General features: G+C 63.2%; 55 protein-coding genes, 1 tRNA gene and 2 pseudogenes (2 of these 58 only partly in view). 25 read left to right on the top strand and 33 right to left on the bottom strand.

What is annotated here, in order from left to right:
- On the bottom strand, positions 1-1950 hold the 5' portion of the coding sequence (locus F8O05_RS00745; RefSeq protein WP_158050852.1) for a transglycosylase domain-containing protein. It extends 561 nt beyond the left edge of the window; the window shows 1950 of its 2511 coding nt (coding positions 1-1950); its start codon is at positions 1948-1950; the stop codon falls past the left edge of the window.
- A gap of 109 nt (positions 1951-2059) precedes the next feature.
- Between F8O05_RS00745 and F8O05_RS00740 the strand changes: the two genes are divergently transcribed.
- Positions 2060-2242 (top strand): DUF4177 domain-containing protein, encoded by a 183-nt coding sequence (locus F8O05_RS00740; RefSeq protein ID WP_158050851.1) that lies wholly within the window; start codon positions 2060-2062, stop codon positions 2240-2242.
- On the top strand, positions 2242-2703 hold the full coding sequence (locus tag F8O05_RS00735; protein ID WP_158050850.1) for a RidA family protein: 462 nt from the start codon (positions 2242-2244) through the stop codon (positions 2701-2703). The genes F8O05_RS00740 and F8O05_RS00735 overlap by 1 nt, the downstream gene beginning before the upstream one ends.
- Positions 2704-2757: 54 nt before the next feature.
- Here F8O05_RS00735 and F8O05_RS00730 read toward each other — a convergent pair whose 3' ends face one another.
- The 5 genes from F8O05_RS00730 to acs form a co-directional block, all read right to left on the bottom strand.
- The gene (locus tag F8O05_RS00730; RefSeq protein WP_158050849.1) at positions 2758-3603 is read right to left on the bottom strand and encodes a substrate-binding periplasmic protein; all 846 of its coding nucleotides are present in this window, start codon (positions 3601-3603) and stop codon (positions 2758-2760) included.
- Positions 3604-3654: 51 nt separating this feature from the next.
- Complete coding sequence (locus F8O05_RS00725; protein ID WP_158050848.1) at positions 3655-4386, bottom strand: amino acid ABC transporter permease; 732 nt, start codon at positions 4384-4386, stop codon at positions 3655-3657.
- A 1-nt stretch (position 4387) separates the two neighbouring features.
- Positions 4388-5026 carry an amino acid ABC transporter permease gene (locus F8O05_RS00720; protein WP_158050847.1) on the bottom strand — a complete coding sequence of 213 codons (639 nt, stop codon included), beginning with the start codon at positions 5024-5026 and terminating at the stop codon, positions 4388-4390.
- Positions 5023-5802: an amino acid ABC transporter ATP-binding protein gene (locus F8O05_RS00715; RefSeq protein WP_158050846.1), complete on the bottom strand. Its 780-nt coding sequence runs from the start codon at positions 5800-5802 to the stop codon at positions 5023-5025. The genes F8O05_RS00720 and F8O05_RS00715 overlap by 4 nt, the downstream gene beginning before the upstream one ends.
- Before the next feature lie 296 nt (positions 5803-6098).
- Positions 6099-8066, bottom strand: a complete 1968-nt coding sequence (gene acs, locus F8O05_RS00710) for an acetate--CoA ligase (RefSeq protein ID WP_158050845.1) — start codon at positions 8064-8066, stop codon at positions 6099-6101.
- 104 nt (positions 8067-8170) lie between these two features.
- Here acs and F8O05_RS00705 point away from each other — a divergent pair, with 104 nt between their 5' ends.
- Positions 8171-8854, top strand: coding sequence for a TetR/AcrR family transcriptional regulator (locus F8O05_RS00705; protein ID WP_158050844.1), 684 nt, complete (start codon positions 8171-8173; stop codon positions 8852-8854).
- A 22-nt stretch (positions 8855-8876) separates the two neighbouring features.
- Here the strand turns inward: F8O05_RS00705 and F8O05_RS00700 are convergent, their stop codons facing one another.
- Complete coding sequence (locus tag F8O05_RS00700; protein WP_158051315.1) at positions 8877-10403, bottom strand: APC family permease; 1527 nt, start codon at positions 10401-10403, stop codon at positions 8877-8879.
- Positions 10404-10462: 59 nt separating this feature from the next.
- Positions 10463-11839 (bottom strand): flavin monoamine oxidase family protein, encoded by a 1377-nt coding sequence (locus F8O05_RS00695; RefSeq protein WP_158050843.1) that lies wholly within the window; start codon positions 11837-11839, stop codon positions 10463-10465.
- Between the two features lie 266 nt (positions 11840-12105).
- Between F8O05_RS00695 and F8O05_RS00690 the strand changes: the two genes are divergently transcribed.
- From F8O05_RS00690 to F8O05_RS00630, 13 genes are all read left to right on the top strand, one after another.
- Positions 12106-13218 (top strand): TadA family conjugal transfer-associated ATPase, encoded by a 1113-nt coding sequence (locus F8O05_RS00690; protein WP_158050842.1) that lies wholly within the window; start codon positions 12106-12108, stop codon positions 13216-13218.
- Entirely contained in the window at positions 13215-14168 is a 954-nt protein-coding gene (locus F8O05_RS00685; protein WP_158050841.1) for a type II secretion system F family protein, read from the top strand. The genes F8O05_RS00690 and F8O05_RS00685 overlap by 4 nt, the downstream gene beginning before the upstream one ends.
- A 58-nt stretch (positions 14169-14226) precedes the next feature.
- Complete coding sequence (locus F8O05_RS00680) at positions 14227-14493, top strand: DUF4244 domain-containing protein (RefSeq protein ID WP_225735653.1); 267 nt, start codon at positions 14227-14229, stop codon at positions 14491-14493.
- A 104-nt stretch (positions 14494-14597) separates the two neighbouring features.
- Positions 14598-14906 (top strand): TadE family type IV pilus minor pilin, encoded by a 309-nt coding sequence (locus F8O05_RS00675; RefSeq protein ID WP_158050840.1) that lies wholly within the window; start codon positions 14598-14600, stop codon positions 14904-14906.
- Positions 14879-15259 (top strand): helicase, encoded by a 381-nt coding sequence (locus tag F8O05_RS00670; protein ID WP_158050839.1) that lies wholly within the window; start codon positions 14879-14881, stop codon positions 15257-15259. Before F8O05_RS00675 ends, F8O05_RS00670 begins: the two co-directional genes overlap by 28 nt.
- Positions 15260-15321: 62 nt before the next feature.
- The gene (locus tag F8O05_RS00665; RefSeq protein WP_158050838.1) at positions 15322-15561 is read left to right on the top strand and encodes a CopG family transcriptional regulator; all 240 of its coding nucleotides are present in this window, start codon (positions 15322-15324) and stop codon (positions 15559-15561) included.
- Complete coding sequence (locus F8O05_RS00660) at positions 15558-15986, top strand: type II toxin-antitoxin system VapC family toxin (RefSeq protein WP_158050837.1); 429 nt, start codon at positions 15558-15560, stop codon at positions 15984-15986. Before F8O05_RS00665 ends, F8O05_RS00660 begins: the two co-directional genes overlap by 4 nt.
- A 201-nt stretch (positions 15987-16187) precedes the next feature.
- On the top strand, positions 16188-18986 hold the full coding sequence (gene topA, locus F8O05_RS00655; protein ID WP_158050836.1) for a type I DNA topoisomerase: 2799 nt from the start codon (positions 16188-16190) through the stop codon (positions 18984-18986).
- On the top strand, positions 18986-19639 hold the full coding sequence (gene tmk, locus F8O05_RS00650) for a dTMP kinase (protein ID WP_158050835.1): 654 nt from the start codon (positions 18986-18988) through the stop codon (positions 19637-19639). Before topA ends, tmk begins: the two co-directional genes overlap by 1 nt.
- Complete coding sequence (locus tag F8O05_RS00645; protein WP_158050834.1) at positions 19636-20826, top strand: DNA polymerase III subunit delta'; 1191 nt, start codon at positions 19636-19638, stop codon at positions 20824-20826. The genes tmk and F8O05_RS00645 overlap by 4 nt, the downstream gene beginning before the upstream one ends.
- Entirely contained in the window at positions 20823-22466 is a 1644-nt protein-coding gene (locus F8O05_RS00640) for an alpha/beta hydrolase (protein WP_158050833.1), read from the top strand. The genes F8O05_RS00645 and F8O05_RS00640 overlap by 4 nt, the downstream gene beginning before the upstream one ends.
- 96 nt (positions 22467-22562) lie before the next feature.
- Positions 22563-22635: transfer RNA gene (locus F8O05_RS00635), tRNA-Thr, on the top strand.
- A 188-nt stretch (positions 22636-22823) separates the two neighbouring features.
- Entirely contained in the window at positions 22824-23207 is a 384-nt protein-coding gene (locus F8O05_RS00630) for a hypothetical protein (RefSeq protein ID WP_158050832.1), read from the top strand.
- Between the two features lie 92 nt (positions 23208-23299).
- On the opposite strand, the gene F8O05_RS00625 is transcribed toward F8O05_RS00630, so the two are convergent.
- Positions 23300-24460: an AI-2E family transporter gene (locus tag F8O05_RS00625; RefSeq protein WP_158050831.1), complete on the bottom strand. Its 1161-nt coding sequence runs from the start codon at positions 24458-24460 to the stop codon at positions 23300-23302.
- Positions 24461-24634: 174 nt separating this feature from the next.
- The gene (locus F8O05_RS00620) at positions 24635-25480 is read right to left on the bottom strand and encodes a universal stress protein (RefSeq protein ID WP_158050830.1); all 846 of its coding nucleotides are present in this window, start codon (positions 25478-25480) and stop codon (positions 24635-24637) included.
- Between the two features lie 168 nt (positions 25481-25648).
- Here F8O05_RS00620 and F8O05_RS00615 point away from each other — a divergent pair, with 168 nt between their 5' ends.
- Genes F8O05_RS00615 through F8O05_RS00605 form a run of 3 tightly spaced genes read left to right on the top strand, consistent with a single transcriptional unit; the run spans position 25649 to position 28046 of the window.
- Positions 25649-27034, top strand: a complete 1386-nt coding sequence (locus F8O05_RS00615) for a D-alanyl-D-alanine carboxypeptidase/D-alanyl-D-alanine-endopeptidase (protein WP_158050829.1) — start codon at positions 25649-25651, stop codon at positions 27032-27034.
- A gap of 23 nt (positions 27035-27057) precedes the next feature.
- Positions 27058-27630: an isochorismatase family protein gene (locus F8O05_RS00610; RefSeq protein ID WP_158050828.1), complete on the top strand. Its 573-nt coding sequence runs from the start codon at positions 27058-27060 to the stop codon at positions 27628-27630.
- Positions 27627-28046 carry a molybdenum cofactor biosynthesis protein MoaE gene (locus F8O05_RS00605; protein ID WP_158050827.1) on the top strand — a complete coding sequence of 140 codons (420 nt, stop codon included), beginning with the start codon at positions 27627-27629 and terminating at the stop codon, positions 28044-28046. Before F8O05_RS00610 ends, F8O05_RS00605 begins: the two co-directional genes overlap by 4 nt.
- Here the strand turns inward: F8O05_RS00605 and moaA are convergent.
- From moaA to F8O05_RS00560, 9 genes and pseudogenes are all read right to left on the bottom strand, one after another.
- Positions 28043-29110: a GTP 3',8-cyclase MoaA gene (gene moaA / locus F8O05_RS00600; protein WP_158050826.1), complete on the bottom strand. Its 1068-nt coding sequence runs from the start codon at positions 29108-29110 to the stop codon at positions 28043-28045. The two genes, F8O05_RS00605 and moaA, sit on opposite strands and share 4 nt — an antisense overlap.
- Before the next feature lie 99 nt (positions 29111-29209).
- Positions 29210-29779, bottom strand: a complete 570-nt coding sequence (locus F8O05_RS00595; RefSeq protein WP_158050825.1) for an Lrp/AsnC family transcriptional regulator — start codon at positions 29777-29779, stop codon at positions 29210-29212.
- A 4-nt stretch (positions 29780-29783) separates the two neighbouring features.
- Positions 29784-30329, bottom strand: a pseudogene (locus F8O05_RS00590) (IS3 family transposase); the annotation flags it as partial.
- A 35-nt stretch (positions 30330-30364) separates the two neighbouring features.
- Positions 30365-30664 (bottom strand): hypothetical protein, encoded by a 300-nt coding sequence (locus F8O05_RS14725; RefSeq protein ID WP_192496968.1) that lies wholly within the window; start codon positions 30662-30664, stop codon positions 30365-30367.
- Positions 30665-30867: 203 nt separating this feature from the next.
- Positions 30868-31101 carry a MoaD/ThiS family protein gene (locus F8O05_RS00580; RefSeq protein ID WP_158050823.1) on the bottom strand — a complete coding sequence of 78 codons (234 nt, stop codon included), beginning with the start codon at positions 31099-31101 and terminating at the stop codon, positions 30868-30870.
- A gap of 18 nt (positions 31102-31119) precedes the next feature.
- The gene (locus tag F8O05_RS00575; protein ID WP_158050822.1) at positions 31120-31404 is read right to left on the bottom strand and encodes a DUF6457 domain-containing protein; all 285 of its coding nucleotides are present in this window, start codon (positions 31402-31404) and stop codon (positions 31120-31122) included.
- Positions 31401-31940, bottom strand: a complete 540-nt coding sequence (moaC, locus tag F8O05_RS00570; protein ID WP_158050821.1) for a cyclic pyranopterin monophosphate synthase MoaC — start codon at positions 31938-31940, stop codon at positions 31401-31403. The genes F8O05_RS00575 and moaC overlap by 4 nt, the downstream gene beginning before the upstream one ends.
- Positions 31937-33187: a molybdopterin molybdotransferase MoeA gene (locus F8O05_RS00565; RefSeq protein ID WP_192496967.1), complete on the bottom strand. Its 1251-nt coding sequence runs from the start codon at positions 33185-33187 to the stop codon at positions 31937-31939. Before F8O05_RS00565 ends, moaC begins: the two co-directional genes overlap by 4 nt.
- Entirely contained in the window at positions 33184-34314 is a 1131-nt protein-coding gene (locus F8O05_RS00560) for a HesA/MoeB/ThiF family protein (protein ID WP_158050820.1), read from the bottom strand. Before F8O05_RS00560 ends, F8O05_RS00565 begins: the two co-directional genes overlap by 4 nt.
- Positions 34315-34407: 93 nt before the next feature.
- On the opposite strand from F8O05_RS00560, the gene modA reads away from it, so the two are divergent.
- From modA to F8O05_RS00545, 3 genes are read left to right on the top strand one after another with little or no spacing between them, the layout of a single operon-like run.
- The gene (gene modA, locus F8O05_RS00555) at positions 34408-35196 is read left to right on the top strand and encodes a molybdate ABC transporter substrate-binding protein (RefSeq protein WP_158050819.1); all 789 of its coding nucleotides are present in this window, start codon (positions 34408-34410) and stop codon (positions 35194-35196) included.
- On the top strand, positions 35193-36035 hold the full coding sequence (gene modB / locus F8O05_RS00550; protein ID WP_225735652.1) for a molybdate ABC transporter permease subunit: 843 nt from the start codon (positions 35193-35195) through the stop codon (positions 36033-36035). The genes modA and modB overlap by 4 nt, the downstream gene beginning before the upstream one ends.
- Positions 36032-37222: an ABC transporter ATP-binding protein gene (locus tag F8O05_RS00545; RefSeq protein WP_192496966.1), complete on the top strand. Its 1191-nt coding sequence runs from the start codon at positions 36032-36034 to the stop codon at positions 37220-37222. Before modB ends, F8O05_RS00545 begins: the two co-directional genes overlap by 4 nt.
- 103 nt (positions 37223-37325) lie before the next feature.
- Here F8O05_RS00545 and F8O05_RS00540 read toward each other — a convergent pair whose 3' ends face one another.
- The 8 genes and pseudogenes from F8O05_RS00540 to F8O05_RS00505 all read right to left on the bottom strand — a co-directional run bounded on the left by F8O05_RS00540 (position 37326) and on the right by F8O05_RS00505 (position 47242).
- Positions 37326-39698 carry an FdhF/YdeP family oxidoreductase gene (locus F8O05_RS00540; protein ID WP_158050817.1) on the bottom strand — a complete coding sequence of 791 codons (2373 nt, stop codon included), beginning with the start codon at positions 39696-39698 and terminating at the stop codon, positions 37326-37328.
- Positions 39695-40549 (bottom strand): formate dehydrogenase accessory sulfurtransferase FdhD, encoded by an 855-nt coding sequence (gene fdhD, locus F8O05_RS00535; RefSeq protein ID WP_158050816.1) that lies wholly within the window; start codon positions 40547-40549, stop codon positions 39695-39697. Before fdhD ends, F8O05_RS00540 begins: the two co-directional genes overlap by 4 nt.
- A gap of 83 nt (positions 40550-40632) precedes the next feature.
- Positions 40633-42528: an ABC transporter ATP-binding protein gene (locus F8O05_RS00530; RefSeq protein WP_158050815.1), complete on the bottom strand. Its 1896-nt coding sequence runs from the start codon at positions 42526-42528 to the stop codon at positions 40633-40635.
- 15 nt (positions 42529-42543) lie between these two features.
- Positions 42544-43164: pseudogene (ribA, locus tag F8O05_RS00525) on the bottom strand (GTP cyclohydrolase II); the annotation flags it as partial.
- A gap of 47 nt (positions 43165-43211) precedes the next feature.
- Positions 43212-43997 (bottom strand): polyprenol monophosphomannose synthase, encoded by a 786-nt coding sequence (locus F8O05_RS00520; RefSeq protein ID WP_158050813.1) that lies wholly within the window; start codon positions 43995-43997, stop codon positions 43212-43214.
- A 13-nt stretch (positions 43998-44010) separates the two neighbouring features.
- On the bottom strand, positions 44011-45015 hold the full coding sequence (gene trpS / locus F8O05_RS00515) for a tryptophan--tRNA ligase (protein WP_158050812.1): 1005 nt from the start codon (positions 45013-45015) through the stop codon (positions 44011-44013).
- Between the two features lie 119 nt (positions 45016-45134).
- Positions 45135-45980, bottom strand: coding sequence for an exodeoxyribonuclease III (locus F8O05_RS00510; protein WP_158050811.1), 846 nt, complete (start codon positions 45978-45980; stop codon positions 45135-45137).
- A gap of 14 nt (positions 45981-45994) precedes the next feature.
- Complete coding sequence (locus F8O05_RS00505; protein ID WP_158050810.1) at positions 45995-47242, bottom strand: YihY/virulence factor BrkB family protein; 1248 nt, start codon at positions 47240-47242, stop codon at positions 45995-45997.
- Positions 47243-47313: 71 nt separating this feature from the next.
- On the opposite strand from F8O05_RS00505, the gene ptsP reads away from it, so the two are divergent.
- Together ptsP and F8O05_RS00495 are read left to right on the top strand one after the other, a co-directional pair.
- Complete coding sequence (gene ptsP / locus F8O05_RS00500) at positions 47314-48954, top strand: phosphoenolpyruvate--protein phosphotransferase (RefSeq protein WP_158050809.1); 1641 nt, start codon at positions 47314-47316, stop codon at positions 48952-48954.
- 188 nt (positions 48955-49142) lie between these two features.
- Entirely contained in the window at positions 49143-49904 is a 762-nt protein-coding gene (locus F8O05_RS00495; RefSeq protein ID WP_158050808.1) for a GntR family transcriptional regulator, read from the top strand.
- Positions 49905-50074: 170 nt separating this feature from the next.
- On the opposite strand, the gene F8O05_RS00490 is transcribed toward F8O05_RS00495, so the two are convergent.
- On the bottom strand, positions 50075-50479 hold the full coding sequence (locus F8O05_RS00490; protein ID WP_158050807.1) for a tautomerase family protein: 405 nt from the start codon (positions 50477-50479) through the stop codon (positions 50075-50077).
- Between the two features lie 108 nt (positions 50480-50587).
- On the opposite strand from F8O05_RS00490, the gene F8O05_RS00485 reads away from it, so the two are divergent.
- Positions 50588-51601, top strand: coding sequence for a sugar phosphate isomerase/epimerase family protein (locus tag F8O05_RS00485; protein WP_158050806.1), 1014 nt, complete (start codon positions 50588-50590; stop codon positions 51599-51601).
- A gap of 100 nt (positions 51602-51701) precedes the next feature.
- Here the strand turns inward: F8O05_RS00485 and F8O05_RS00480 are convergent, their stop codons facing one another.
- The 5 genes from F8O05_RS00480 to iolB form a co-directional block, all read right to left on the bottom strand.
- Complete coding sequence (locus F8O05_RS00480) at positions 51702-52580, bottom strand: sugar phosphate isomerase/epimerase family protein (protein WP_158050805.1); 879 nt, start codon at positions 52578-52580, stop codon at positions 51702-51704.
- A gap of 63 nt (positions 52581-52643) precedes the next feature.
- Positions 52644-53678 (bottom strand): Gfo/Idh/MocA family protein, encoded by a 1035-nt coding sequence (locus tag F8O05_RS00475; protein ID WP_158050804.1) that lies wholly within the window; start codon positions 53676-53678, stop codon positions 52644-52646.
- A gap of 12 nt (positions 53679-53690) precedes the next feature.
- Positions 53691-54611 carry a sugar phosphate isomerase/epimerase family protein gene (locus F8O05_RS00470; RefSeq protein ID WP_158050803.1) on the bottom strand — a complete coding sequence of 307 codons (921 nt, stop codon included), beginning with the start codon at positions 54609-54611 and terminating at the stop codon, positions 53691-53693.
- Between the two features lie 29 nt (positions 54612-54640).
- Positions 54641-56563 carry a 3D-(3,5/4)-trihydroxycyclohexane-1,2-dione acylhydrolase (decyclizing) gene (gene iolD, locus F8O05_RS00465; protein ID WP_158050802.1) on the bottom strand — a complete coding sequence of 641 codons (1923 nt, stop codon included), beginning with the start codon at positions 56561-56563 and terminating at the stop codon, positions 54641-54643.
- A gap of 37 nt (positions 56564-56600) precedes the next feature.
- Positions 56601-56893 carry the 3' end of a 5-deoxy-glucuronate isomerase gene (gene iolB / locus F8O05_RS00460; RefSeq protein WP_158050801.1) on the bottom strand. Its footprint extends 619 nt past the window's final position, so 293 of the gene's 912 nt are visible here — the last part of the coding sequence; the start codon falls outside the window, past its right edge; its stop codon occupies positions 56601-56603.

The raw sequence follows: 56893 nt of genomic DNA, 5'->3' as shown, positions 1-56893 counted from the left end.
ACCGACCCAGACTGCCGAGGCGACACCGGTGGTCGCTGCGATCATCCACGTCTGCACGTCGTTGTCGGCGGTACCGGTCTTACCGATGATCGGTCCCAGGCCCGGGTTCGACGCGGTACCGGTACCGCTATTCATCACGGATTCCATGGCATGGGAAACACCAGCCGCAACTTCTGGGCTAATGGCCTGCTCACAGGTGCTCTCCGGCGGTGCAATTTCGGTGCCGTCGCGCAGCGTGATCTTGGTGATCGCGATTGGTGAGCAGGAGACGCCACCGTTTGCGATCGCGGCTACCGAGGTGGCCATGGCCAGCGGCGAGATGGTGTTGGTACCGAGAATTGCCGCGACGTTGGATTCGTTCTCCTGGCCGTCGGCGCGGTGGGCGCCAAGCGACATTGCGATGTCACGGGTGACGCACTGGTCGAGCTTCTCACCCATTGCAATATAGGCCGTGTTGATCGAGTTTCGCGTGGCGTCGATGGCGTTCATCGAACCGTACTTCGCTCCCGCATAATTCTGCAGCGTATAAGTGCCGCCGTATGGGCCATTACACGAGTCTTGGAAGTTGGCGAGGTTAAAGGACGTGGAAGCAGCATTCACCGTCTCGTAGAGCGAGTGCCCCGATTGCAACCAGTTCGCGAGGGTAAAGATCTTGTAGGTCGACCCCACCTGGAAACCGCTCGAACCACCGTAGTTGTAGTCGGTGTTGTAGTTCACCGAGGTCAGGGTCGGGTCATCCGCGGCAGCATCTGTCTCGTCGAACTCCTTGTTCTGCTGCATCGCGAGTACGTGTCCCGTGCCCGGCTGGACGACCGAGGCGGCCGCACCGATGTCCATGTAGTCAAGTGACTGCGGAACGTTCGCGTCGATGACCTCGGTGACGTCAGCCTGCAGGTCCAGATCGAGCGTGGTGTCGATCTGGTAGCCCTTGGTCTGGAAGTTGAACAGACGCTCTTCGTAAGTGGCGCCGAAGGCCGGGTCGTTCAGGATGGTCTTCTGTACGAAGTCACAGAAGAACTGCGAGTTCTCTTCCGCGTTCATACAGCCGTGCTGCGTCGGCGTAATGTTCGGGACGATCTCGGTAGCGATCGCCTCTTCATACTCTTCGGTCGTGATCGCGCCCTCGTCCTCCATGCGCATGAGCACGTAGTTTCGGCGCATCGTGCTGTCTTCGAGGTTCTCCTCGTAGTCAATGCGGAAGGCGTTGGGGTTCTGCACCATGCCGACGAGGGTCGCCGACTCGGCAAGCGTCAGATCAGCGGCGGGCTTGCCGAAGTAATACTGCGCTGCCGACTCAATGCCGTAGACGGTGCCGCCGAAGAGCGCGATGTTGAGATACCCCTCGAGGATTTTGTCCTTGTCCTGATACTGCTGTTCGACGCCGATCGCGAGGCGCATCTCCTGGAGTTTGCGGCCCATGGACACCTCGGTCGCCTCTTCGTAGGCTTGCTGCTGTTCAACCGGGTCGAGGATGGCCTCTGCCGCCTGTACGCGCTGGTTACGCACGTACTGCATCGTGATGGTGGATGCACCACCACCGTCGTCGCCGACCAAACCGACCACGAGGGCACGAGCGGCCGAAATGACATCCACACCGCCGTGTTCGTAGAAGCGCGGGTCCTCCGTGGAGATTGCCGCTGCCGGTACGTAAGGCGAGATCTGATCAAGCGGCACTTCGACGCGGTTCTGCGAGTAGAACTCGGCAATCTTTTCGCGTTCGCCGTCGCGGTTCGCGTAGAGCTCAGTCTTCTGCTGCAGCGGCTGGATTTGCAGGTAAGAAGGAAGGGATTCAAACAGGGTAATCGTGGAGTTCGCGGCAACGCCGGCCACCGCGATTACCGGAGTGATCAGCGCCGCAACGAGGACACCAGCGATACCGCTCATGCCCAGCATGCCCAGCACCGTGGCTAGGACATTGCGTTTTGGCGCAGTCGAGGAGTTCATAGACATAGCAACTAGGGTAAAACGAAATCACCTGTACGGTTACGGACTCTCAGCTTCGGTTCGCTGCTAGCGCCTCACGCTGAGACGCCTGACCACGTCGACGAAAGGCCGCTCAGTGGAAAATCGCGCTGCACAAAAGTGGGAATACTTCATTACACCGTTGCCTGTACACACTCCGGGCGCAATCCTGAACAATTGGGGCAAGCAGGGGTGGGAACTCGTGCAAATTGTCGTAAACGAGCAGGGCGGCTCAGCCGCCTACATGAAGCGTCCACTTGAAACTGAGGAGCAAAACTAATGGGTCGTGTCGAAGAAAAGCTGGGTCAGCTGAGCGTGAGCCTGCCACCGGTGGCCGCTCCCGCTGGCGTGTACGTGGCCGCGATCGTGCACCAGGGGCTCGTCTACACCTCGGGTCAGCTGCCGTTCGTTGAGGGTCAGCTGCCAAGCACCGGCAAAGTCGGTGCCGAAGTCTCCACCGATGAAGCGCGAGAACTTGCCGCAGTCGCCGGGCTGAACGCCCTCGCGGCCATCAAGCAGGCCATCGGCGATCTTGATCGCGTCACCCAGGTACTGAAGGTCACGGTCTTTGTGGCTTCGGATGCATCCTTCACCGACCAGCCCAAGGTTGCCAATGGTGTCTCAGAACTCCTCGGTGATGTCTTTGGTGACGCAGGCAAACACGTCCGTTCGGCGGTGGGTGTCGCGGTACTTCCGATGAACTCACCCGTGGAACTCGAAGTTACGGTGGCTTACGAGTAGCAAAAAGATCCTCGGGCCGACAGATTGTCGGTCCGAGGATCTTTTTATGGTCGCTTAGCTAAAGCGGGGCTCACCAACCTCAGCGAGTGAGGGGTCGAGGTCCCACTTCTCGAGGAGGGTGGCCATCTCGCCCGACTCGTGCAGCGACGTCAGGTGCTCGTTGAAGGCTTCGACAAGCGCATCCTTACCCTTCTGGAAAGGCAGACCCGTCTGTGCCGGGAGCTCCGAGACCGCGACGCGCGGGTCCGGTTCAAGCACCGAAATCACGGCGTCACCGTACATCAGCGCGGCGCTGGAGACGTCGAAGGCCGCGTCGATACGACCGGAGGAGAGGTCCTCAGCGAGCAGCGTGGGCTCGGGGTAGGTCGAGAGGTTGCTACCGAAAACATCGCGCAGGTCCTCTTCGAAGTTGTAGCCCTGAACGACACCAACTTTCATGCCTTCAAGTTCAGTAAAGGTCGAGAAGGGGTCGTTGGCGGCGACGATCAGGCCGTCGAGGTACATCGGGCCACTCATCGTGACAACCTCGTTGCGAGCCTCGGTGCGGTACCAGCCGCCGAGGGAGGTGTCCACGCGGCCCTGCTCGACCGAGGTCACCGCGGCGGTGGCGCCCACGTTGACCGGTTCGATCGAGAGGCACTCGGCCTCGGCAAAACCGGTAATGATGTCGGCGTCGAGGCCCTCAAAGCCAGCGTCGCCCGAGGGGGTGACAAGCGGCGGCATGTCGGAGATGCCAACGGTGAGGACCCCGGCGGTCATGGTTGGGAGGTCGGCGTGGGCGGGGACGCAGTCTTCAGCGACTTCGCTGCCGCCACCGCCGCTGGCGCAACCGGTAAGGGCGAACGCCGCACCGAGGCCGAGAGCGGCCAGAGTTGCGCCGAGCTTGATTCGTTTCGTCATGTCATATTCCTTATTGAATGGATAACGTTCGGTTTGTGGAAAGTTGTTGATTTAGTGGGGGATTTGGGAGACGGGGACGGCCGTGGTGGTCGGTACCACCGAGGACTTCCGCTTCGACTTTCGACGCGTACGACCGCCACCAACCTTCTTGCCACCGCTGAGGTGCTGTGACAGGTAGCTCAGCGGAATCGTGATCACGAGGTAGAGGACACCGGCCAGGGACAGCGCCGAGAAGTACTGGAAGGTCCGGGTGCCAATGCTGTAGGCCTGGGAAAGCACTTCTGGAAGCGCGATCTGGTAGGCGAGCGCCGTGGCCTGGAACATCATGATGGACAGCCCGATGAGCGATGGCAGCGCGATGCGCATACCCTGCGGAATGACCACATCCCACATGGTGTAGAAGTAGTTCATACCGAGAGCCTTGGAGGCCTCACGTTCGCCTCGCGGGACGGCTTCGAAACCGGCACGGAAGAGCTCACTGGAGTAGGCCGCCGAGGTGAGCGCGATACCGACAACGGCACCCAAGAAACTCGTGAGCGTGAGCCCAAAGTTCGCCAGGCCGTAGTACACGAGGTACAGGAACACCAGGGCCGGTACCCCGCGTCCGAATTCCACGATGGCGATGCACACAATTCGCAGCCACTTCGCCTTGGCTTCGGTACCGATGCCAAGCAACGCCCCGATGGGGAACCCGATGGCGATCGCAATGATCGTAACGATCAGGCTCGTGCCGAGCCCCACGAGCATCTGTGGCAGCCATTCGATCCACTGTTGCAGAAACATCTCAGGCCACCTTCTTCTTCATGCTCGTGTACAGGCGACGGCCGAGGAGCCCCAGTGGGATCGAAATCACCATGTAGAGCAGTGCCGCGATGAGGAACGGGGTGATCGCATCCCCAGTCGAGCGCATGGCTCGGCTGGCGACAAAGACGATGTCCACCACGCCGATGATCGACATGATTGAGGTGTCTTTGAGCAGGCCCACGGCGTAGGTCACGACGCCCGGAATCGCCACGCGAATCATTTGCGGGGAGATCACGTCAATGAAGGTGCGAGTTTTGTTCAAACCGATTGCGGCGGCCGCTTCAAACTGGCCGGACTTCACCGAAAGGAACCCACCGCGGTAAACCTCCGCGATATACGCCGCCGTGATCAGCGAGAACGCGATGATCGCGGTGGGTAGGGGCGCGAATCGGAAAGCACCGATCTGAATACCGAAATAAATCACAAACACCCAGACCACCGGCGGTACGCCGCGAATGATCTCGATGATGAGTTTTGCGAAGTTCGACAGGATGGCGTTCTCAGATACGCGAGCCAGCATCAGCGGAAATGCCGCGAGGCAGCCGATCGCCAGCGATACGACCGTCACCAGCAGCGTTGTGCCGAGGGCTGCGGGCAGTGCCGCGAAGAACGCGTTCATCGGTGTACCACCGCCCGCAGGAACTTTTGGGTGCGCTCCTTCTTCGGATTGGTGATGACCTCGGTCGGGTCGCCTTCCTCGAGGATGCCGCCGTCGGCCATCACAATGAGTCGGTCACCGACATTGCGGGCGAACTCGATCTCGTGCGTAACCACCATCATGGTCATACCCGATTCGGCGAGCTCCTGCATTACGGCGAGCACTTCGAGGCCAACTTCGGGGTCGAGCGCGGAGGTGGGCTCGTCGAAGAGCATCACTTCGGGATCCATTGCGAGGGCACGCGCGATGGCAATGCGCTGCTGTTGGCCACCCGAGAGCCGTCCCGGGTAGGCGTCGTATTTGTCCGAGAGGCCAACGCGGTCGATCAGCTGACGGGAGCGCTCATCCGCTTCCTCTTTCGAACGACCTAAGACGCGACGCTGCCCCAGCGAGACATTTTCGAGTGCTGTTTTGTGCGGAAAGAGGTTGAAAGATTGGAACACCATGCCGGTGGTGCGGCGGAGCCGTTCGAGTTGCTTGTCACCAATTCGCTGGCTGGTATCGATTTCGTGGTCGCCCACCCGGATGCGCCCGGCGTCGGGCATCTCAAGCAGGTTGGTGCATCGTAGGAATGTGCTCTTACCGGCTCCCGAGGGGCCAATGATTGAAATCACCTCACCCTGCTGCACGTGCAGGGTTACGTCATCGAGCACGACGTGATCGCCGTATGATTTGCGAATATTGTCGAGCGCGACTTTCGGTCGGCCAGCACCCGCAGCGGCGCCATTATTGGGCATCTATCTACCTCCAAGACACATCGTTGTATCGGGAATATCAGCATAGACAGATTAGCGACCCTGCCAATCTGTATGAGAATCATTTTATCTCATTCCTGATCAATCGGTTCATCAGGATATAATTGATGCAACTTGTTAGGTCTCATCTCAATGCTCTTGAGAATTCTACAGATGAAATACGGCGCTATCCCACTATCTTGCGCGCTGTCGGCCGGTCAGTGATACAGAAATGTTAGAGGTGGTGTCGCAGTTCTGCACTGCGACACCACCTCTGTGCCGACTCGTTACGTCGAATTCTAGGCCTGGCGGGCGAGTACCTGCTCTTCGATCACGGCCATCACGGATGCATCGGTGAGGGTGGAGGTATCGCCGGCGGGTTTCCCATCGGCAACATTCTTCAAAAGGCGGCGCATGATCTTGCCGGATCTGGTCTTAGGTAGTTCCGCGACGACATAGAGCTGTCGCGGGCGGGCGATCGCGCCAATTCGCTTGGCGACGAAGGCCCGCAACTCGGCCTCCACATCCAGTTGCGAGGCTGCCTCACGCTGCGAATCCTTGATCACCACAAAGCCGACGACCGCCTGGCCGGTGGTTTCATCCTCCGCACCGATCACGGCTGACTCGGCCACGAGATCGTGGTCCACAAGGGTGGATTCGATTTCGGTGGTGGACAGGCGGTGGCCGGAGACGTTCATCACATCGTCGACGCGGCCCAGTAGCCACAGGTCTCCGTCGAGGTCCACACCCGCGCCGTCACCGGCGAAGTACCGACCGGGGAACTGCGACCAATAGGTCTCAATGAACCGCTGCTCATCTCCCCAAATGCCGCGGGCCATTGAGGGCCACGGCTCGGTGATGGTGAGCAGTCCCATCTCACCGGGGTTCACGCGATTGCCCTGCTCATCGATTACTTCAACGACCACCCCGGGGACCGGCTTTTGGCCCGAACCGGGCTTCAGCGCATCCAAGGTGGCAATGGGCGTGATGATGTGCGAACCGGTTTCGGTCTGCCACCAGGTGTCGACGATCGGGGCGCGATCGGAGCCGATCACCTCCCGGAACCACTCCCAGGCTTCCGGGTTGATTGGCTCACCGACCGAGCCGAGCAGGCGGATGCTCGAGAGGTCGTGGCGCAGCGGAATCTCGCGACCGCTCTTCATAAAGCCGCGGATCGCAGTGGGCGCGGTGTAGAAGGTAGTGACCTTGTATTCCTCGATGATTTCGAACCAGCGGTCGAGGCTCGGGTAATCGTGGGCGCCCTCGTACATGATCTGGGTCGCACCGTTGGCAAGCGGGCCGTATGCGATATAGCTGTGGCCGGTTACCCAGCCGACGTCGGCAGAGCACCAGAACACATCGTCATCGCGCAGGTCGAAGCTCGTGCGGAATGTGAACGCCACCTGCGTGAGATAGCCACCGGTGGAGTGCCACAGGCCCTTGGGGGTACCGGTGGTGCCAGAGGTGTGCAGGATAAACAGCGGATGCTCGGCGTCGAAGGCCTGCGGTTCGTGCTTCTCGGCGGTGGTGGCGATCGCGTCGTGCCACCAGAGATCGCGGCCTTCCTGCCAGTCAATTTCCTTGTCCGCGCGCTTGATCACGATCACGTTCTCGACCGAGTGACCGGGTTCGGCGAGCGCCTCATCCACGGTTTCCTTGAGCGGGAACTTGCGTCCCTTGCGGAGCGAACCGTCGGCGGTGATCACGAGCTTGGCACCGGAGTTGTCCACGCGTGAGCGGATGGCGCTGGATGAGAATCCACCGAAGATCACCGAGTGAGTGGCACCGATGCGGGCGCAGGCGAGCATCGCGACGATCGTTTCGGGGAGCATCGGCAGATAGAGCGTGACCACGTCGCCGGACTTGATGCCGAGATCCTCGAGCATATTCGCGGCCCGCTGCACTTCGCGGTACAGATCGTTGTAGGTGATGGTGCGAGTATCGCCCGGTTCGCCGATCCAGTGGATCGCAACCTTGTCGCCTCGACCAGCGTGCACGTGGCGGTCGACGCAGTTCACCGCGACGTTGAGTTTGCCGTCCGCAAACCACTTTGCGAATGGTGGATTCGACCAGTCCAGCACCTGCGTGAAGGGCGTTTCCCACTCGAGCGTTCTTGCCTGCTCTGCCCAAAACTCGAGCCGGTCGGCCTCTGCATGCTCCCGAATGTCCGCGGGAATCTTGGTGCCGGCAATGAATTCTGGGCTGGGCGGGTAGGTCTCGATCGGGTTGATCAGTTTTTCGATCTTGTCGCCTTCTGGTGCTGACATCCTTGTCCTCACTTATCGTTGGAAATGCTTCTTCGCGTGGCCAGTGTATGCCCTAAGCGACGGATGCAGGTTAACGTCGACACGGAAGGGGGCAACGAAGCCAGATGAACCCGAATGGGACCAAGCGCAGCGCGGGTCGCCCGCGCGAGGCGGTACTGACGCGACAAAAAATTACCGATGCGGCGATCAAATTGTTGCGCACTGGCAGTTTGAAAGCACTCACCGTGAGTGCGCTCGCGGAACGCCTCGGGGTCGCACCGAGCGCCATCTACAACCATGCGGACTCGCGCGCGACCATTCTCTCGTGGGTGCAAGAGTCCATTGCCCAGCAGCTGGACGCCTCTGGCTTTGGGACCGAGCCCTGGCGGGCCGCGACCGAGCGCTGGGCCTGGAGCTACTATCGGCTGCTGCGCGAGCATCCCTGGTTTGTGGAGATTACCGCGACCGTGCCGCTGCGGGACGCGGAAGTCTCGGCGCGCATGTATGAGCGGGTTGCCTATGGGTTGCGCGCCGAGGGCTGGCGGGTGCGGGATGTGCTGCACACCATTTCAGCCTTGGAATCGTTTATCTTCGGGGCGGCATTTGACGCGGCGGCCCCCTCGGATATTTACGCCACCGGCGTACACGCGCAGGCGGCACCGATCCTCACCGCGATCGTGCGGGCGCACGACGAGGTCGTGGCGAACTCGGAATTGAATACGGGGGAGATCACCTTCGACCTCGGACTGCAGGCGATGCTGGATGGACTTCACGCCCGCCACTCGCATCCGAAGATCGCAAACGAGTGACGGGCGTGGAATCAGAGGCAGGTTACTTCGCGTCCTCCGCAACGAACGGGACCATGTCGGTCTCCTGCAAGACCGAACCGACCTCGATCTCTTCACTCCGGAAGAACCCGCGATGCTTGATCGCCTGCAGGAGCATCAAGATGACCCCGGCACCGAGGATGAGCATCCCGGCGAAGAAGACCACGCCGACGCCACCCTCGTGTGTGCCATCCGGTAACACCGTGCTGAAGACCGCGTTCCCCGAACCGTAGTCGGGGTCGGTCGAGTCGAAGAGCGTCTTCACGAACATCGCCAGCAGCGTGATGCCGCCGAGCAGTGGCAGCAGGAAGCGTCGGAAGAAATTGCCGATGTTTTCGAACCAGGTGCCGCGGAAGTACCAGAACGCTGTCAAACCGGTGATGCCGTAGTAGAAGCACACCATGATGCCCATCGCGGTGATGGTGTCCCACAGTGCATCCTCCGACACCACGCGCATGATCACGTAGAAGATCACCGATGCCGCCGCTGCCCAGAAGGTTGCGGTGCCGGGCGTCTTGAACTTCGAAAGCTTGCCGAAGGTTTTCGGCACCGCACCGTAGTGCGACATGGCCTGCAAGGTACGGGCGGGAGAGACCAGCGTGGACTGCAGCGAGGCCGAGGAACTCGCGAAGATCGCGATCGACATGATGAGCGCGAACGGCCCCATGATCTCGGGTGCGAGGGAGGCGAAAATCGACTCCTGGTTCTCGGGGTTACCCGCACCGGGGCCTTCCGTGCCGTATCCCGCGTAGGCGAGGACCACGATGGTCACGAGCAGGTAGGTGACCACGATGATGCCGATGGTGAGCAGGGCCGCGCGGCCCGGGGTGCGACGCGGGTCCTTCGTTTCCTCGTTCATGGTGAGCACAACATCCCAACCCCAGTACATGAAGATCGAAAGCGAGAGACCGGCCGCCAGCGTAGAGAAGCTGAAGGTGGTGCCGTCGCCGACGAGTGCTGGGTTGAACCAGTCGAGGGTCACGGGCGTGAAGTCATAGGCCTGACCCTGGATGATCTTCACGGTGGCGGCCACGAGGAACCAGACCACCGCGATCGCCTGCAGACCGACCAGCACGTACTGCAGGCGCTTGGTCTCTTCGGCACCGCGATAGGCGATATAAGCGGCCGCGGCGGTAAGCACCGCGACGATCGGGATGTTAATCCACAGGTTGCGGGTGAGGTCGGCGATATCCGGATTATTGAAGATCTGCGAGAGCCCAATAAAGAGGAAGTCGACCGCGACCGCGGCGAGGTTCGAGAGCACGAGCGCCGTGGCGGCGACCAGACCCCAGCCACTCATCCAGCCGATCCACGGGCCAAAGGCGCGTGCCGACCAGGTGAAGGTGGTGCCGGAGTCGGGCATTGAGTTGTTCAACTCGCGGTAGCCCATCAGCACGAAGAGCATCGGGATGAACCCGATCAGCAGGATCACCGGGGTCTGCAAGCCCGCCTCGGCGATGGTCGGGCCGAGCCCCGAGGTCATCGTGTAGGCGGGCGCGATGCAGGAGATACCGATGACGGCGCCCGCCATCGCACCGATTTTGCCCGCCGAAAGCCCCTTGAGGGTCAGGCTTTTGGTGGTTGGTGCGCTCACGAAGCTGCCTCGCCGTCAAGAATCCGCTTTGCGGTATCGCCACCAATCCGCACCGCGCCATCGACGTGCTGGTAGCCGATGCCCTGGATATCGGAGCTTGCGAAATAGATCGGGCCTACGGGGAGGTTCTGGGTTGCGCCCCAGCGGCTGAGCCCACCGAGGTCGTAGCTGCAGGCATAGGCGCCGCGGGTCCACTCCTCGGCACCCCAGTCGGAGAGGTAGAACGCGACTGGATGCATGGCTTCCTCGCCGAGGTAGTTCGCGATCGAGCGCAGGATGGTTTCCTTGCGTTCGGCCTCCGGGAGTGCCCACATCTTCTCTGCGGTGACGTCGACCACAAAGCCCACGAGCGTGCCGCGGTCTTCACCGTGGTTGGAGTTGTCGTAGAGCTCCTGCACGATGTGCCCAACACCGAAACCGGTGCCGTTGAGGCCCTGCTCGCGCCAGAACGGCGTCTCGTAGGTGGCGTGCACCTTGATTACGAGGCCCATCGAGTGGTGCTGGTGGACGATCTGCTGTGTGCGCGGCAGCGCCGGTTCGTATTGGATGCGCGAGTAGAGGTTCGGCGGAATCGCGAGAATCGCGTGGCGCGCGTGGACGGTCACGTGATCGGCGATCGCGGTGACCTCGGCCGGCTGGCCTGGGCCAGCATCCGCCCAACGAAGCGTGCGAACCGGGTTGTTCAGGAAGACATCCTCACCGAGCTCTTCCGCCATGCGCAGCGAGACCGACTGCATGCCGCCGACCACGCGCTTGTCGAGGATGAAGTCCTCATCGAGCAGGTTGTCGAAGGAGCCGGCCGAAGCCGCCATGAGCAGAGCCTGCAGCAACGAGAACGTGTGCGAGGGCTTCGTGAGCATGCCACCGGCGATGAAGTGCGCGGTGGTGTTCCGGGCGACCTCGTTCTCGCTGATGGTGCCCAGCCAGTCTTCGAAAGAAATCTTGTCGAATTCAGCGGCACGGGGGTGGTCCCAGGGTGCTGCGGGGTCGATTTCGTCGGCGAGGCGGTTGAGTTCCTTGCGGAGCTTTTCCATCTCGGCGTGGGCTTCTTCACCTACGGGCAGGTCGCCGTCGTATTCGGTGCGGCTGCCGTCGGCGGCGAGGTACACGGCCTTGCCTTCGCGGTAGCGGTCGAAGAGTTCGAGCCCGAGCTCCTGTGCGAGGGACGAGATTGCGGTCTGATCGGGGGAAACCCACTGGCCACCGATTTCGAAGAATGCACCGTCGATGGTGTCGGACCAGGTGCGGCCACCGACGCGGTCGCGAGCTTCGAGGACAGCAACCGACTTGCCGGCCTGAGTGAGTCTGCGTGCCGCGGTGAGCCCTGCGGGACCGGCCCCGATGATGACGACGTCACGAGTGATCTCTTGCATGATTGCCTTCCTTGCCAAAATTGCACTGCCGTGAATCTAGGCCCGCTTGGTCGCAACTCGCTTCGAGAATCTGGCAATTTGGCGCGGTTTGTGCGCGCGGGATTCATTTATTTGCCGAGTTGCCAATGAATCTGCGGCAGGAATGCGTATTGAGCGGTCATTTATTGGTGGGCTGATGGCGTGCATTTGGCCTGTGGATGCGGCGTCATCCACAGGTGTAGAGGGGAGCCAAGCGGTCGGGCCCGGAGCTTTCTAGGGTTGCCGCCATGAACACCGAATTTGCACCGGAGTATGCACCCGAATACGCGACGGATGCGCCCGAGCGGTTCGTCGTTCGGCCGGCCGCGGAGCGCCCCGCACAGGTGGATCTCGTACCCATTCCCGGTCGCGAGGATGCGCGTCGCGAGCGGCGGGCGCTCACTCGCGGGGAGGCGGAGGCATTCGGACCGCTGGCAGGGTTCATCGCGGACGGTGAGGTCACCGATATTTTCGTCAACGGCATGGCCGGACTGTGGGTGGATCGCGGCAACGGTCTCGAGCAGGATCGGTCGTGGCGAGCACCGGGGGAGCGGGCGCTACGGGAGTTGGCGGTGCGGATAATCGCGGCGGGCGGTCGACACCTGGACGAAGCTTCGCCGACGGTGGATGTGCGGATTGGCGATGGGATTCGGGCGCATGCGGTACTGCCACCGGTCTCCACCAGCGGCACTCTGCTGTCGATTCGGGCACCGCGGACGATCCGCCCCAGTTTTGATGATCTGCGGGCCGCCGGATTCTTTTATTCCGAAGCGGATGAGCTCGTGCGCCGAGCGCTTGCTGACCGCGCGAACCTGCTTATTACCGGCGCTGGCGGTTCGGGGAAGACCACGCTGTTGGGCGCGCTCCTTGGCGAAGCCGCGAAGGATGAGCGGATCGTCGTGATCGAGGACGTCGCCGAACTGCGGATTGCGCATCCGCATGTGGTGTCGTTGGAAGCGCGGCAAGCCAACGTGGAAGGCGCGGGGGAGATTCCGCTGGCACGGCTGGTACGGGAATCGTTGCGGATGCGGCCGGACCGGCTCGTGCTTGGTGAGTGTCGAGGCGCGGAACTTCGGGAACTGCTCGCAGCGCTAAACACCGGGCACGACGGTGGGGCGGGAACCCTGCACGCGAACTCGCTGCACGATGTGCCGGCGCGCTTGGAAGCGCTCGGGGCGCTCGCGGATATGTCGGCAGGCGCGATCGCTCGGCAGACCGTGTCGGCGATTGATCTGGTGATGCACGTGGAACGGCACAAGGGTGTGCGGCAGCTCGTGGATATGGGGGAGTTCTGGCTCGATGATGCCGGGAGGCTGCGCATCACGAGTGTTCGCAGCGGCGCGAAATTGGAGCGCTCATGAATGGCAACGACACCTACCCGGCTGAGGAAGCGGCTGCCGTGGTAGAACGGCTTGCGGCGCTCCTTGCGGGTGGCGGCGCACCCACGAACGCTTGGAATCAGCTCGCTGAATTCTCGAAATCACAGTTTCAGAAACCACCGCGTCGGTGGCCTTGGCAGCGTAAGCGTCAGGCACCGGCGGAACCAGTCGAAGGCCAAATTGCCCGTGAGATCCGCGCGGGGGCCGATGCTGCGGAACTCTTGCGGGTGCATCCGAATGCCGCTTGGCGTGCGCTCGGCGCCACCTGGCGACTGGCCGAAACCACAGGTGCGCCGTTGGGCCCAGCGCTGCGCGAACTTGCCGCTGGCTTCCGGGACATTGGCCAGTCTGAACGCGAAGTGGCAATCGCGCTCGCTTCCCCGCAGGCTACGAGCCGGATCGTCTTGGCGCTGCCGCTAGTCGGTTTCCTCCTTGGTTCCCTGCTCGGATTCAATCCGCTTGGGGTTCTTCTCGGCGGCCCTATCGGCTGGGTGCTGTTGCTGATTGGCGGGGTGCTCATGCTGCTCGGCTGGTGGTGGAACCGCCGACTCGTCAAGACCGCGACGGCTCGCCCAGCCACGCCGGGATTCGGCCTCGACCTCGTAGCGATGGGGATGCTCGGCGGCAACTCGGCGGCAAAGGTACGCACCGCAGTCAGCGACACCCTACGAAATTGGCAGTTGGCGCCGTCCGGAGTCGAGCGAGCCGAACCGGTGCTGGAACTTGCCACTCGGGCCGGCGTACCCGCATCCGACCTCTTGCGGTCAGAAGCCACCCTCGAGCGACGACGAGCCCGGACCGCCGCGGCAAAAGCCGCCGCCCAGCTCGAGGTAAAGCTCATGCTGCCGCTGGGGGCGTGCATCCTGCCCGCGTTTCTTGCGCTCGGGGTTGCCCCGATCGTTATTGCCGTGCTGGGGCAGGTGCTGCTTTGAATCCGCAGCCGAACCCAGCGCCTAATCGTGCCGTGCATCCACCGAGGAAAGGACCGACATGAACACCAACCTGGAAACCAATACCGACCCGCAATCCCACACTGACATGGAACCCAACACTGGCAACGCACGCACGACCCTGAAAGCGCGCGGGCGAGCGCTGCTTGATCGCATCAAACACGAGGAAGACGGCGCCGAAACAGCCGAATACGCCATTGTCATCATGGCCGCGGTTGCTCTGGCAGGGGTGCTCGTGATGGTCGTACAATCGGATGCGGTCGCTTCGATCATCGAAGATCTCGTCGTGAGCGCCTTCCAGTCATGATGACGGGGTGGGGATGGCGGCTGCGAGCCGTGCGGCTGCGGAAGGGCAGGTGCTTGCCAGCCTGGTGCTTGCGAGTCGTGTGCCTTCGGGCAGAGCGCGGTTCAGTGGCAGCCGAGTTCGCAGCCGCCGTTCCCGCCGTGGTGCTGGTGTTGACAATGTGCATTGGTGCGGTGGTGAGCTCCGGCGCCTACGTTCGCGTGCAGGATGCGGCCGGGGAAGCGGCACGCCTGTCCGCGCGCGGCGATGCCGCGGAGTCGGCGCTGTCGATCGCCGGAGCGGGCGCAAGCCTGCAGACCTGGGATTCGGGCGAGTTTCGCTGCGCTTTGGTGTCGGCACCGCTGGTCATCGCGGGCCTGTCAACGTCGATTCGAGCGGAGGGAAGATCATGTGCGCTGCGCGACACCGATGGCTAGCCCGACGGTGGACAGGGGCGCTCGCAGGAGAGGTTGGGGCGGGCTCAACCCTGGCCTTAGGCATCATCGGCGCGACCGCGGCGATCGCGATCGCACTCATCGGGGTGGTCGGGGTGTTTGCGGCCCACACCGCAGCTTCGGTCGCAGCCGATGCCGCAGCGCTCGCCGCAGCAGATACCGCATCAAACCGGATTCCGGGAGACGCCTGTGGTCGGGCCAAGGTGGTGGCCTCGCTACACCAGGCCAGTCTGCAGGCGTGCACGGCAACCCGCATCGAAAGTGTGGTCACCGTAAGCCGTGACCTTGGCTGGTTCACCATCACCGCATCCGCACGGGCAGGACTGCCGAGATAGTGCATTCAAACACATGCATCAATGATGCGAGATTACTGATTCTCTAGTGCTATCCTTCGCCCATGAGGACCACGGTACGGCTTGATCCGGCGGTTGCAGCAGCGGCAGAACAATTGCGTCGAGAACGCGGGATTGGTCTCGGCGAAGCCGTCAACGAACTCGCTCGGGCAGGTCTCAATCCACGGAAAGAACCTGTGCCTTTTCAACAGCGCACAGCCAACGTTGGGCTGCGCGTCGATGTCACGAACATCGCTGACACCCTCGAACTCCTGGATGAGTATGACGCGGAGGGCGGCCGGTGATTGTTGACGCCAACGTGCTGCTGTATGCAGTAGACGAGCAATCCCACTTCCATTCAAAGGCTCTGCAGTGGCTCAACAGCGCCATGAACGGTCCCGAACGGGTTGGATTGCCATGGGCCTCATTGATGGCGTTTCAACGCATCATCACCCATCCCCGCGTAAGCGCGAACCCACTGAGCCCGGCTGATGCCTGGAGTATCGTCACTGATTGGCTGGATGCGGACCAAGTTTGGGTACCCACACCTGGGCGCAGACATCATGAAATTCTCGGAGGGCTGATCGTCCAGGGTGATCTTCGAGGCAACCTCATTCCTGACGCCCACCTGGCGGCACTCGCGATCGAATATGGCACGGGTATCTGCTCATTTGACAGCGACTTTGCCCGCTTTGGCGCTGTTCGCTGGATCAATCCGCACCGCGACTAACATCCACAATTTGCGGCGCGAAAGCACGAATCTGGGCCGTGTATCCACCGTCCAAAATCTCATTGCGGCTCATTTCTCTCGGGAATCTTGTTGTATGGTGCCCAGGTACGCGCCGCCAAAAATGTTCGGCGCACAGCCGTCGCCTCGAATCTGCCCCCGCTATATAAGAGGTACCGTCCTACTGCATAGAGGAACGTCAATTTGTCGAACTCACTCGTAATCGTCGAGTCACCCACCAAGGTCAAGAGCATCTCGAAATACCTCGGTGCTGGCTACACCGTCATGGCATCGGTGGGCCACATCCGGGACCTCATTGAGCCCAAAAACCTGCCCGCAGAGCAAAAACAGGGCTCGCTCGGGAAGTTCTCGGTGGATGTCGAAAACGGCTTCCAGCCGTACTACGCGGTGTCCGACGCGAAAAAGAAGACCGTCACCGAGTTGAAGCGGGCGCTCAAAGAGGCCGACGAACTCATCCTCGCAACCGATGAAGACCGCGAGGGTGAAGCGATCGCCTGGCACCTGATGGAAGTGCTGAAGCCCAAGGTGCCGGTCAAGCGCATGGTCTTCCACGAAATCACGCAAGAAGCGATCGAAGCTGCCAAGGACCAGACCCGCGATATCGACGCGCACCTCGTCGACGCGCAGGAAACCCGCCGCATCCTCGACCGCCTCTACGGCTACGAGATTTCACCGGTGCTCTGGCGCAAGGTCGGCCCGGGGCTGTCAGCTGGCCGAGTGCAGTCTGCCGCGACCCGACTTATCGTCGACCGCGAACGCGAGCGTCTTTCCTTCGTCGCCGCGACCTACTGGGGTGTGAATGCGGACCTCAACGCCGCGGGGCAAGGCTTCGGCGTTCGGCTGACCAAGCTCGGTGGTCAGCGACTTGCCACCGGTCGCGATTTTGACGACAGCGGTCAGCTGAAGAACGACGTGTTGGTGCTGCGGGAACCTGCCGCGACCACACTGGAGGAAGCGCTTAAAGCCGGGCAAGTCACGGTCACCGTCACCTCGGTTGAGTCCAAGCCCTATACGCGTCGCCCGGCGGCCCCGTTCACGACCTCAACCCTGCAGCAGGAAGCCTCTCGTAAGCTGCACTTCTCGGCACGACAGACGATGTCGGTTGCGCAGTCGCTGTACGAGAACGGTCACATTACCTATATGCGTACCGACTCTGCGAACCTGTCCACGCAGGCAATTAGCGCCGCGCGCAAGCAGGCCGCGGAACTCTACGGCGCCGATACTGTGCCCGAGAAGCCGCGCTACTACGGCAAGAACGCGAAGAATGCGCAGGAAGCCCACGAAGCCATCCGTCCCGCCGGAAGCGAATTTACGCGGCCCGGGGATCTCGTCGGCGTCAGCGACACTGAGCGCAAGCTTTACGACTTGATCTGGAAGCGCACGGTCGCATCCCAGATGGCCGACGCGAAGGGGCAAACGGCTACGGTAACGCTCGCCGGCTCGGCCATCGATCTCCCCGATAACGATGGCACGATCAGCCCAACGACCAGTGAATATCAGGTCTCCGGTACCGTCATCACCTTCCGCGGCTTCCTCGCCGCCTATGAGGAGGGTCGCGACGAAACCCGCGAGGGTGGCGCCGAAAATAAGGAAGCGAAGCTCCCGCCCCTCAAGGAAGGCGAGCAGGTTGCCGTTGAGGGTGCCGAAGCCAAGTCGCATGAGACGAGCCCGCCGCCGCGGTACACCGAAGCGAGCCTCGTGAAGGTGCTCGACGAACTCGGCATCGGTCGTCCCTCGACCTACGCATCCATCATCGCCACGATCATGGACCGCGGCTACGCGAAAAAGCGTGGCAATGCGCTCGTGCCCGGATGGACCGCGTTCAGCGTGGTGCGACTGCTCGAAGAGCACTTCGAGGAGCTCGTGGAGTACGACTTCACTGCGCAGATGGAAGCCGACCTTGACAACATTGCTTCGGGTGAGCAGGACCGGACGGCGTGGCTAGGTGAGTTCTACTTCGGGAGCGAGGACCACCCGGGTCTGCGGAAAGTCATCGACAACCTCGGTGAGATCGACGCCCGCGCGATCAACTCGACCAAGCTCACCGAGAACGCGACCCTGCGCATTGGCCGCTACGGTCCGTACATTGAGGTGGTCGAAGACGGCGCCGCGGAGGATGCGACACCGCGCCGGATCAATATTCCGGAGGACCTCGCACCGGATGAGCTCACCACCACCAAGGTGCAAGAACTCATTGACGCGCCGGTGGTCACCGACCGGGTGCTCGGGCAGGATCCCGAGACCGGCCACGACATCGTCGTTAAGGACGGCCGCTTCGGGCCGTACGTCTCAGAAGTGCTGCCGGCACCGGAAGACGACGGGACCAAAAAGAAGAAAGCCGCCGCACCCAAACCGCGCACCGCATCCCTCTTCAAATCGATGGTGCCGGAAGCCGTCACCTTCGAAGAGGCGATGAAGCTGCTGTCGCTGCCACGAGTCGTGGGCACCGATGAGGAAAGCGGCAATGAGATCACCGCTCAGAACGGGCGCTACGGTCCCTACCTGAAGAAGGGCACCGAGACCCGCACGCTGCCCGACGAAGACTCGATCTTCACGATCGACGTGGCCGGTGCCCTGGAACTGTTCTCACAGCCGAAGTATCGCGGGCAGCAGTCGAAGTCTGTGCTGCTTGATTTCGGTAAACCGGACCCGGTCTCCGAAAAGCCCATCAAGGTGAAGGACGGCCGCTTCGGGCCCTACGTCACTGACGGTGAGACGAACGTCACGGTGCCCCGGGGTACCGACCCGATGGCGGTCACCTTCGAGCGTGCGGTTGAAATGATCGCCGAGAAGCGCGCGAAGGGTCCGGCGAAGAAGCGCACCACGGCGGCCAAAAAGCCGGCTGCCAAGAAAGCAGCTGCTAAGAAGCCGGCCGCGAAAAAGCCTGCCGCCAAGAAGACGACTGCAGCGAAGAGCACCGCAGCAAAGACCACCGCAGCGAAAACCGCTGCGGCAAAACCCGACCAGACTGAGGAAAGCTAATCGGCACGGTGACCACACGCGGGCTCTTCATCACCTTTGAGGGCGGCGACGGGGCGGGCAAATCCACCCAGGTCGCCCTCCTCACCGAATACCTGCGTGGGCGCGAACTCGAGGTGCTGCACACCCGGGAACCGGGCGGTACCGACCTCGGGCTCGCACTGCGGGAAGTGCTGCTGCACAGCGAGAACGAAATCGTCCCGCGCGCAGAAGCACTGATCTACGCGGCAGACCGCGCCAATAACATCGCCACCCGGGTGCGCCCCGCACTCGAACGCGGCGCGATCGTGCTGCAGGACCGCTATCTCGATTCCTCCGTGGCCTATCAGGGCTCGGGGCGCGACCTCGGGGCCGAAGAGATCCGCGACCTCTCACTCTGGGCCACCGAAGGGTTACTGCCCGATGTCTCGGTGCTGCTCGACATCGACCCGGTCTCCGGCCGAGAGCGGGTGGCCGCGCAGCGGGGCGGGCTTGATCGACTCGAAGCCGAAAGCCGCGACTTCCACGAGCGGGTGCGCGCGAAATTCCTCGAACTTGCCGCGGCCGAACCTTCCCGCTTTCTCGTGGTGGATGCATCCCTCGCACCCGAGGCCATCGCCGAGCTGGTACAGGCCAGGGTGGATGCGGCGCTCGCGGCCCGAGAGGTCGGCGCGTGAGCGTCTGGGACGAGGTCATCGGCCAGCCGCAGGCGGTCGAGACCCTGCAGCGCGCGGTTCGCGGTTCGCGGCCGGGCTCCGAGGATCGGCAAGCGTTCACCAACTCCTGGCTCATCACCGGCCCGCCGGGTTCCGGCCGCTCCACCGCGGCCTATGCCTTCGCCGCGGCGTTACTGTGCCCGGACGGTGGCTGCGGCGAATGCCAGTCCTGCCTGCAGGTGCGCTCCCGCTCACATCCGGACCTGACGGCGGTGGTTACCGAAACCCTCATCATCACGATCGAGACCGCGCGCGAACTGGTGGCCCGCGCATCCCGCTCGCCAATGAACGCGAACTATCGCGTGATTGTCGTAGAGGACGCCGATCGCATGATGGAGCGCACTTCGAACACCCTTCTCAAGGCGATCGAGGAACCCGAGCGCACTACCGTCTGGGTGCTCTGCGCGCCGAGTGTCACCGACCTGCTGCCAACGATTCGCTCGCGCGTGCGCACGGTCGGGCTGCATACCCCGGCGGTGGCGGATGTTGCGGCGCTGCTGGTACGGCGCCACGGGGTCAGCGAGGAGCTTGCGCAGCGGGCCGCGGCGGAATCCCAAAGTCACGTGGGGATGGCCTCGCGGCTCGTCACCACACCGGAGGCTTGGGCACGCCGCGAGCGTGCGCTCGACGGGGTCCTCGCGCTGCGTGGTGTGGGGGATGCCGTTCGCAAAGCCGCCGAGTGGGTGACGATCGCTGACGAAGATGGCAAAGCAGCATCCCAAGACCGCGACGAAAAAGAGCGGCAGGAGACCTTCCGCTCGCTCGGGCTGGAACCGAACCAGGCCATCCCCAGGCAGCTGCGGGGAGTGTTTCGGGAACTCGAGGAGAACCAGAAACGGCGTGCCAAGCGGGCCACGCTCGACGGCGTTGATCGCATCCTGACCGATGTGCAGTCGCTGTGGCGTGACACTCTCATGCTGCAGTTGGAGGCGGGCGTCCCCCTCGTGAACGAGTCCCGGCGGTCCGAAATTGAATCTGCCGCACGCACAGGCGAGCCGTCCCAAACGATGGCTAGCATTGAGGACATCAGCCTCGTACGTGAGCGGCTTGCCGCGAATGTGCCGCCAACTTTGGCGCTGGAAGGCTTATTGGTTGGTTACGTCGCAAGACTTGCACAGGCCGCAGGGCCGGATGGAGGACCCCGATGACCGCACACTCCCGGCGCAAGCGGGGCCGACTCTTGGCCGCCGGTGCGATGGCGACGGTCGCGACGATGGCGCTTAGCGGCTGCGTGATGATTCAGGAACTCACCGCGCCCAGCGACCCCTCGGACTCGTCAATCAGCCCGAATGAACGCGGCGAAGCGCAGGGTAAGGGAGATCTCTACGGGGACCTCGATGCTGCACTGGTCGAGTATTACGAGCAGTCCGCCGAGTGGGGTGTCTGTCCGGCAGATCGTGCCTACCCGGACGAAGTGGAGTGTGCCACGGTGTCAGCGCCAATGAACTGGCAAGACCCGGAAGAGCACGAGCCGATCGAGCTCGCCCTCGTGCGGCTTCCCGCGACCGGGCAGGCGCAGGGCTCGATGTTTACCAACCCCGGTGGCCCGGGCGGCAGCGGCACCGACTTTGTCGGGCTCAGCGGTGACTATTTCTTCTCGGCAGACCTGCGCGAGAACTTTGACATCGTGGGGTGGGACCCGCGCGGTGTCGGCTACTCAAGCGCGGTCGAGTGCCGCGACGACGCCGGTATGGATGACTTCCTCTACGGCGTTCCGGAGAACGCAGCCGACATGACCGACGAGGAAGCCTTCGAATGGTGGCGCCAGCAGGCGGCCCAGTTCGGCGCGGACTGCCTCGAAAACACCGGTCCGCTGCTCGAATACGTGGACACGCAGTCCACCGTGAGCGACCTCGATATGCTCCGTGCGATCGTCGGGGACACTTCGCTGACCTACTTTGGCCTGTCCTACGGCACCGATATCGGCGCCCAGTACATCGACCGCTTCCCGGACCGCGTCGGCCGAATCGTGCTGGACGGTGCCACCGACCCGACCGTGCCGATGTTTGACGTGGTCGTCGACCAACAGGAGAAATTCGCGGATGCCACGCTCGTGTACCTCGAAGACTGCCTGACCGGTGCCGACTGCCCGTTCAATAGCGGCGGCGGAGTGGACGGCGTGATCGATGAGATTCAGGCGATCATGGATGAGGTTGACGAGACCTTGCCGGTCCACACCGATGGCCGGATCTTTACCTCCGGTGTGATCCAGACGGCGATCTCCGCGGCCCTGTACTCGGAGGACAGCTGGCCCTACCTCACGGCGGCCTTCGAGGCGTGGATGCAGGACCAGGATCCCTCGGTCTTCTTTGCGCTGTCGGATTCCTACTACGGCCGGATGCCCGATGGCAGCTACGACTCCAACATGTTCGAGGCATTCCCCGCGATCAACTGCCTCGACTACCCGCTCGTCACCGACGAAGGGCGCATCCGTGACTACAACGAGCGCCTCGCCGACGTGACACTCTTCGGTGGCGAACTTTCCGAGCTCGAGATGCAGGTGGGCGACCTCACCTGCGAAAACTGGCCGGTGAAGTCGCGCGTGGAGTCGCAAGAACCGGTTACCGGTGCGGGGGCCGCGCCGGTGCTGGTGGTTGCGACGACCAACGACCCGGCCACGCCACTGAAGTGGGCGGAGGCGGTTGCCGAGCAGCTCGAATCCGGCGTGCTTGTCGAGTTCGAAGGCGAAGGGCACATTGCCTACAGCCAGGGGGATGCGTGCATCGTTAGCACCGTGGATGACTACTTCATTGACGGCACCGTCCCCGAATACGGACTCACCTGCTAGAGGTTGCTGAGTAGCCGTAGGCGTACCCAAGCAGGATTGGCACCACCCACTCAAAATGCGTTATAGTTGCGTGTCGCCTGCTTCGGTGCGCGGCCGGCCGCTTTAGCTCAGTCGGTAGAGCGATTCACTCGTAATGAATAGGTCACCAGTTCGATTCTGGTAAGCGGCTCCGATACCCGGGCTGGATGCTGACCACAGCATCCAGCCCGGGTTTAGTTTCTGGGGCTGCCCTGACCGAGCCTGCCGTGCGGGCGAGGGCGTCGACACGATAGGCTCGGTAGTACTTCCGCGCTGTGTCCTCAGGCGTGCTCGGCAGCGCCAGAGCCAGCCCAGCGTTTCAGACTGCAAAGGAAACAAATGCCTCGCATTACCATTGGCCTCGGAATCATCCTCATCCTGGTTGGCCTGGTGTCCTACATCGTGACTTCGTTCGCGAGCTGGACGGCGCTGATCCCGGCGATCCTCGGCGCACTCATCCTGATCTCCGGGCTCATCGGCCTGAAGAACCAGAAGATCGGCATCCACATCGCACTCGTATTTGCGCTGCTCGGCATCATCGGCACGGCCATGAACGTGTTCAAGCTCGGTGAACTCTTCGCCGGTACCGCCGAACGCCCCGCCGCGATCATCGCGAGCACCATCACCTTCGTGCTGCTGATCGTGTACATCGTGGTCGGCGTTCGTTCCTTCATCAACGCTCGTCGTTGGAAGAACGAAAACGAGGTCGCCGCTGCTGAATAAGCTGCTGCTGAATAAGCACTGACGCGACCGAAACGACCGGGCTGGATGCGCATCCAGCCCGGTCGTTTCTTGTCCCGCACGGATGCCGAGACTTAGAAACCCGGCTCGGTTTGCGCATCCTGATGCGGCACCACGACCTCGCGAATGATCAGCAGGATCGAGGCCGTCACGGGGATCGCGACGAGAGCCCCGAGGAACCCGAGCAGGGTACCGCCGACGAGCGCACCGATCACAACGAGCGCTCCGGGCACTGAAATGGCCCGATTCATCACGCGGGGTGTCAGCACATAGGCCTCGATTTGCATGTAGATCAGGTACACGATTGCGAAGATGAGCGCGCCGATGGGGCTGGCGAAGAGTGCCAGCCCGGTCCCGATTACCCAGAAGGCGACCGAACCGATCAGCGGAATGATCGTGATGAAGAACGCCGCCACGGCCACCAGCGGGGGGAACGGTAATCCCAGGAAGGTGTAGAGCAGACCCGTGAGCACCGCGTTGAAGAACGCGAGAATGACCATGCCCTTGATATAAGAACCGACCGACTGTGTGATGCGTTCGGTGATGTCGGAAACGCGTGGTCGCGAGTAGGCGGGTGCCAAGCGGTAGAAGCCCTGCTTGATCGAATCGAGCGAGGCGGTGAAGTACAACGTGAGGACGAACACGATAATGCCGGTGGAAGCGCCACCAATCACACCCGCACCGACCTGCAGCACACCACCACCGATTGACGCGAGGGTGCTGGGGTTCAAGACAAACTCTTGCACCTGCTGGACGAGCGATGCGATGCCATCTCCGAAGTATTCGATGAGCCAGCTATAGACTTCGGAGCCTTGGAAGCCAGCGATAATAGAAGGCAGATCCTGGACGAACGACACGATCTGCCTTGCGATGATTGGCACCAGGAGGCCAATGATGGCGAGGAACGCGAGCACGATCACCGCCGAAACAATGACGATCGCCCACTGCCGCGAAGCTCCCCAGCGTTCGATCATCCGCACCACCGGGTCAAGCCCGAGGGCGATGAACAGGGCGAGTGCGGTGGAGATCAGGATGGACGATAGATCCGAGATCGCCAGGGCCAGCAGAATCGCTAAGAGACCACCGACGGTGAGCGCGAATCCGGCGGAGAGCGGGCGGGCGACTGCCGTGGAGATGAACTGCGAGGGTTTACTGCGCAGGGGAAGCGGTGTCTTCGGGGCGGATGCGCCGCTCGTGCCGGTCTCGGCTGTTGATTTACCGTTGAGATCACTCATGTTCGCGAGTCTAGTGGGGCTCAGTGACTAAACCGCGCGGTTGGCCCTCGACTGCGTTGGCGGTGTCAGGTGCATACCGATGCTGGTGGGTTCCGCCCACAGCAGCTGATAGCGTCCGGAAAATGCAGCGGCCGCCGCAGACACGAAGTCTGCGGCGGCCGCTGCGGTCCGTCGTTAGCGGACGATTGCCGTGGGTAGTGAGATTTCCTGGAGGAGCTCGTGGCTCACCGAGCCGAGCAGCAGTCGACGGAAGGCGCCGCGGCCGTGCGAGCCGACTACGAGGAGGCGACCCTTCTTGGCCTGGTCGGCGAGGGCATCCGCCGGGCGACCCTCAACAATGATCTTGTGGATCTCAAGGTCGGGGTAGTTTTCCTCGACACCCTTGAGCGCGGTGTTGAGCTCATCCGCGCAGCTCTCCTGCATCGCCTTCTGGAAATCGTCCACATACGCGAAGGCGTAGGCGTAGCCGTAGCCGTAGGCCACGTCGCTCTGCCAAGAGATCACCGCGATGAGCGGTTCACCAGAAGCTTGCGCCTCCGCCGCTGCGAACTCGAGTGCCTTAGTGGAGACTTCCGAACCGTCGGTACCGACCACGACACCGCGTCGCTCGGTCACATCCACTTGCGGCACCGCGACAACCGGGGCCTTACTCACAGCCGCGATGCGGACGCTGCCGGGGTTGCGGGAACCCTTGCCGGTGCCATCGGTGTCGCTTCCGATAACAAGAAGGTCAGCGCTTTCGGAAATGAACTCGAAGCTCTCGGGGAGACTGTGGCTGCGCTGCACTTCGGTGCGAAGCTCCACACTCGGCGCGATCTCACGGGCGGCCTTGGCGTGGTTCGCGAGCAGGTCGTTGGCCCACTTCTCAACCTCGTCAACATTCGCGCCGCGAGGTGAGGGGTCGATCACGCTGAAGATCAGCAGCGAACCACCTTCGCGAGCTGCATACCGTGCGGCCCAAGCAACGGCATTGTCGTCGGCTTGGGAGCCATTGATTCCAACGATGATTCGACCGGCCATGGGGTCCTCCTCCGTGAGGTGCAATGTGGGTCATTACCGACGTAGATTGCCTGGTAACGGCTTGTTATTTCAGCGTAGTGACTCCAACTTGAAAGGTAATGTGCGTGAGTGCGCATGCGATACAGATAGTCTTAATGATGGTGGGTTTCCGCTACTGAGGGGATCACGGTGGGTAAACGAGTACGCGAGCGCAGTCGAGCAGCCGGCATCGGCAGGTTCCTCCTCGGCAGCGTACTCACCCTGGCGCTGGCCGCCGGTGCGGGGCTTGGTGGTGCGGCCGCAGCCACCCACTGGCGTACCGAAGCGGCCGTGGAACACACCGAAGCGCCCTCAGCGCAGCTGCTCGAAGCGGCAACCCAGCCGACCGCTGAACTCTCCTCACCCGTGCGCACCTGTTCCATTCGGGATGTGACCGGCAGCTCCGCAGCGCTGGACTTCCACGGGCTGATAATTGATGCCGATACGAACGAGGTGCTCTTCGAAGAACGACCCGAGGGTACGCATCCAACCGCTTCAGTCATGAAACTCGTTACCAGCGTCAGTGCGCTGACGACGCTGGGACCGGATTACCGCATCCCCACCCGCGTGTATCCGGGCACGGAGCCCGGCAGCGTCGTGATCGTCGGCGGAGGAGATGTGACCCTGAAATCGGGCACCACGAGCTACTACACCGGCGCCACCGCATCTCTGCAGGAGCTTACGGATGCGGTCAATGCGGCTGGCGGCGCGACCGCAGTGGGTTTCGATACCTCGCTTTACGGCGGGGATGCCTGGCACGAGACTTGGGACGATAAGGAACGCCGGGACGGCTACATTTCGCCGATCACGGCGCTGATGACCGATGCCGGTCGCACCAGCGCGAACAGTATTTATTCACCCCGCACGAACACTCCGGCAGAAGATGCCGCGGCAGATTTTGCCGGCGCCCTGGGCGCCACGGTTGACACCAGCATCCAGATCAAGCCCGGTTCGGAACCCATCGCCGAGGTCTGGTCGCAACCGGTCTCGGAACTCGTCGAATACGTGCTGGTCGATAGCGACAATGTGGTGGCGGAGACGCTCGCGCGGCTCGTGGCGATCGAACGCGGCACCGGGGACACCTTCGCGGCGGTGGATGCGGGGGCAGAGCAGTCGCTTGCGGAACTCGGTATCGACGCCGCGGGGTTCGAAGGTGCCGATGGCTCGGGGATGTCGCGGGATAACCGCGCGAGTGCCTCGCTGATCGTGGAGATTCTGCAGCTGATCAACGGCAACCAGGATGATCTCGGCTTCCTGCTTGATTTCTTGCCCGAGAATGCGCTCACCGGGACGCTCAAAGACCGGCTCGCTGCCGTGCCGGCGGGCGCAATTACCGCAAAGACCGGCTGGATTGATCAGGTCTATGCCCTTGCCGGGGTAATGGAAGCCGCCGACGGCGAGCAGCTGATTTTTGCCATCTTCGTGCCGGTCGCAAACCCGGACGGTTCACAGACCGTGGGCATCGCGAATCGCAATGCGCTGGATGCGATCGCCGCGGCGACCTGGGACTGCGGCGGCAGCCTGTCGAATAACTGACGCGAATCGGCGACAATGGTGAGATGGCCAGAGCTCTCCTGATTGTTGACGTGCAGAACGATTTCACTGAGGGCGGCGCGCTCGCGACCGCCGGCGGTGCGCAGGTAGCGAAGGACATCACCGCGCACCTGCGGGAACACGCGGATGACTACTCGGTGGTGCTCGCCTCACGCGACTGGCACGACGCCGACAGTGACAACGGCGGACACTTTGCGGCGACACCAGACTTTGTTGACTCCTGGCCGCGGCACTGCGTAGCGGGTACTCCCGGTGCCGAATTCGACCCGGGCCTGGACACCTCATTCATTGATATCGAGGTGCGCAAGGGGCAGGGCGCGCCGCACTATTCGGCATTCCAGGGGGTCACGAAGGCCGGCCAAAACCTCATCGAGGTTCTCGCCTCGCGCGATGTTGAGGATCTCGATATCGTCGGCATCGCGACCGATCACTGCGTTCGAGCTTCGGCCTTGGATGCCCTGGCGGCAGGGCTGCAGGTGCGGGTCCTCGACGCGCTCACCTCGGCGGTGGGGGAGGAATCTCGGGTTGCGGCGCTCGCGGAAGTCCGCGCGGCTGGGGGAGAAGTGGTCGAGCGATGACGGTACACATTGCCGAAATCTCCGAGGCGCCCCTCGACTTTGCCCGCCACGCGCTAGCCGTGAGCGGACCCGAAAATGGGGCCGTTGCATCCTTCACCGGCATCGTGCGCAATCACGATCCGGGAGCAACCGGCGAGGTTAGCCAGCTCGACTATTTCGCGCATCCCGACGCCGAATCACGACTGCGCGAGATTGCCGCGGGGATGGATGCGCCGGGGCTGGATATCGCGGTCAGTCACCGCATCGGCACGCTCGCGGTTGGCGATATTGCGATCGTGGCTTGTGTGGCCTCGGCGCACCGTGCGGATGCGTTTGAGGTGTGTCGCGCGCTCGTGGAGGCGGTGAAAGCAGAACTACCGGTCTGGAAGCGCCAGCACACTGTCGACGGTGCCACCAACTGGGTGGGGATTGTCTAGCCGCCGATATACGACATTTCGATGTGCTTGCGGGTGGGTTTGCCGTGGTCGAGGAGGCCCGCGCGCAGCTCCGAGTAGCGGTCGTCGCGGCGCTGCCACACACCGGTGAGGGCGCTTGTGACCTCGAGGTCGGAGGCACCGCTGCGCAGTAGCGCCCGGAGATCAAAGCCCTGTTCGGCAAAGAGGCAGTTGTAGACCTTGCCCTCGGCAGAAATGCGGGCGCGCGTGCAGGTGCTGCAGAAGGCGCGGGTGACGCTTGAGATCACACCGATCTCGCCTTGGCCGTCGACATACTCCCAGCGCTGCACAGTCTCGCCCACCGAGTTGGGCTCGAGTGGCCGGAGGGGATGCACCTTACTGATGAGCCCGACGACCTCGGCAGAGGGAACCACCTCGTCGAGTATCCAGCCGTTTGACGCACCGACATCCATGTATTCGATGAATCGCAGGATGTGGCCGGTGCCGCGGAAGTGTTCGGCGAGGGGCAGGATCTCGTCGACCGTTTCGCGCTTGACCACCGTGTTGATCTTGATCGGGCCCAACCCGACCTCCTGGGCCGCGGCGATCCCGTCGAGCACCCGCGCTACCGGGAAACGCACATCATTCATGGCCTGGAATTTGGCGTCGTCGAGGGAATCCACGGAGACAGTGATGCGGTCGAGAACGGCGTCTTTCAACGCCTGGGCCTTGATGCGAAGCGCCGAGCCGTTCGTGGTGAGGGCGATATCGGGCTTCTTGCCCTCGAGGGTGCGCAGCTGCGCCAACTCGTGGATGAGGTCTTCGATGCCTCGACGTAGGAGTGGCTCGCCGCCAGTGAGGCGGAGTTTGGTGACGCCGAGGTCGAGCGCGATGCGTGCCACGCGGGTGATTTCTTCGAAGCTGAGGAGCTCTTCGCGCTCCATGAACTGGTAGTCCCGACCGAAGATTTCCTTCGGCATGCAGTAGACGCAGCGGAAGTTGCAGCGATCGGTCACAGAAATCCGCAGGTCGCGCAGCGCGCGCTGTCGTTGATCGACGAGCCCGGTTGACGGCAGCCGTTGAATGCCGGTGTTGCTCGGTGACATCGTGGGTACCTCCAGTGGCTGCTCACCCTAGCAGTCGGTGTTGATTCGCGGCTCTACGGTGCGCTGGAATCTAGGGCGTCGAAACTCGAGCGCGCTAATCTAGGACGTCTGTCGCCCGGTGAAGAATGCCGGAAGAACCGGTTCGCCGGTACGACGCCCCCGCGCGTCGAGGGGCCAGCCCATGCGTTTGTGAAACCTCGCGGTGACCGAGTTTTCAGCGATTGAAAGATCAGTGATCTGCTCAACCACGCGCCGTTCGACGTCAAAGATTTCATCGGGCGAACCCACCCAGATGACGAAGGTGAAGTTTGTTTGCCCGGTTGTGGATGCGCAAAAACGGAGGTTTGGAAACTCGCGCAGCATCTTGAAGGCGGCGGCATGCCGGTCCGGCGGTAATCGGCAGAACCACTGGCAGCTGATCGGCTGCTGCAACACGACCGGCGCGATATCGCAACGAAGCGAAATCCGTGGGTCAGCGAGCACGCGGTTGAGGCGGCGGGAAATCGTGCTCGCGTGGGCGTCAAGTTCGGTGGCGATTTCGCTCACACTCGCGCGACCGTTGCGAAACAGGAGCGGGATGAGCGCGCGATCCTCTTCTCGAAGCGGCTGCGCATCCTCGCGCGAAAACCGCCCGAGCCGTTCAAGTGCCGCGACCGCGGACGCATCCAAAGCGTAGCGCGTCTAACGCCAAATCGGTATACAACCGAGTCGATACCTGCCAACCAACAATGACACGGGCGAACACGTCGAGCACGAACGCGACATACACCCACCCCGAGAATGTTCGAACGTAGGTGAGATCTGCCACCCACAGCTCATTTGGTCGGGAGGCGGTGAACTGCCGATGCACCAAGTCCACTGGCCGATCGGTTTCCGGTGCCGGCTTCGTCGTTTTCGGGCCCTTCGCTCGTGGAATACCGCGTAACCCGAGGGCTTTCATGAGTCTTCGCACGGTGGATTCCGCGACCTGTTCCCCCTCGCGTCGGAGTTCTGCGCGGATCTTCCGTACCCCGTAGACCCCGAAGTTTTCCTTGTGGATCCGGGTAATCGAAGCCGAGAGTTCTAGATCACGGATCGCGCGGTCGGACCATGGCCTCGTTTTAGCGGCGTAATAGCTAGACGGGGCAATCTCCGCGGCGGTATCGACCAGCGCGCGGCAGATTGGCTCGACCCCGTAGTCGGCCTTGTTCGCGTCTATAAACGCAATTTTCTGGGTCATCGTGATGGGCGGTCGAGCTCCGCGATGCTCCTATGTCAAGCTGCGATCGCGTGATCGTGGCCGGGCTGATTTCGCAGCGGCATTGGTTCGGCTGCACGTGGCGTACATGTGATGGCGTGGTCCCGGCGCATGGCTTTGTACACTCGATCGGATAGTCGTCGGCGAAGCAGGCGGAGGGCTTCTTTCTTGGTCTTGCCGCGCTCGAGTTGTTTTGCGAGGTAGTTGGCGCCTTCGCCGTCGAGGCGGAGCTGGGTGACCGCGGCCATGTGGAGTGCGGCATTGAATGCGTCGTCGCCTTCGTCATCGAACGGGGACATTGGGGCGGACACGGTCATGGTGGATCACCTCCCACAGGATTGGTTACTAACACCAAGCCTACCGAAACTCGAGCGTATGCACAATAAAAAAGCCTAATGGTGTCGAAAAGAAAATCGAGTTTCGAATATGGGTTGGGATCCTCCGGCGCGCCCGTACCGACTAGCATCCGGAGGGCGGGACGCTCGCGGCGGGCGGAGATCGCCCGGTGAACCCGGAACGTCTAGCCGCCCGCGAACGGTGGCAATACATCCACCGTGGCGCCTTGTGGCAGCGGGCCAGAGGCGACCTTGGCACCGTCCGCGAGTAGCGAGCACTGTGCCAACACTCGCGAGAACTCGTCACCAAACTTCTCGACAAGCCGAGCCCGAAGCTCCTCCACAGTGGCAGCCGCGAGCGCCACCGACTCAGTGCCCGCTGCATCCGCCGCGGCCGCAAACAACCTGACTTCACGCATCCAAATCACGCATCCAAATCACGCATCCAAATCACTATCTTTCTGCGCATTCCACTGTGTCACGAGACTCCGTAAGAGCGCGTCGCCCGCCTCGTTTGATGAGATTGTGCCACGCCCCACCGCAAGGCCGAGGATGTACGCACTCACCGGAGCCGCCGGCCGCACCACACCGTGGGCGACAATTCCAGTCATGCCGAGCAGCGCATCCAGCGGGACCTCAGCAGCGTCTACCCCAAGCTGCGGTGCGGCAAACTCGACCCACTCACGCAGACCATCGGGGATTCCTCGGGCGCCGCTCGTCATTCGTTCCCGTCCAACGCATTGCGATCGATCACCGGAATTGCACCGGTAAACGGCGCCGTATTGTCGCCCGCGCGGCGCCACATACCTGACTTACCGCCGGTCTTCTCCACCAGTTCAATGCGCTCGATTGACACCGACTTATCGATGCCCTTAACCATGTCCACGACCGAAAGCGCCGCGACCGAGACCGCCGTGAGCGCCTCCATCTCGACGCCCGTGCGGTCGGCGGTGCGCACGGTCGAGCGAATCGTCACACCGTCCTCAAGCAGCGAAACCTCGACGTGGGCACCGTGCACACCGATGACGTGCGCAAGCGGCAGCAGCTCGGGAGTCTTCTTCGCCGCGGCAATCCCCGCGATCCGGGCCGTCGCGAACACATCACCCTTCGGCACGGTCTGGTCGCGCAGCGCCTGTACCACCGGCGGCGAACAGCGCACGAAACCACGCGCGGTGGCGCTGCGAACCGTGGGGACTTTGTCGGTGACATCGACCATCCGGACGTGTCCGGCGCGGTCCAGGTGCGTGAATTCACTCATGGCAGGATCTCCCAAATCTTGAGGCGGTCGCCGGGCTGGACTTCTTCCACTTCGGCGGGAACTAGGGCGATTGCTTCGGCCGCGGAAAGGCGGCTCACGAGGTGCGAACCGGAACCGCCGGAGGTGGCGCGAACGACTTCGCCCGCTTGGGAGAAGCGTACCGGCATGAACTGCATCCGGCCCGGTGGGGTGCGCCACCGCTCGACCGCGATCGCGCTCGACTCCGTGCGGGAAAATTCACCGGTGGCGAGGATGCTCAGGGTCGGTTTTACGAACGCCTCAAAGGAGGTGAAGACACTGACCGGATTGCCGGGTAATGCAAACACGAGCTGCCCGGTGGGGAGCTTCCCGAACCCCTGCGGCTTGCCGGGTTGCATCGCGACCTTGTCGAAACTCACCCCGGAGACCTCCGGATCACCCTCAAAGGTGAGGCGAACGACATCGAACGCACCTACACTCACGCCCCCGGTGGTGACGATCACATCCACCTCGGCTTCGACAGCGCGGGCCAACGCATCCGCAAACTCACGTGGGCCGTCGCCGACGTGTTCCTGCACCGCAACTTCGGCGTCACACTCGGCAACGAGGCTCGCTACGAGCGTGGTATTCGAATCAAAAATCTGCCCGTATTCGAGGGCGCTTCCGGGCGCCATCACCTCGTCGCCGGTGGTGATCACCGCCACGCGCGGCCGGGCATGCACTGTCACTTCGGCGACGCCGGCGGCGGCAATTCCCGAAAGGATGCGCGCCCCGAGTCGATCGCCAGTTCTTCCCACGAGCGCTCCCGCGGGAGCATCCTCGCCGGCCAGGCGGATGTTCGCCCCGGGCTTCGGGACTTCGATCACTTCGACCTCGGTCGCGGCTTCGTCACTAATATCGACGCCCTGCACGGTCTTCTCGAAGGGCACCACCGCGTCGGCATCGCCCGGAACAGGGGAACCGGTCATGATGCGGGCACATTCGCCCGGCCCAAGTGGAGGGTTCTCACCCGAGCCTGCCGGAATATCCGCCACCACGCGCAGCCGAACCGGCGCCTCCGACGTAGCGTCGAGGACATCCTCGCGTCGTACCGCGAAGCCGTCCATCGCGGAATTATCGAAACCGGGTAGCGCCACCGTCGTGTGCACGTCTTCGGCGAGCACGAGTCCTAAGGCCTGCTGCAGCGGCAGCCGCACGGGAGCCTTCTCGGTCTGGGTTGCCATTGCGGCATCCAGCACGCGAATCAACTGATCGGCAAAGGGAATCATCGGGGCTCCTCGGCGTGGGTGGGTAGTGCTTGGGAAGATGGCGTCGCAAATAGTGCCGTGAGCGCCGGTACACCACCCGGTAGGGTGCGCACCGATTCGGCGCCGGCCTCGGCCAGTAGTTCGGCGGCATAGCGAGCGCGCGGGCCCTGGGCGCAGGCGATCACGAGCGGTTCGTCGAGCGGCAGCAGCTCAATCCGGCCTTGCGCGACGTGCTCGGCAATGGTCTCGAGCGGCAGGTGCGTGTATTTGTGGTTGATCGAGAGATCTGGATGCGCGGCGGGGCGGACATCCAGGATGCGCTCCTCGGGTCGGATGTTTGGGTTTGGGTTTGGGTTTGGGTTTGGATTCGGGTTCGCGGTCGGCACTTGTTCGGTGGCCCGTGCCTGCGCCGCAAGCGGCAGCTCCCGCACCCTGCCGGTGCGGCCGTTCCAGGAGCGCACCACCCCAACGAGCGGGGAACCCGAGCCCGTCACGATTCGCAGCGCCTCGCCCGCCATGGCGCTGCCAATTTCGGCGACCAGCGGCGCGAATACCCCCACGGTCGCGCAATTAGGCGCTTCGGCTCGCAGTTGTTGCTCGCGATCCACGAGATCCGCCAGCGTTGGATTCCCCGACCCCGGGGCGAAAACCGTGAGCAGGCCATCCCAAGAGACAACGCTGCCCCATACGAGCGGCACCCCGAGCGCCAGACACGCATCTGCCACGGCAAAACGAGTGGGCCAGTGGTCGGTCGTGTCAATCACGACATCTGCCCAGGCCAACAGCTCCTCACTATTACCCGCATCGAGCCGAACTTGGCGGGGGAGAACCGTGACCTCCGGTCGCAACCTGCTCAGCGCATCCATCGCGGCTACGACCTTGGGACGGCCAATATCGGTCTCCCGGAAGAGCGTCTGCCGCGCGAGATTCGAGCGCTCCACGACATCGTCATCGATGATTGTCAGCTCACCGACGTCGGATGCGGCGAGCACCTGCAGCGCGGGGCAACCGAGCCCTCCCGCACCGACCACTGTGACCTTTGCTGTCCGTGCGCGGTATACCCCAGGCTGTCCATAACCGAGCAGGCGCACGTGCCGAGCCTGGCGATCCAGGTGCTCGGCGGAGGGCTGCTCAGAATGGGAAGACATGCGTCCCAACTTATCGGAACCGGGCCGCAAACTGGCTAGGGTTGGATGCAGACGGCGGCCACCGTGGGCACCCCAATCGAGAGGATCTCAGCGATGAAACGTTTGCGGACCGGACTTGCTGTGCTATCAGGGGTTGCCCTGCTCTTTGGTGCGAGTGGCTGTGCATCCAACGGGAATGAACCCGATGCCACCGGCGACACGACCGAAAGCAACGGTGAGGCGATCAACATCCTGGCCGCAGCATCCCTCACCCAAGCCTTCGAAACGATCATTGAAGACTTCCAGGCCGAAAACCCCGGCGTGGAAATCAATCCGCTCGTGACCGGTGGTTCGCAAGCCCTCGTGCAGCAGGTCATTGAGGGCGCACCGGTAGACGTGCTCGCGCTCGCGAGTGAGCCGAGCGCCGAACCGCTCGCCGAAGCTGGCGTTGAAACCGACTTCAGTGTCTTCGCCGAGAACACCCTCGTGATTGCGGTGCAGGCGGGGAACCCCAAGAACATCACCGGACTTGCTGACCTCGCCAATAATCCCGACCTGACGGTCGCGATCTGCGCCGTCGAGGTGCCCTGTGGCTCGGCGACGCAGAAGTTGCTGAAACTTAACGACCTCGAAATCACCGGCGCAACCGAGGAGACCAGTGTCTCGGCCGTCCTGGCCAAGGCAGAACTCGATGAGGTGGATGCCGCAATCGTTTACCACTCGGACCTCGTGACTTCCAGCGGTGACCTCGAAGAGATCACGCCCGAAAAAGCGGACGAGGTTGTCAACCGCTACCCGATCACGGTGCTGAGCGATAACCCGAACGCGGCGGCCTTCGTCGAGTACGTTCGCTCGGAAGCGGGCACCGCGGTGCTCGAAGAAGCGGGCCTCATTATTCCGTGACGGTAATCACCCCGCAGCCCACTGAGGCTGCAGTTCGGCGACGCACAATGGGCCAGGGGCACACCCCCTGGCCCATTAGCGCGCTCGCGGTTGTGGCCCTACTGATGATCGTGGCGCCCCTGGTGGCGCTGCTGCTGCGCGTGAACTGGGCGGAATTCCCCAGTGTGCTGATGTCCTCAGCGGTGCTCGCAGCACTGGGGCTCTCATTCGGGACGGCGCTGATTGCCACCCTGGTGTGCGTCGTGGTCGGCGTGCCGCTGGGCATGGCTATCGCTCGGGCCCGCTCACGGGTCGCGAATGTGTCCCGAGCGCTCGTGCTCGTGCCGCTTTTGATGCCGCCGCTTGTGGGTGGCCTCGCGTTGTTTTCCCTGTTTGGCCGCAACGGACTGTTGGGTTCTTGGCTGAGCACGCTCGGCATCACACTGCCGTTCACCACCCCAGCGGTCGTGATCGCACAGGTCTTCGTGGCGCTACCTTTTCTGGTGATTTCGGTCGAGCAGGCAGTCCGTGCCCTCGACCCGCGACTGGAACCGGTCGCCCGCACGCTCGGCACCTCCCGCAACGGTGTGCTGTGGCGTGTGACACTGCCGCTTATTCGCCCCGCAATTGCGGCTGGGGCAACCATGAGTTTCTCCCGCTCCCTCGCGGAATTCGGTGCCACGGCACTCTTCGCAGGCAATGTTGAAGGAGTGACACGCACCATGCCGCTCGCGATCTACTCGGTGTTCAACGGCGCAGTTGGCGGCCCGGAACAGGCCTATGCGCTCGCGGTAATCTTGGTGGCCTCGGCGGTGGCGGTCCTGATCGCAGTACGAGGATGGCGGGTGAATGGACTGTGAGTGAAGCAACAGCAAACGGTTGGTCAGCGAAGCCGGTTCGGGCTCGCGTCCCTGGTGCTTCCGCCCGAGCGACCGGGGCGGATGCCCGGTCAGCGGTGACCTCGAAAGCGGCCACGGGCGACCTCGCGAGCGATGCTGCCGTGATCGAGGGGCGGGTGGTGGTTGCGCGCGACCGCTTCACCCTCGATATCGACTTGCGCCTGCGGCCTGGTGAACGAGTCGGTGTGATCGGGGCCAATGGTTGCGGCAAATCCACACTGCTCGCTGGCCTCGCCGGGCTCGCGACGCTCGAACAGGACAGCACGGTCCGCTTTGGCGGGGAACCCTGGCGAAGCACCCCGGTAGAGGCGCGTGGCTTGGGGTTCATCGCGCAGGACGGCCTGCTCTTCCCACACCTCAGCGTGCTCGATAACGTCGCCTTCGGTCCTCGCTCGGCCGGGAAATCGAAACAGCAGGCACGCGAAATCGCCGGGCGGATGCTCGAAGCGGTACGCGTAGGCCACCTCGCCTCGGCCTCAGCTCGTTCAGTTTCCGGCGGTGAACGTCAGCGCATCGCCTTCGCCCGCGCGCTCGCCACTGACCCCAGCACGCTCTTTCTCGATGAGCCCTTCGCGGCGCTCGACGTGGATGCTTCGGTCGAGGTCCGCGAGATCGCGGCGCAGCAGGTGCAAGACCGGGGCCTGTCGCTGCTGCTCGTCACCCACGACTTGGTGGATGCGGTGCGGCTGACCGACCGGATCATCGTGATTGACGATGGCAAGGTCATTGAAGAGCTCGCCACTTGCGACCTGCAGCGGGCCCCGGCCAGCAAGTTTGCGGCCGCGTTTGCAGGCCTGGCACGGGTGCCCGGCCATCTCGAAGCCCAAGCGTTCAAAACGAAGTCGGGGCTGCGGATCCCGCTGCATGGGCTCGAGACTGAGCCGGGACTTGTCACCGGGGCCAGCGCACTCCTACTTGCCGCACCCGATCGGGTCGAGCTGACCTGTGACGATGCGTCGAATGGTGGGGCGAGCGGGCCAGTCTTGCAGGATGCGGTGGAGTCGCTCGTCGGCGACGGCTCGGCCGTGCTCGCGCGCCTTCGCAGCGGCTTGCTCGCACGAGTCCAGTCGGAGGAACTCCCGACCGCGGGCACCGAAGTGTTCGTGCGCATCCGCCAAGCCCGCGTGCGGGCCGCCGAAGCTCACTGAGTAGCGCCCTTCGATACGGCTTCGCCTACTCAGGGAGCGCCTTCGATACGGCTTCGCCTACTCAGGGAGCGCCTTCGATACAGCTTCGCCTACTCAGGGAGCTTTAGGACATTTGCGGGGCGTCGACGGGCTCGAAGCGTACGGTGATCGCCTTGAAACCGGGGGTGTTGGACTCCCGGGCCTTGAGGTCGCGGTGCACGAGGGCGTTGGCCTCGGGGAAGTACGCGGCCGCGCAGCCGCGTGCCGTCGGGTACGAGACCAGTCGGAATGCATCCGCCCGGCGCTCCTCACCGCGGAAGACGCTCACCACATTGACCATGTCGCGATCCTTGAAGCCCAACTCCGCCAGGTCATCCGGGTGTACGAGGACCACGCGGCGGCCGTTCTTGATGCCGCGGTAGCGGTCGTCGAGGCCGTAGAACGTGGTGTTGTATTGGTCGTGCGAGCGCATCGTCTGAAGGATCAGGTAGCCCTCGGGTGCGTCGAGGTACTCGAGTGGGCTCACCGTGAACTGCGCGCGCTGGGTGGGCGTCGCGAAGGTGCGGGTGTCGCGCGGGGGCGAGGGTAACTGGAAGCCGTTTCGCTGGCGCACGCGGCGGTTGAAGTCCTCGAAGCCGGGCAGGGTGCGCGAGATCCGGTCGCGGATCACGTCGTAATCCTCGCCCATCTCCCGCCAGTTGATGACGTGATCGGGGCCGAAGGTAGCCTCCGCCATGCGCGCGATGATCACGGGTTCCGACAGCAGGTGCTCAGAGACCGGCTTCAGGCGGCCCTGCGTCGTGTGCACCATCGACATTGAGTCCTCCACCGACAGCACCTGCACGCCACCGGGGTGCTTATCGTCGATGTCGGTACGGCCGAGGGTAGGCAGAATTAGCGAAGTCTTGCCGTGCACCACGTGCGAGCGGTTGGGCTTGGTCGACACGTGCACCGTCAAACCGGCCCGCTGCATCCCCGCTTCGAGACGCTCAGTTTCGGCATTCGCGAGGGCAAAGTTGCCGCCCATGGACACGAATACGTCGATCTCATCCTGCTCGAATGCCTCGATGCATTCGGTTGAGTCGTAGCCGTGCTCGCGAGGCGAGGTGATGCCGAATTCCTTGTCGATCGCATCCAGCAGCCAGGGGGCGGGCTTCTCCCAGATCCCCATCGTGCGGTCGCCCTGGACATTCGAGTGGCCACGCACGGGGCAGGCCCCGGCGCCGGGCTTCCCGAAGTTGCCCTGCAGCAGCAGGATGTTAATGAATTCGCGCAGCGTGTCCACCGAGTGCGGCTGCTGGGTCACGCCGAGCGCCCAGCAGATGATGGTCGCATCCGAGTCGGCGAGCATCCGCGCAACCTTCGCGATCTCGTCGCGGGTCAGGCCCGTGGCGCGCTCGGTCTCATCCCAATCGATGTGCTTGCGGGCTTCGCGGTAGGCCTCGAAGTGCTCGGTGCGGGTCTCGACAAATTCCCGATCCACGATCGTGCCGGGGGCGGCATCCTCATAGGCGAGCAGCAGGTGCCCGAAGGCCTGGAAGAGCGCGAGGTCACCGCCGACCTTGATCTGGAGGAACTCATCCGAAATCTTCGCGCCCTTACCGATCAGGCCCTCGGGGGTCTGCGGGTCCTTGAAGTTCAGCAGGCCGGCTTCCGGCAGCGGGTTCACGGCGACGACCTTGCCACCGTTCTTGCGGCATTCGTCGAGCGCCGAGAGCATCCGTGGGTGGTTCGTGCCCGGGTTCTGGCCGACCACGAAGACGAGCTTGGCGTTGTGGATGTCCTCGAGGGTGACCGTACCCTTACCGACACCGATGGTCGGATTCATGGCGCTGCCGGAAGACTCGTGGCACATATTCGAGCAGTCGGGCAGGTTGTTCGTGCCGACCGAGCGCGCGAAGAGTTGGTAGAGGAACGCGGTCTCGTTCGCGGTGCGACCCGAGGTGTAATACACGGTGCGGTCGGGGGTGGTGGCGCGGATGCGTTCACCAATCAGGTCGAAGGCCTCTTGCCACGGGATGGGGGAATAGTGCGTCTCACCCGGGCGGATGATCATTGGCTCGGTGATCCGCCCCTGCTGGCCGAGCCAGTACTCGGTCTTATCGCGCAGGTCCTCGATCGAATAGGTGGCCCAGAAATCGCGGTCGGCGCGACGCTTGGTGTTCTCCTCGGCGAAGGCCTTCGCACCGTTCTCGCAGAACTCGGCGGGCTTGCGCTTGCCCTGCGGCTCCGGCCAGGCGCAGCCCGGGCAATCGAAGCCGTCGCGCTGGTTAATGCGGAACATCGAGCGCACCGTACGGGTGACGCCACCCTGCTGCAGGCCGCGCTGGAAAGCGACCGCGACACCGGTGAGGCCGGCGGCAGCGTGCGCAGGCTCGGAGACGACGAGATTGTCCTCGTTGATGTCCTCGACCGGTGACTTATAAGGCTTCTGCGGCTTCGGCGGCTCGGCAATCGGCCCGCTGGTGGTGGGATTGCTGAGATTCTGGACGGTCATGCGGATACTCCTTCGGTCACGAGGTCCTCCGCGACCTCAACGCGTTCGGTGTGGGTGTAGAGCGTGACTCGATCGCCACGGCTGAAACCAGCGAGGGTGATGCCGACCTCGTCGGCGAGATCGGCGGCGAGCGAAGATGGCGCGCTCACGGCGCTCATGATCGGGATGCCCGCGAGGTGGCTCTTCTGTACGAGTTCAAAGGATGCGCGACCCGAGACCTGCAGCACGGTGTTGCGCAGCGGCAGCTTGCCTTCACGCAGCGCCCAGCCGATCACCTTGTCCACGGCGTTGTGTCGGCCGACATCTTCGCGGGCACACAGTAGTTCACCGTCGATGGTGAACAGGCCCGCCGCGTGCAGACCGCCGGTAGAGTCGAAAAGTTTTTGCGCCTCCCGCAGCCGGTCGGGCAGGTCCAGCAGCACATCGGCTTGGACGCGTACCTCGGCCGTCTGCGAACCGAAGCGCGACTGCCTTCGCACCTCGTCGATCGAGGTGGTGCCGCAGACACCGCAGGCGCTGGTGGTAACCACTTTGCGTTCGGCGATGCTGGCGGGATCGAGACCGATTACCGCGGCGTCGATCACATTAAAGGTCTGTTCGCCGTCTTCATTTTTGCCGGCGCAGTAGCGCATGGTCGCGAGATCATGTTGTTGGCCGAGGAACCCTTCCGAGACGAGGTTCCCGGCGACGAGGTCGAAGTCGTGCCCCGGCGTGCGCATGGTCACCGCGAGAGGTTTGCCGTTTACGCGGATCTCGAGCGGCTCTTCACCGGCGAGGGTTTCGCGCTTCGGTCGAGAAGGCGCCCCCGCGCGAACGAGCACAGCCTTGCGGCGTGATGTCACTCGTGACATGGCTCAGCCTCCCTCACAACAGCATCCTCACTGCAAACAACGATCTCTCAACTGTATCGCTCGTGACCGAATGCCGCAGCGAGTTAGGCGAGGAGCTGGTGCTGGGCTAGGCGGCGGTATAGCGGGGTGGTCTCGAGGAGTTCCTCGTGGGTGCCGCGGCCGACTACGCGACCCTGGTCGAGGACGACGATCTGGTGCGCATCCACCACGGTCGACAGCCGGTGCGCGATCATCACCATCGAGCGGCCCTCGGAGGCGCGGTCCAGCGCCTCGCGGATGAGCGACTCATTGCGGCCATCGAGGGCGGAAGTCGACTCATCCATCAGCAGGATGGGTGGGGCGGCGAGGAGCGTCCGCGCAATCGCGAGCCGCTGCTGCTCACCACCGGACAGCCGCACGCCCGCCTCGCCGACCTGCGCATCCAGCCCCAGCGGGGAACGGTCAAGCACATCGCCAAGGTTCACTTCGCGCAGTGCCGCGGCGCATTCCTCATCGGATGCATCGGGGCGCCCGAGGAGCAGATTGTCGCGAATGGTGCCCGCGAGGGTGGGGGAGTTCTGCTGCACATAGCCGACCTGTGCGCGCAGCTCGTGTCGGTCGAGCGAGCGCAGGTCAACGCCGCCGAGCCGGATTGCACCGGCGGTGGGGTCATAGAACCGCTCAATCAGGGCGAGCGAGGTCGACTTCCCGGCGCCGGACGGGCCAACGAGCGCGATCTTGCGACCGCGCGGGACCTCGAATGACACCTCCTCGAGCACGAGTGGCGAGTCAATCTCGGCGGACTCATCAATTGCCAGCAGCTCCTCAGCGGCCTTCTTTGCCGCCCGACCCGTCTGCGTGACGTAGCGGTCGAAGCGGTCGCGCGCATCCGCCTTGGCCCGTGCGGCGCGTACGACGTTGTCCGGGTAGCGGAAAGAAACCGACTCAAACTCGAGCGCCGCAGCCGCGGGCTCGGCAGCAGCGTTGGCGGGCCCGGACAGGGTTACGAGCGGACCGAACTCGCGATCATCGGCGTCCTCATCGGGCAGGCTATTGATCTCTTCGATCCGCCCGAGGGCGCCGAGGGCCGAAGCCACGGCCGAAATCGCGCCGAACATCAATCCCAGTGGCGTAATCATCATGAAGAGGAACATGATGAAGGCGATCAGCGAGGCGATCGGCGTCTCACCGGCCGCCACCCGCACGCCGCCAACGCCGAGCACGGCCACGAGCGAAAGCTGCAGCGCGAGCATCGACACCGGCACCATCACGGCCGAGATTGCCGCAATGTCGAGCCCGCGTCGGTACGCGCCCTCCGCATCCGCCATCACCTTTGCCTCTTCGCGCTCGGTCGCAACCGAGGCGCGCAGCGTACGCATCGACGAAATGGCGCGCTCCACCGAGGCGGTCAGCTCGCCAACCTTTTCCTGCGCGGCGGCGGATGCAGCCATCACCTTGCGAGACAGGAACAGCACGATCCCGAGGGAAACCACGATGCAGGTGAAGGTGATCACGAACAGCACCCAGTCGAGGAAGATCATCGCGATGATCGCCCCGATAAAGGTCAGCATGCCGCCGATCGCCTCGATCAAGCCCTGAGTGAGCACGGCGCGCAGGAGCGTCGTGTCGCTCCCGACGCGGGAGACGAGATCCCCCGTGCGGCGCGCATCGAACTCTGCAATTGGGAGCCGCAAGAGCTTCCGTACCAGCATCCGGCGGGCATTTAGCACGATCCGCTCACCGGTGCGCTGCAGCAGGAAGTGCTGCAGACCCGAGAGCAGCGCCGCAATGATGACCACCGCGATCAGCAACCAAACGATCCACGAGGTGTATTCGCCAGCCTCGACGCGCTGCACGAGCAGGCCCATCAGGATGGGCTGGGCGAGCGAGAAGGCACTGCCCACGATCGAGATGACGATGATGACCGACATTGATCGCTTGTCAGCGAAGAGGTACGGCCAGAGTTGTTTCAGGGATGCGCGGGAAGTGCTGGGTTTCATTGGGTCCTGTGTTTGCTACTCGGCGAGTCGGTCGGGGTGACCGGCGGTGTCGCTTAGTAGGTGCCCCATGCGGAGGGCTTTAGTACGCATGTAATCGTCGTTAATCGCATTTCGGCCGACTTCGAGGGGGACCCGCTCGGTGACTTCCACCCCGTGGGCAGTGAGTGCCGCGGATTTTGCGGGGTTATTCGTGAGCAGTCGCACACTCGTGAGACCCATGTCGAGCAGCGCCGAAGCGGCTGCCGCGTACTCGCGGGCGTCGGCCGGAAGACCCAGGGCGAGGTTCGCATCCACCGTGTCGAGACCGTCTTCCTGGAGACGGTAGGCACGCAGTTTATTGAGCAGGCCTATCCCGCGACCCTCGTGGCCACGCAGGTAGAAGACGACGCCGCCGTGTTCGTGAATCTCGTGCAGCGCCGCATCCAGCTGCGGGCCGCACTCGCACTTGAGCGAGCCGAACGCTTCACCGGTGAGGCACTCCGAGTGCAGCCGCACGAGTGCGCCAGGTTTCGGGTCGCCCGAGATGATCGCGAGGTGGAGGTCACCGGTCACCGTGTCGGTGTAGGCCCGAACGCGAAATTCACCGTGTTCGGTGGGCAGTCGTGTTTCCACTTCGAAACGGGCGCGTGAGTTCTCAGACATGAAACAGCTTTCGGGCAGGGTAGGAGCCGAGGTTTCGACTTCTATTTACCGGTGAACCGGTATTCCAGGCCGCGCGTGCGAAAGCCGAGTCCCCACGACGTCACACGCCACATGGCTTCGACGATGATGTCGCGAGACATCTTCGATTGACCGAGCTCACGCTCAGTGAATGTAATTGGTACTTCGACCACGCGCTTTCTAACGCGTTCGAACATCCAAGCCATTTCGATCTGGAAGCAGTAACCAGCCGATCCTACCGGGGCAAGATCAAACTTGCGAAGTTCGCTGGCGCGATACCCGCGGTATCCAGCGGTAATATCGCGTATCTTCGATTTCAGTGCGAGGCGGCAGTAGACGCTCGCAGCTCGCGAGAGGAGCTTGCGCGACAGCGGCCAGTGTTCCGTGGCGCCGCCGGGCACCCAGCGCGACCCGATCACGAGGTCCGCGCCGCCGTCGAGTTCGTCGATCAGCGCCGGAAGTCGATCGGCCGGATGCGAACCATCGGCATCAAACTCAAAGAGATACGGATAGCCGTGCTCCTGGCCGAGCTCAAAGCCTTGCAGATACGCGCTGGCAAGACCCTGCTTGCCGGTACGGTGCAGGACCTTCACTCGTTCGTTCTGCGCCGCGATCCGGTCGGCGACCTCGCCGGTGCCGTCGGGGGATCCGTCGTCCACAATCAGCACATCCACGCGGTTGGATGCGCGCAGCACCTTCCCGACGATCGATTCGACGTTCTCACGTTCGTTATAGGTCGGGATGATGACGAGGGTGTCGCGCACGTTCCCGTCGTATCCGGGCAGGGCATGCTTGCCGGGGCTTGGCATCGGGATGTGTTCCTTAGAAACTCTTCGGGAAGCCGATTTTCTCGTGCACCAACTCGAGGGTCTTCTCAGCCCGCTCATTGGCGCGCTCGGCACCCTTGCGCAGCAGGTTCTCGAGCTCGCCGCGGTCGCTCAGCAATTCGTTCGTGCGCTCGCGAATCGGCCCGAAGGTACCTTCAACCGCTTCCGCGAGCCCCTTCTTGAGGTCGCCGTAACCGCGGCCCGCGAACTCGTTCGCCACATCCTCGATACTCCGCTCGGTGAGCACCGAGTAAATCGTGAGCAGGTTCGAAACACCGGCCTTGTTCTCGGGGTCGTAGCGAATCTCGCCGTCGGCATCCGTGACCGCGCGCATGATCTTCTTCTTGGTGACATTCGCCGGGTCAAGGATGCGCAGCAGGCCGGCATCGCTCGCGGCCGACTTTGACATCTTCGCGGTCGGCTCCTGCAGGTCATACACCTTCGCGCTCGCCTTCGGGATGAAGCCCTCAGGCACCGTGAAGGTCTCACCAAACCGCGAGTTGAACCGCAGCGCGAGGTCGCGCGTGAGCTCAATGTGCTGGCGCTGGTCTTCGCCCACCGGTACCGAATCTGCCTGGTAGAGGAGGATGTCCGCCGCCATCAGCACCGGGTAGGTGAACAGGCCCACCGTGGTGCCCTCGGTGCCGAAGCGCTGCGACTTGTCCTTGAACTGGGTCATCCGGCTCGCTTCACCGAACCCGGTGATGGTGCCAAGAATCCAGCCGAGCTGCGCGTGCGCGGGCACGTGCGACTGAACATAGAGGGTGGAGCGTTCGGGATCGATACCCGCGGCAATGTACTGTGCCGCCGTCGCGAGGGTGCGTTCGCGCAGGTCCGCGGGGTCGGTCGCCACGGTGATCGCGTGTTGGTTCACCACGCAGAAGATCGCATCGAAGTCATCCTGCATCTTCACCCAGTTCGTGAGGGCCCCGACGTAGTTCCCCAGGTGAAGGGAGTCGGATGAGGGCTGCATGCCCGAGAAGATGACGGGTTTTGACATTGAACTTTCCTGAATTGAAGAAGTGGCCTGAATTGAAGTCGTGGCCTGCGCTGAGGCACTGGCCTGAAATGACGCGGTGGATACGCTGAATATGCTAGTCGCCGCCAGCGACAATCCCGTTAGATCGCGTAGTCGACGACCACAGGGGAGTGGTCGCTCCAGCGCTGGTCATAGGCGGCGGCGCGATCGATCGTGTAGTTGGATGCGCGCTTGGCCAGTTCCGGGGTGGCGACGTGGTAGTCGATGCGCCAGCCCGCATCCGTGTCGAAGGCCTTGCCGCGGTAGGACCACCAGGTGTAGGGGCCGGGTACGTCGCCGGCCTGCTCGCGGCCCACGTCCACCCAGCCAAGGCCGACGCCGCCGGAACCGTCAACCGGTTCCGCAGCCTCGCCAATTGGGGTGAACATCCGCGTGAAGTAACCGCGCTCGCGGGGGAGGAAGCCGGCCTTCTTGACGTTGCCCTTCCAGTTCTTAATATCGCGTTCGTCGTGGCCCACATTGAGATCACCCACGACAAGCGCAAGTTCACGCTCGGCACGAAGCTCGGCCATCCGCTCGGCCATGGCGTCGAGGAACTTCCACTTCTCTTCCTGCTTCGGGGTGTCCGCCTCGCCCGAGTGGACGTAGCAGCTCACCACGGTCAGCGGCTTGCCCTCGACTTCGAAATCGACCTCGAGCCAGCGACCGGCCGAGTCAAACTCTTCCGGCCCGATCCGGCGGCGGACTTCGCCGAGCGGAATGCGGCTCGCAATTGCGACCCCCGCGCGACCCGCGGCGCTGGCCTCTTCGAGTTCGAGATGCCAGCCGTCGTTAATGAGTTCGTCGACCTGCTTGCGGTTTGCCCGCACCTCTTGCATTGCGAGGATGTCCACACCGCGGTCTTCGAGCCAGTCGCCCATGCCCTTGCGGTAGGCAGCGCGGATGCCGTTGACATTGACAGAAGCGATACGAAGCGATTTCGACATGGGCCCCAGTGTATCTACCGGCGGATCTGCACGTCGTCAGGGTCGATGCCGTTGCGGTGAGCGTGGGCCTCGGTGGGGTCATAGCCGAGCCGCTGCTCGAGCGCCTCCTGCTCGAGCGCCTCCTGCTCCTGCACGATTTTTTCGTATTCTCGTCGCAGTTTGCGGCGCTTGCCACGCGGGGTCGCATCGAGTTCTTCGAGCACTCGGATGCGATCCGCCGCGAGCCGCTCGCGTCGCGCCTTTAGCTCGGTCACCGAGGCAATCGCATCCGCCTCTTCAGCCGTGAGCAGCCTCGGAGCCTGACCCACATCATCCATCGTCACCTTCGCCCAGGCCGCCGAAATCAGCAGCACCATGCAGATGAAATTGAAGAAGATCAGCACACCGATGAGGGTCGCGAAGGTCGCCAGCAGCGGGTTGGATGAGGCACCGCCCAGCAGCAGTGAACCGAGCTGCTTGAGGACGGTGATTGCGATGCCCCCGAGCAGCGCCGCTTGCCAGAGAGTGTTCAGCGGGATGCGCACCTCCGAAAGCGTGCGCAGCATCGCGGCGACCACGAGCGCATCAAAGAGCAGGGTGATGATGATCGAACCGAAGCCGATCACACCATTCACAAAGCCCGAGATCTCAAGGTGCAGCACATCCCGCAGCAGCCAGGCCACGACACCGTAACTGGCGGCGGTCAGCACCGCCGAGATCGCGAGCCCCACCCCGAAGAGCACGAGCAGCAGCAAATCGACGAGCTTCATCTTGACGAAGCTGCGCTCGGTCTTGGTGGGCAGATCAAACATCGCACGTATCGACAGCCGCGCACCGTTCAAGAAATTGAGCGCGGTCCACAGCGTGGAGACCAGCGCGAGAATACCGGCGGCGGTGAAGGATGCGGTGGTCTCGAGGCTGAGCAGGGTGTCGGTGCTAATGACCCCGGTTTCACCGATCAGCCCGGGGACGGACTCGGCGATTGAATCGATGATCCGCAGCAACAGGTCTTCGTTCTTGGCGAGCACCAGTCCCGCGACCGAGAAAAACACCAGCAGTGCGGCAAAGGCCGAAAACAACCCGGAATAGGCCATACCACCGGCGAGGGTACCGCCTCTTCGCGCGGTCCAGTGCTGTATCGCGCGAAGCGGGCGCGTTGCTTGCACCCACTGGACGAATGCCCCCAGCTTCTTACCCAACCCGGCGTCTTCCTCGACGTTGGGATAGGGCGGAAAGATGGTGGCCCGCGCGGTTGACAATTCGTGTTCCCGATTATCACTCACCCAGCCAGCGTACGAGGTAAATCCTTACACTCGCATGACGATCTGTTAACTGGCGAGGACGCGAGGCAAACATGGACCTACAGGGTTTTGGTGTTGGATCACGAGTTGCAATCGGGGCTGCGGTGCGAATGCCCGCACCTTTGCCGGAACCAAAGGATGTCGCCTTTACCGGTGACGTGAGCGCGGAGCAGCAGAGGGCGAATGCATCCATCGCTGTGGTGCAGGCCGATCTTGCGGCCCGCGCAGCCGAGGCCGATGGTTCGCTCAAAGAGGTGCTGGATGCGCAGTCGATGATGGCGGCGGACCCGTCCATTGCGCAGCTAGTGGGGGATGGGATTGCGGGCGGCAAGACGGCGGAACGGGCCGTCTTTGAATCGTTTGCCTCATACGCCGAAACGCTCAAGGCGCTTGGCGGGTATATGGCGGAGCGCGCGACCGACCTGAATGACATTTCGCAGCGCATCCGCGCGCACCTCAGTGGCGTGCCGGTACCCGAGGTGCCCTCGCGAAATGAGCCGTTCATCCTCGTGGCGGTGGATCTTGCCCCGGCGGATACCTCCAAGCTCGACCTCGATAAGGTCCTCGCCTTCGTGACTCGCGACGGCTCCCCGAAGGCGCACACCGGGATTATTGCTGCTGAGAAGGGGCTTCCGGCCGTGGTTGCGGTGGCGGGCGCCGATGAGATTACCGAGGGGCAGCAGCTCGTGGTGGATGCGGGGCGCAACCTCGTGATCGTGGACCCGACCGAGGAAGAACTTGCCGCGGCGCGGGCCGAACAGCAGCGCCAGGCTGAAATCGAATCGGCCCCGCTCTCACCCGGTGCGCTGGCCGATGGCACGCCGGTCGCATTGCTCGCCAATGTGGGCAAGCCCGCGGATGCGGAGGTCGCGCTCGCGCACGGCGCCGAGGGTGTCGGACTCTTCCGCACCGAATTCATGTTCCTAGACCGCGATGAAGCGCCGTCCAAGGAACAGCAGACCGAGTACTACACGGCGCTCCTGGCTCCCTTCACCGGCAAAAAAGTTGTTGCCCGCGTGCTGGATGCCGGCGCAGATAAGCCGCTGCCGTTCCTCAACGACGCAGAAGAAGCGAACCCGGCGCTCGGGATGCGAGGAATCCGCATCCTGCGCGAAAAGGAGCACCTGCTGCGGGAACAACTCGAGGCCCTGCGGGATGCGCAGGCCGCCACCGGAACCGAGCTGTGGGTGATGGCGCCGATGGTTGCGGATGCCGCGGACTCGGAATACTTCACCGCCCTCGGGCGTGAAATCGGGCTGAACGTGGTGGGGTCGATGGTCGAGGTGCCGAGCGCCGCGGTGGTCGCGGAGCAGGTGCTGGCCACGAGCGATTTCGTGTCGATCGGTACGAATGACCTCACGCAGTATGCGCTGGCTGCCGACCGTGTGCTCGGGACGGTGGCGAACTATCAAGACCCCTGGCACCCGGCCGTGCTGCGACTTATTTCGATGATCGGTGTGGCGGGGAAGCAGCTCGGCAAGCCCGTCGGGGTCTGTGGCGAGGCAGCGTCTGATCCGCGCCTGGCAGTGGTGCTCGTGGGGCTTGGGGTCACCTCGCTCTCGATGGCTCCGCCGGCTCTGGCGGGAGTGCGCGCGGCGCTCAAGGACTACACCCTGGAGCAGGCGCGCGAGATCGGTGCCCGGGTATTGCAGGCGACCTCTGCGGAACACGCGCGGGCCCTCTTTGATGGGTAATCCCTGGCCGGTAGTGGTTTCTTGCTGGAGGTGACTCGCACAGACGCCAAAACTTAGGTACTATTGTCAGGACAAGCGCGCAAAGGCGTTGGCTTGTCAGCGCAGTGTTGCGTCGCTGAGCTCAGCTCAACCCGCGGCACGCGGAGAACCATGGCGCTGGAGTCCGTAGTACCGAGGAGGGAGTCGACTTGGCTCAACCTGAACATCAATTGCCCGTCGATCTCTTTATCGATCTCGACCGTTCGGGGCCTGTGCCGCTCTACCACCAGGTGGCGAAGCGTCTCGAGCAGGCCATCTACGAAGAGATCCTGCCCTCCGGAGCGAGACTTGAGAATGAAGTGGCGCTCGGGCAACGGCTCGGTATTTCACGCCCGACAATTCGACGCGCCATCCAAGAGCTAGTCGACAAGGGGCTGCTGGTTCGACGTCGGGGTGTTGGTACCCAGGTCGTGCACGGCAAAGTGCACCGCAACGTTGACCTGACTAGCCTTTTCGAAGACCTGCAGCGCACCGGTCAGAAGCCTGAAACCCGGATCCTGTCCGCGGAGACTGAACCCGCGAACGAGACGGTGGTCGAAGCATTGGGTGTGGAAGTCGGCAGCGACGTGCTGCACATTAAGCGACTGCGCAGCGCTGACGGAGCGCCGATTGCGATTCTCGACAACATCCTGCCGGCCGACTTCATTGACCTCGAAATTGAGGCACTGCAGTCACATGCGCTCTACCAGTTACTGCGCGCTCGCGGAGTGACGCTGCGCGTGGCGAAGCAGAAGATCGGTGCCCGCGAGGCGACCGCCACCGAGGGCGAACTGCTGGCGGTGCGCAAGGGCGGGGCCCTGCTCACCATGGACCGGACCGCCTTCGACAGCTCCGGCCGCGCCATCGAGTACGGCCAGCACGTCTACCGCCCCGAGCTCTACCAGTTCGAGATCACCGTCGTCGACCGCTAGCCGCGGCGCCGCGGCTCACGCTGCTGCCTTGGCTCACGCTTCTCCTGCGGAATACCACCCGAAGTGGAGTCGGCCACTTTCAGGAAAGTGGTCAACTGCACTGCGGGTGGTATTCGGCGCTGTGGTGGGATGCGCTCCGCTGGGCTGGGATGAGGCGCGGGGCTGCGGCGCTAAGCCTTGGGGATGCCGAGCTCGCCGGTCATGTATTGGGCGCGGCCGAAACCGAAGGACCAGTCCTGGGCGCCGTTTTCGACATAGCCGATGAACACATCCTCGCCGGCGACTCCCACGGCCTCTAGGCTGCTCGCGATTCGCGCGTAGAGTGCCTGCTTCTGCTCGTCGCTGCGGCCGCGCTGGGTGAAAATCTGGATCATCACGACGCCGCCGGTGCGCTCGAAGCCGAGCCCTGCATCCTGCGCAATAATCTGGCCGGCGCGGTGCTCGGTGACGATCTGGAAGCGGTCACGCGGCGGGATGCCGTATTCCGCCACAATCGCCTCGTGAATGGCGTCAGTGATTGCCTGGATTTCAGCGTTCGTGCGACCCTCGTTCAGGTCAATTCTTACCAGTGGCATTAGGGCTCCAATCTCAGCGCTTGAGGTGATACGCTTATTTTGAATGTACTGACATAAAGACATTTACACCACTATCTATTCCCGATCTACCGTCTCGAAGGAGAGATCATGCAACTCGGTGTGTACAACGCCATCCTCCACGACCGTTCGCTCCCCGAGGCCCTGAAGGTAATCGGGGATCTCGGACTTACCGGTATCGAAATCAACACCGGTGGGTTTCTGCCGGCCGTGCACGTGCCGAACTTCGATGACATTCTCGAGAGCGATACCGCGCGTGACGACTACCTCGGGCTCTTCGAGGGCACCGGCGTCAAGATCGCCGGTCTCAACTGCAACGGCAATCCGCTGCACCCGAACTCGCTGATTGGTGACAAGCACGCCGAGGACATTCGTCGCTCGATTCGCTTGGCGAACCGTCTCGGCCAGAACCGCGTGGTCACCATGTCGGGTCTGCCGGGCAGCGAGCCGGGTACGAAGCAGGTCAGCTGGGTCGTAAACGCCTGGAACTCGGCCGCGTTGGACGTTATCGACTACCAGATGGAGCTCGCCGCCAAGTTCTGGAGCGAGACCGACAAGCTTGCGCAGGACAATGGCGTGAAGGTTGCCCTCGAACTGCACCCGCAGAACGTGGCCTTCAACTCCGCCAACTTCCTCGAACTGATCGAGCGTGCGGGGTCGAAGAACGTGGGCGTGGAGCTCGACGCTTCGCACCTGTTCTGGCAGCAGATGGACCCGGTCGCGGTGGTTCGCTACCTCGGTGAGCACGTGGTGCAGGCCGCCGCGAAGGATGTACGCGTGAACCCCGAATACGCAGCCATTAACGGCGTGCTCGACAACAGCTTCCGTCGCCTCGGTGCGGACGAGCCTCGCACGAACCTCGGTGGCGACGAGTACGCCAACGAGTGGCCGAAGAACTCGGCCTGGGACTTCGTGGCGCTCGGTCGCGGACACGACGTCGAGTTCTGGACCGAATTCCTCCGTGCGCTCTACGAAGTAGACCCGAACATGCTCGTCAATATCGAGCACGAAGACGTGTCCCTGGGCCGCGTCGAGGGCCTCGAGATCGCCGCAGATGTGCTCAAGCGGGCGGATGCCGCTCTCACCGCGAGCCTGAACAGCTAGCCGGTATCTTCCGCTGACACGGTGCTGGAAAGCGAAAGCCGGAAAGCACAAAGGCGGCCACACTCGAAAGAGTGTGGCCGCCTACTTTAATGTCTTAGGGCTAGCGCGCTGCGCCCGAGATGAGCTCGCGGATCTTGTCGAGCTGGCGAAGTGCCGAGCCCTCCGCATCCTCGTTCTCACCGAACACGTTCGAGACGATCACGGCGTCCTCACGGTCGAGGTAGCCGATCTTGCCCAGCGTGTCGAACAGCTCGTTCCAGTCCACGTCACCGTTGCCGATTTCCTGGTGCTGGTGCACGCGCACCGAGTTGCCTGGCGGGTTGGTGATGTAGCGCAGGCCGTTCGAGCGGTGGTGGTCGTAGGTGTCAGCGGCGAACACGGCACCGAGGCGGTCGCCCACCTGGGGGAGGAGCGTGGCAGCCTGGTTACCCATGTGGAAGCTGTGCGAGCCGACGTACACGAAACCGACCTGCTTCGAGTTCAGCCCGCGAATCACGCGCCAGGCCTCGAGCCCGTCTTCGACAAAGTCGTCGGGGTGCGGGTCGATGTTGATGCGGACGCCTTCCTTCTCGGCCACGGGGATGAGCTCCTCCATGGACCGATAGAACCCGGCTTCCGAGTCTTCCGAACGCTCGGGGCGGCCCGAGAACTCGGTGTTGATCGTGTCGACACCGAGCTGTGCGGTGATTTCGATGACCCGCTTGAAGTTGCGCACCGCAGCCTCACGCTGCGGTTCTTCTGGCCAGGAAATGCGCTGCACCGGCTGCAGGGCGACGATCTTGACACCGGCATCCGCCGCCCGCTTCTTCAGCGCGGCGACGAGCTCGTCGTCGGCCTTGGGCATGCGGTGGAAGGGACCGAACTCGGGGTGCGGGGTGAGTTGCATGTATTCGTAACCCAGCCGGGCGACGATATCGGGCAACTCGAGGACGCCGTGGTTGAAGTGATACGGCGTCGGGTCATATGCGATGCGAACCAACGTGATCTCCTAATCTCGTGGGTGGGAATCGGTAGTGAGAACGCGGTTTAGGCGTAGCAGCGGCTACGCGTAGAACGCGGGACGCTCGGCGGACTCGATTGAGACGGGGCCGCTCTGCTCGAGGGCTGCAACGCCCGCCTCGCAGGCGAGGGCGACGAGGTAGCCGTCCCATGAGTTCGGGCCGTCAACCAGGGTGCCAGCGCGAACCGCGTTGACCCAGCGCTGCAGCTGTTCGTCGTAGGCGTCGGCGAAGCGGGTCACGAAGGAGGTGTGCTCGGCACGCGAGTAGGTGGCGCTCTTCCAGAGCTCGAGGCCGCTGGGCTGACCGATGCGAGCGATGCCCTCGGCGAAGACGGCCTCGGTGGCAACCTGGTAGCCGAACTGCACGCTGACGTTCATTTCGAGGTCAACGAGGACACCGTTTTCGAGTTCCATGATCACCAGGATCGGCTCGCGCAGGCGCTCGGGGGCGAGCTCGTTGCGGCGGGGGTACTTCACCTCAACGCTCTTCACGGGCGAGCCCGCGAGCCACGGCAGCACGTCAAACTCGTGCACCACCGAGTCGGTGATGAGCATCTTCTGGGTGTAGGACTCGGGCACCGAGGGGTTGCGGTGCGCGGCGCGCAGCATGATCAGCTCGCCAGCGTCACCCGCGGTGACAAGTTCCCGCAGCTGCGCGTACTCCTTGTCGAAGCGACGCATGAAACCGACCTGGATGTGCGGCTTGTCGAGCTTCTGCTCGGCTTCGAGAACCTTCAGCGAGGACTCGGAGTCCGGGGTGAGCGGCTTTTCGCAGAGGATGGGGAGCTTCGCTTCCAGCGCCGGCATCAGCACCGGCTCGTGGAACTGGCCCGGGGTGGCGATGAGTACCGCGTCGACGGCATCTGCTTCGATGGCGTCCTCGATGCGGGTGAAAGCCTGGGCCCCGGGAGCGTTTTCGACGGCTGCCGCCGCGCGCCCGGCATCCGGCTCAATGATCGCGGAGACAACCGCGCCCTTGATGCGTTCGGTAATGCGCTTGACGTGGTCGGCACCCATCATGCCGGCGCCAACGACGCCGACGCGCAGGTCTGGGGTTACTCCAGTGGTGTTGGTCATGATTTGAATCTCCTAGTTCACGCGTGCCGCGCGGGTGCAGCTGAAAATGTGGTCGCGAGTGCGCTTCGCGATGGGGCCGGGGCGGTCGACCGAGCAGCCGTACATATCGTGCTCGACAATGCCGAAGATATTCGGGTCGATCTGGGCTACGCGCTCGATGATCGGCGCGAGTTCGGGGATGCCGTGGGGCGGCTCGACCATGATGTCCTGCGCGACAGCCTCGGCAAACGGTACGTCGTTCTTGAGAATGTCGAACAGCAGCGTCGGGTCAACCTGCTTGAGGTGCAGGTAGCCGATGCGCTCGGGGTGGTCCTCGATGAGCTTGAGGTTGTCGCCGCCGTAGTAGGAATAGTGGCCGGTGTCCAGGCACAGGTTCGTGTAGCGCTCGTCGGTTTCGGCGAGGAAACGCAGCACCTCACGCGTGGTGCCGATGTGGCTGTCCGCGTGCGAGTGGAACTGCTGCTTCATGCCGAACTCTTCGAGCAGGGCCTTACCGAGGCGGTCGTGACCAGCAGCGAGCTTCTGCCACTGCTCGTCGTCGAGGGTGCGCGACTCGAGCACCTCGCTGGTGGCGTCGCTGCGCCACAGGTCGGGGATCACCACGAGGTGCTCGGCGCCGAGCTTCGAGGCGAGACCGGCAACCTCAAGGGCCTGGTCCCAGGCACGCTGCCACTGGTCTTCACCCTTGTGGAAACCGGTGAATACGGTACCCGCCGAGAGCTTCAGACCGCGCGAGCCGAGTTCATCCTCGAGCTCGTTTGGGTCGGTGGGCAGGTAACCGTAGGGCCCGAGCTCGATCCACTCGTAGCCGGCTTCGACGACTTCGTCGAGGAAGCGCTTCCAGGGCACCTGGCCGGGGTCGTTCGGAAACCAAACTCCCCAAGAGTCGGGCGCGGTACCGATCCGGATGGACGGGGTTTCGGTTTGGGTCATTCGCTGAATCTCCTTCGTTGGTTTCAGGATTAGCCGAGGAGCGGCTTTTGGTGTGACTTCTGCTCGAGGTACTCGGTGTACGCCTGTTGCGTGCTGTCGAGTTCGGAGACTTCGGAGACTGGCACATCCCACCAGCCCTCACCGTCGGGTGCGTAGATGAGCGGATCGCTGTTGATGTGAATCAGCGTGCTGCGGTCCGAAGCCTTGGCTGCGGCCATGGCTGCCTTGAGATCTTCGATGGCGGATGCACTGGGCTCGACTTCGATGACGTCGATACCGTAGCTGCGCGCGTTGGCAGCGAGATCGATCGGCAGGATGTCTTCGCCTTGGAAGTTCTTGGCGACATCGTCGTACTCGCGGTACCAGGTACCGAAGCGCTGCGAACCGACGGTCTCCGAGAGGTGACCGATGGATGCGTAGCCGTGGTTCTGGATGAGCACCACGATGAGCTTGATTCCTTCAGCCACCGCAGTGACGAGCTCCGTGTGCAGCATCAGGTAGGAGCCGTCGCCCACCATCACCACGATTTCGCGGTCGGAACCGGATGCGAGGGCACCGCGCTTGGCACCCAGGCCACCGGCGATCTCGTACCCCATGCACGAGAACGCGTATTCCACGTGGTAGCCGAGTGGGTCGCGTACGCGCCACAGCTTGTGGAGGTCACCCGGGAGCGAGCCCGCGGCCTGCACAATGACGTCTTCGGGGTCGGTCGAGGACTGCACGGCACCGATGATCTCGGGCTGGCCGGGAAGCGCGAGGCCCGAGGGCTCGAAGGCCTTGTCCACGGCAGCATCCCAGGTCGCCTTCTCGCGGCGAATGGTCTCGGCGAATTCCGGCTCTACCTGGAACCGTGAAAGCTCGGCCTGGAGTGCCTCGATGGTTTCGCGTGCATCGGCCACGACGGCGATCTGTGTGCCGTGCTTGTAGGCGTCGAAGCTCGCAACGTTAATGTTCACGAAGGTGACGTTCGGGTTCTGGAATGCCGTGCGGCTCGCCGTGGTGAAGTCGCTGTAGCGGGTACCGATACCGATGACCACATCGGCCTCGGCAGCAACCCGGTTTGCGGCGGTGGTGCCGGTGGCACCGATACCACCGAGGTACTGCGGGTGATCCCAGTTCAGGGCACCGCCACCGGCCTGCGAGGTGCCAACCGGGATGCCGGTTGCCTCAACAAGCTGACGCAGCGCATCCTCAGCGTTCGAGTAGATCACGCCACCACCGGCGACGATGATCGGACGCTTGGCGCCGCGGATTGCGGCAACCGCGCGCGCGAGTGCGGCGCGCTCGGGCAGCGGGCGGCGCAGGTGCCACTCGCGGTCCTGCAGGAACTCGACCGGAACATCCAGCACCTCGGCCTGGACGTCCTCCGGGAGCGAGATGGTCACCGCTCCGGTCTCAACCGGGTCGGTGAGCACCCGCATTGCCGACAGCGCGATCGAGAAGAGCTTCTCGGGGCGGTCTACGCGGTCGAAGAAGCGCGAGAGCGGACGGAACGCGTCGTTTACGGTGATGCTCGTGTCGTGCGGCAGCTCCATTTGCTGCAGCACCGGGTCCGCCACACGGGTGGCGAAGGTGTCGCTCGGCAGCAAGAGCGCTGGCAAGCGGTTGGTGGTCGCGAGCGCCGCCGCCGTCAGCATGTTCGCGGCTCCCGGGCCGACCGAGGCGGCCGAGGCGTAGGTGCCGAGGCGGCGGTGCATGCGCGCGTAGCCGACCGCCTGATGCACCATGGCCTGCTCATTGCGGGCCTGGTAGTAGGGCATCAGGGTCGGGTCGGTCTCGTTGTACTGCTTGAGGGCCTGACCGATGCCAGCGACATTCCCGTGCCCAAAAATGCCAAAGGTTCCGGCAATAGTTCGTTCACGGTGATCTCCGTCAACCGTCCACTGGTGTCCAAGGAACTCAATGAGCGCCTGGCTGACTGTCATCCGCTTGGTTTCTGGCGTCACTGCCATCGGTACTGTCCTCTTTATTAGTGCTTAGGGATGCGAACTAGGAGTTGCTGGGGTCGGTGTAGGGAAGACGCGAGTCGAACTCTTCGTTCTCCCAAGTGTCGCGCACCCAGCCGTGCGCGGGGTCGTCCTGAATGTGCCAGACGCGTTCCTTGTCGGGACCGGCCATGACGTTCAGGTAGTAGAGGTCGTAGCCCGGGGCAGCAACGGCGGGGCCGTGGTAGCCGTAGGGCACGAGTGCCACATCACCGGTGCGCACGATCGCGTTGATGTTGATGTCACCGGCCGAGGAGGAATACGTCGCGAACATGCCGAAGGGGTCGGCCTCCGCGG

Source organism: Gulosibacter chungangensis, from assembly GCF_008831155.1.
In the GTDB taxonomy this organism is placed as follows: Bacteria; Actinomycetota; Actinomycetes; order Actinomycetales; family Microbacteriaceae; genus Gulosibacter; species Gulosibacter chungangensis.
Note: the sequence above shows the minus strand (reverse complement) of the source record. Positions and strands in the feature narration are given on the sequence as shown.

Coding starts and splice junctions, on each gene's coding strand:
- F8O05_RS00735 (WP_158050850.1), top strand. CDS start 2,242: ATGGGTCGTGTCGAAGAAAAGCTGGGTCAGCTGAGCGTGAGCCTGCCA.
- F8O05_RS00730 (WP_158050849.1), bottom strand. CDS start 3,603: ATGACGAAACGAATCAAGCTCGGCGCAACTCTGGCCGCTCTCGGCCTC.
- F8O05_RS00725 (WP_158050848.1), bottom strand. CDS start 4,386: ATGTTTCTGCAACAGTGGATCGAATGGCTGCCACAGATGCTCGTGGGG.
- F8O05_RS00720 (WP_158050847.1), bottom strand. CDS start 5,026: ATGAACGCGTTCTTCGCGGCACTGCCCGCAGCCCTCGGCACAACGCTG.
- F8O05_RS00715 (WP_158050846.1), bottom strand. CDS start 5,802: ATGCCCAATAATGGCGCCGCTGCGGGTGCTGGCCGACCGAAAGTCGCG.
- acs (WP_158050845.1), bottom strand. CDS start 8,066: ATGTCAGCACCAGAAGGCGACAAGATCGAAAAACTGATCAACCCGATC.
- F8O05_RS00705 (WP_158050844.1), top strand. CDS start 8,171: ATGAACCCGAATGGGACCAAGCGCAGCGCGGGTCGCCCGCGCGAGGCG.
- F8O05_RS00700 (WP_158051315.1), bottom strand. CDS start 10,403: ATGGCGGGCGCCGTCATCGGTATCTCCTGCATCGCGCCCGCCTACACG.
- F8O05_RS00695 (WP_158050843.1), bottom strand. CDS start 11,839: ATGCAAGAGATCACTCGTGACGTCGTCATCATCGGGGCCGGTCCCGCA.
- F8O05_RS00690 (WP_158050842.1), top strand. CDS start 12,106: ATGAACACCGAATTTGCACCGGAGTATGCACCCGAATACGCGACGGAT.
- F8O05_RS00685 (WP_158050841.1), top strand. CDS start 13,215: ATGAATGGCAACGACACCTACCCGGCTGAGGAAGCGGCTGCCGTGGTA.
- F8O05_RS00680 (WP_225735653.1), top strand. CDS start 14,227: ATGAACACCAACCTGGAAACCAATACCGACCCGCAATCCCACACTGAC.
- F8O05_RS00670 (WP_158050839.1), top strand. CDS start 14,879: ATGTGCGCTGCGCGACACCGATGGCTAGCCCGACGGTGGACAGGGGCG.
- F8O05_RS00665 (WP_158050838.1), top strand. CDS start 15,322: ATGAGGACCACGGTACGGCTTGATCCGGCGGTTGCAGCAGCGGCAGAA.
- F8O05_RS00640 (WP_158050833.1), top strand. CDS start 20,823: ATGACCGCACACTCCCGGCGCAAGCGGGGCCGACTCTTGGCCGCCGGT.
- F8O05_RS00630 (WP_158050832.1), top strand. CDS start 22,824: ATGCCTCGCATTACCATTGGCCTCGGAATCATCCTCATCCTGGTTGGC.
- F8O05_RS00625 (WP_158050831.1), bottom strand. CDS start 24,460: ATGAGTGATCTCAACGGTAAATCAACAGCCGAGACCGGCACGAGCGGC.
- F8O05_RS00620 (WP_158050830.1), bottom strand. CDS start 25,480: ATGGCCGGTCGAATCATCGTTGGAATCAATGGCTCCCAAGCCGACGAC.
- F8O05_RS00610 (WP_158050828.1), top strand. CDS start 27,058: ATGGCCAGAGCTCTCCTGATTGTTGACGTGCAGAACGATTTCACTGAG.
- F8O05_RS00605 (WP_158050827.1), top strand. CDS start 27,627: ATGACGGTACACATTGCCGAAATCTCCGAGGCGCCCCTCGACTTTGCC.
- moaA (WP_158050826.1), bottom strand. CDS start 29,110: ATGTCACCGAGCAACACCGGCATTCAACGGCTGCCGTCAACCGGGCTC.
- F8O05_RS14725 (WP_192496968.1), bottom strand. CDS start 30,664: ATGACCGTGTCCGCCCCAATGTCCCCGTTCGATGACGAAGGCGACGAC.
- F8O05_RS00580 (WP_158050823.1), bottom strand. CDS start 31,101: ATGCGTGAAGTCAGGTTGTTTGCGGCCGCGGCGGATGCAGCGGGCACT.
- F8O05_RS00575 (WP_158050822.1), bottom strand. CDS start 31,404: ATGACGAGCGGCGCCCGAGGAATCCCCGATGGTCTGCGTGAGTGGGTC.
- moaC (WP_158050821.1), bottom strand. CDS start 31,940: ATGAGTGAATTCACGCACCTGGACCGCGCCGGACACGTCCGGATGGTC.
- F8O05_RS00565 (WP_192496967.1), bottom strand. CDS start 33,187: ATGATTCCCTTTGCCGATCAGTTGATTCGCGTGCTGGATGCCGCAATG.
- F8O05_RS00560 (WP_158050820.1), bottom strand. CDS start 34,314: ATGTCTTCCCATTCTGAGCAGCCCTCCGCCGAGCACCTGGATCGCCAG.
- modA (WP_158050819.1), top strand. CDS start 34,408: ATGAAACGTTTGCGGACCGGACTTGCTGTGCTATCAGGGGTTGCCCTG.
- F8O05_RS00540 (WP_158050817.1), bottom strand. CDS start 39,698: ATGACCGTCCAGAATCTCAGCAATCCCACCACCAGCGGGCCGATTGCC.
- fdhD (WP_158050816.1), bottom strand. CDS start 40,549: ATGTCACGAGTGACATCACGCCGCAAGGCTGTGCTCGTTCGCGCGGGG.
- F8O05_RS00530 (WP_158050815.1), bottom strand. CDS start 42,528: ATGAAACCCAGCACTTCCCGCGCATCCCTGAAACAACTCTGGCCGTAC.
- F8O05_RS00520 (WP_158050813.1), bottom strand. CDS start 43,997: ATGCCAAGCCCCGGCAAGCATGCCCTGCCCGGATACGACGGGAACGTG.
- trpS (WP_158050812.1), bottom strand. CDS start 45,015: ATGTCAAAACCCGTCATCTTCTCGGGCATGCAGCCCTCATCCGACTCC.
- F8O05_RS00510 (WP_158050811.1), bottom strand. CDS start 45,980: ATGTCGAAATCGCTTCGTATCGCTTCTGTCAATGTCAACGGCATCCGC.
- ptsP (WP_158050809.1), top strand. CDS start 47,314: ATGGACCTACAGGGTTTTGGTGTTGGATCACGAGTTGCAATCGGGGCT.
- F8O05_RS00490 (WP_158050807.1), bottom strand. CDS start 50,479: ATGCCACTGGTAAGAATTGACCTGAACGAGGGTCGCACGAACGCTGAA.
- F8O05_RS00485 (WP_158050806.1), top strand. CDS start 50,588: ATGCAACTCGGTGTGTACAACGCCATCCTCCACGACCGTTCGCTCCCC.
- F8O05_RS00475 (WP_158050804.1), bottom strand. CDS start 53,678: ATGACCAACACCACTGGAGTAACCCCAGACCTGCGCGTCGGCGTCGTT.
- F8O05_RS00470 (WP_158050803.1), bottom strand. CDS start 54,611: ATGACCCAAACCGAAACCCCGTCCATCCGGATCGGTACCGCGCCCGAC.
- iolD (WP_158050802.1), bottom strand. CDS start 56,563: ATGGCAGTGACGCCAGAAACCAAGCGGATGACAGTCAGCCAGGCGCTC.